The 44698-nt window shown below is 64.8% G+C and carries 38 protein-coding genes and 4 pseudogenes; 23 read left to right on the top strand and 19 right to left on the bottom strand.

What is annotated here, in order from left to right; genetic code table 11:
- Positions 1 to 146: 146 nt before the first annotated feature.
- Together MSIMFI_RS29355 and MSIMFI_RS20450 are read right to left on the bottom strand one after the other, a co-directional pair.
- Positions 147 to 656, bottom strand: a pseudogene (locus tag MSIMFI_RS29355) (PE family protein); the annotation flags it as partial.
- A 427-nt stretch (positions 657 to 1083) separates the two neighbouring features.
- Positions 1084 to 3447, bottom strand: a complete 2364-nt coding sequence (locus tag MSIMFI_RS20450) for a PPE family protein (protein ID WP_191498890.1) — start codon at positions 3445 to 3447, stop codon at positions 1084 to 1086.
- 377 nt (positions 3448 to 3824) lie between these two features.
- Between MSIMFI_RS20450 and MSIMFI_RS30070 the strand changes: the two are divergent.
- Positions 3825 to 3916: pseudogene (locus MSIMFI_RS30070) on the top strand (transposase); the annotation flags it as partial.
- Between the two features lie 135 nt (positions 3917 to 4051).
- Here the strand turns inward: MSIMFI_RS30070 and MSIMFI_RS20445 are convergent.
- Positions 4052 to 4969, bottom strand: coding sequence for a helix-turn-helix domain-containing protein (locus MSIMFI_RS20445; protein WP_191498889.1), 918 nt, complete (start codon positions 4967 to 4969; stop codon positions 4052 to 4054).
- Positions 4970 to 5201: 232 nt separating this feature from the next.
- The gene (locus MSIMFI_RS20440) at positions 5202 to 5903 is read right to left on the bottom strand and encodes an IclR family transcriptional regulator (RefSeq protein WP_191498888.1); all 702 of its coding nucleotides are present in this window, start codon (positions 5901 to 5903) and stop codon (positions 5202 to 5204) included.
- A gap of 56 nt (positions 5904 to 5959) precedes the next feature.
- Between MSIMFI_RS20440 and leuC the strand changes: the two genes are divergently transcribed.
- The 3 genes from leuC to MSIMFI_RS20425 all read left to right on the top strand — a co-directional run bounded on the left by leuC (position 5960) and on the right by MSIMFI_RS20425 (position 8884).
- The gene (gene leuC, locus MSIMFI_RS20435) at positions 5960 to 7387 is read left to right on the top strand and encodes a 3-isopropylmalate dehydratase large subunit (protein WP_191498887.1); all 1428 of its coding nucleotides are present in this window, start codon (positions 5960 to 5962) and stop codon (positions 7385 to 7387) included.
- A 30-nt stretch (positions 7388 to 7417) separates the two neighbouring features.
- Positions 7418 to 8014, top strand: a complete 597-nt coding sequence (gene leuD, locus MSIMFI_RS20430) for a 3-isopropylmalate dehydratase small subunit (RefSeq protein ID WP_191498886.1) — start codon at positions 7418 to 7420, stop codon at positions 8012 to 8014.
- A 222-nt stretch (positions 8015 to 8236) separates the two neighbouring features.
- On the top strand, positions 8237 to 8884 hold the full coding sequence (locus MSIMFI_RS20425; RefSeq protein ID WP_191498885.1) for an HU family DNA-binding protein: 648 nt from the start codon (positions 8237 to 8239) through the stop codon (positions 8882 to 8884).
- Between the two features lie 58 nt (positions 8885 to 8942).
- Here the strand turns inward: MSIMFI_RS20425 and MSIMFI_RS20420 are convergent, their stop codons facing one another.
- From MSIMFI_RS20420 to cofC, 3 genes are all read right to left on the bottom strand, one after another.
- Positions 8943 to 9878, bottom strand: coding sequence for an 8-oxo-(d)GTP phosphatase MutT1 (locus MSIMFI_RS20420; protein ID WP_191498884.1), 936 nt, complete (start codon positions 9876 to 9878; stop codon positions 8943 to 8945).
- Positions 9879 to 9958: 80 nt separating this feature from the next.
- Entirely contained in the window at positions 9959 to 12193 is a 2235-nt protein-coding gene (locus tag MSIMFI_RS20415; protein ID WP_191498883.1) for an RNA degradosome polyphosphate kinase, read from the bottom strand.
- Between the two features lie 61 nt (positions 12194 to 12254).
- Positions 12255 to 12893: a 2-phospho-L-lactate guanylyltransferase gene (cofC, locus tag MSIMFI_RS20410; RefSeq protein WP_191498882.1), complete on the bottom strand. Its 639-nt coding sequence runs from the start codon at positions 12891 to 12893 to the stop codon at positions 12255 to 12257.
- 134 nt (positions 12894 to 13027) lie between these two features.
- Between cofC and MSIMFI_RS20405 the strand changes: the two genes are divergently transcribed.
- A complete protein-coding gene (locus MSIMFI_RS20405; RefSeq protein WP_191498881.1) occupies positions 13028 to 14044 on the top strand; it encodes an NAD(P)H-dependent glycerol-3-phosphate dehydrogenase in 1017 nt (338 codons plus the stop codon).
- A gap of 40 nt (positions 14045 to 14084) precedes the next feature.
- Positions 14085 to 15230, top strand: a complete 1146-nt coding sequence (locus MSIMFI_RS20400; RefSeq protein ID WP_191498880.1) for a D-alanine--D-alanine ligase family protein — start codon at positions 14085 to 14087, stop codon at positions 15228 to 15230.
- Positions 15231 to 15342: 112 nt separating this feature from the next.
- Here the strand turns inward: MSIMFI_RS20400 and MSIMFI_RS20395 are convergent, their stop codons facing one another.
- Complete coding sequence (locus MSIMFI_RS20395) at positions 15343 to 15867, bottom strand: DUF3515 domain-containing protein (RefSeq protein WP_191499099.1); 525 nt, start codon at positions 15865 to 15867, stop codon at positions 15343 to 15345.
- A 109-nt stretch (positions 15868 to 15976) separates the two neighbouring features.
- On the opposite strand from MSIMFI_RS20395, the gene MSIMFI_RS20390 reads away from it, so the two are divergent.
- From MSIMFI_RS20390 to MSIMFI_RS20370, 5 genes are all read left to right on the top strand, one after another.
- On the top strand, positions 15977 to 16945 hold the full coding sequence (locus MSIMFI_RS20390; protein WP_191498879.1) for a thiamine-phosphate kinase: 969 nt from the start codon (positions 15977 to 15979) through the stop codon (positions 16943 to 16945).
- Between the two features lie 91 nt (positions 16946 to 17036).
- A complete protein-coding gene (locus tag MSIMFI_RS20385; RefSeq protein ID WP_191498878.1) occupies positions 17037 to 17327 on the top strand; it encodes a DUF1330 domain-containing protein in 291 nt (96 codons plus the stop codon).
- Positions 17324 to 18007, top strand: coding sequence for a uracil-DNA glycosylase (locus MSIMFI_RS20380; RefSeq protein WP_186242365.1), 684 nt, complete (start codon positions 17324 to 17326; stop codon positions 18005 to 18007). Before MSIMFI_RS20385 ends, MSIMFI_RS20380 begins: the two co-directional genes overlap by 4 nt.
- A 5-nt stretch (positions 18008 to 18012) precedes the next feature.
- Positions 18013 to 18945 carry an NADP-dependent oxidoreductase gene (locus MSIMFI_RS20375; protein ID WP_191499098.1) on the top strand — a complete coding sequence of 311 codons (933 nt, stop codon included), beginning with the start codon at positions 18013 to 18015 and terminating at the stop codon, positions 18943 to 18945.
- Between the two features lie 14 nt (positions 18946 to 18959).
- On the top strand, positions 18960 to 19619 hold the full coding sequence (locus MSIMFI_RS20370; RefSeq protein ID WP_191498877.1) for a nitroreductase: 660 nt from the start codon (positions 18960 to 18962) through the stop codon (positions 19617 to 19619).
- Between the two features lie 19 nt (positions 19620 to 19638).
- Here the strand turns inward: MSIMFI_RS20370 and MSIMFI_RS20365 are convergent, their stop codons facing one another.
- The gene (locus MSIMFI_RS20365; RefSeq protein ID WP_191498876.1) at positions 19639 to 20298 is read right to left on the bottom strand and encodes a TetR/AcrR family transcriptional regulator; all 660 of its coding nucleotides are present in this window, start codon (positions 20296 to 20298) and stop codon (positions 19639 to 19641) included.
- Positions 20299 to 20417: 119 nt separating this feature from the next.
- Here MSIMFI_RS20365 and MSIMFI_RS20360 point away from each other — a divergent pair, with 119 nt between their 5' ends.
- On the top strand, positions 20418 to 21740 hold the full coding sequence (locus MSIMFI_RS20360; RefSeq protein ID WP_191498875.1) for a cytochrome P450: 1323 nt from the start codon (positions 20418 to 20420) through the stop codon (positions 21738 to 21740).
- Between the two features lie 5 nt (positions 21741 to 21745).
- Here MSIMFI_RS20360 and MSIMFI_RS20355 read toward each other — a convergent pair whose 3' ends face one another.
- Together MSIMFI_RS20355 and MSIMFI_RS20350 are read right to left on the bottom strand one after the other, a co-directional pair.
- Positions 21746 to 22432, bottom strand: coding sequence for a response regulator transcription factor (locus MSIMFI_RS20355; protein ID WP_396820476.1), 687 nt, complete (start codon positions 22430 to 22432; stop codon positions 21746 to 21748).
- Entirely contained in the window at positions 22429 to 23646 is a 1218-nt protein-coding gene (locus MSIMFI_RS20350) for a sensor histidine kinase (RefSeq protein ID WP_186242369.1), read from the bottom strand. The genes MSIMFI_RS20355 and MSIMFI_RS20350 overlap by 4 nt, the downstream gene beginning before the upstream one ends.
- A 134-nt stretch (positions 23647 to 23780) precedes the next feature.
- Here MSIMFI_RS20350 and MSIMFI_RS20345 point away from each other — a divergent pair, with 134 nt between their 5' ends.
- The gene (locus tag MSIMFI_RS20345; protein ID WP_191498874.1) at positions 23781 to 24179 is read left to right on the top strand and encodes a hypothetical protein; all 399 of its coding nucleotides are present in this window, start codon (positions 23781 to 23783) and stop codon (positions 24177 to 24179) included.
- Entirely contained in the window at positions 24157 to 27018 is a 2862-nt protein-coding gene (locus MSIMFI_RS20340; RefSeq protein ID WP_318187414.1) for an MMPL/RND family transporter, read from the top strand. The genes MSIMFI_RS20345 and MSIMFI_RS20340 overlap by 23 nt, the downstream gene beginning before the upstream one ends.
- 62 nt (positions 27019 to 27080) lie before the next feature.
- On the opposite strand, the gene rpmB is transcribed toward MSIMFI_RS20340, so the two are convergent.
- On the bottom strand, positions 27081 to 27275 hold the full coding sequence (gene rpmB / locus MSIMFI_RS20335) for a 50S ribosomal protein L28 (RefSeq protein WP_085253589.1): 195 nt from the start codon (positions 27273 to 27275) through the stop codon (positions 27081 to 27083).
- 190 nt (positions 27276 to 27465) lie between these two features.
- On the opposite strand from rpmB, the gene MSIMFI_RS20330 reads away from it, so the two are divergent.
- The 3 genes from MSIMFI_RS20330 to MSIMFI_RS20320 are packed head-to-tail and all read left to right on the top strand — an operon-like array spanning position 27466 to position 32084.
- Positions 27466 to 29163 (top strand): DAK2 domain-containing protein, encoded by a 1698-nt coding sequence (locus MSIMFI_RS20330; RefSeq protein WP_191498872.1) that lies wholly within the window; start codon positions 27466 to 27468, stop codon positions 29161 to 29163.
- A gap of 3 nt (positions 29164 to 29166) precedes the next feature.
- Positions 29167 to 31374: an ATP-dependent DNA helicase RecG gene (recG, locus tag MSIMFI_RS20325; protein WP_191498871.1), complete on the top strand. Its 2208-nt coding sequence runs from the start codon at positions 29167 to 29169 to the stop codon at positions 31372 to 31374.
- Positions 31371 to 32084, top strand: a complete 714-nt coding sequence (locus MSIMFI_RS20320; RefSeq protein WP_191498870.1) for an HNH endonuclease family protein — start codon at positions 31371 to 31373, stop codon at positions 32082 to 32084. Before recG ends, MSIMFI_RS20320 begins: the two co-directional genes overlap by 4 nt.
- Here the strand turns inward: MSIMFI_RS20320 and MSIMFI_RS20315 are convergent.
- Positions 32081 to 32926, bottom strand: a complete 846-nt coding sequence (locus MSIMFI_RS20315) for an aldo/keto reductase (RefSeq protein WP_191498869.1) — start codon at positions 32924 to 32926, stop codon at positions 32081 to 32083. The genes MSIMFI_RS20320 and MSIMFI_RS20315 overlap by 4 nt on opposite strands.
- A 6-nt stretch (positions 32927 to 32932) precedes the next feature.
- Positions 32933 to 33109 (bottom strand): annotated as a pseudogene (locus MSIMFI_RS20310) (aldo/keto reductase); the annotation flags it as partial.
- Positions 33110 to 33314: 205 nt separating this feature from the next.
- Between MSIMFI_RS20310 and MSIMFI_RS20305 the strand changes: the two are divergent.
- The 6 genes from MSIMFI_RS20305 to coaD all read left to right on the top strand — a co-directional run bounded on the left by MSIMFI_RS20305 (position 33315) and on the right by coaD (position 40451).
- A complete protein-coding gene (locus tag MSIMFI_RS20305; protein ID WP_191498868.1) occupies positions 33315 to 34436 on the top strand; it encodes an alpha/beta hydrolase in 1122 nt (373 codons plus the stop codon).
- Between the two features lie 62 nt (positions 34437 to 34498).
- Entirely contained in the window at positions 34499 to 35263 is a 765-nt protein-coding gene (locus MSIMFI_RS20300; RefSeq protein WP_191498867.1) for a DsbA family protein, read from the top strand.
- Between the two features lie 5 nt (positions 35264 to 35268).
- Entirely contained in the window at positions 35269 to 35907 is a 639-nt protein-coding gene (locus MSIMFI_RS20295) for a vitamin K epoxide reductase family protein (protein WP_191498866.1), read from the top strand.
- A gap of 12 nt (positions 35908 to 35919) precedes the next feature.
- Positions 35920 to 39315 (top strand): pyruvate carboxylase, encoded by a 3396-nt coding sequence (locus MSIMFI_RS20290; RefSeq protein ID WP_191498865.1) that lies wholly within the window; start codon positions 35920 to 35922, stop codon positions 39313 to 39315.
- Between the two features lie 74 nt (positions 39316 to 39389).
- Positions 39390 to 39944 (top strand): 16S rRNA (guanine(966)-N(2))-methyltransferase RsmD, encoded by a 555-nt coding sequence (gene rsmD / locus MSIMFI_RS20285; protein WP_191498864.1) that lies wholly within the window; start codon positions 39390 to 39392, stop codon positions 39942 to 39944.
- A gap of 21 nt (positions 39945 to 39965) precedes the next feature.
- Positions 39966 to 40451: a pantetheine-phosphate adenylyltransferase gene (gene coaD, locus MSIMFI_RS20280; protein ID WP_186242380.1), complete on the top strand. Its 486-nt coding sequence runs from the start codon at positions 39966 to 39968 to the stop codon at positions 40449 to 40451.
- 33 nt (positions 40452 to 40484) lie between these two features.
- On the opposite strand, the gene MSIMFI_RS20275 is transcribed toward coaD, so the two are convergent.
- The 5 genes and pseudogenes from MSIMFI_RS20275 to MSIMFI_RS20255 all read right to left on the bottom strand — a co-directional run.
- Positions 40485 to 40670, bottom strand: a complete 186-nt coding sequence (locus MSIMFI_RS20275) for a hypothetical protein (protein WP_191498863.1) — start codon at positions 40668 to 40670, stop codon at positions 40485 to 40487.
- A 106-nt stretch (positions 40671 to 40776) separates the two neighbouring features.
- Positions 40777 to 41733 carry a formyltetrahydrofolate deformylase gene (gene purU / locus MSIMFI_RS20270; protein ID WP_191498862.1) on the bottom strand — a complete coding sequence of 319 codons (957 nt, stop codon included), beginning with the start codon at positions 41731 to 41733 and terminating at the stop codon, positions 40777 to 40779.
- A gap of 26 nt (positions 41734 to 41759) precedes the next feature.
- Positions 41760 to 43121, bottom strand: coding sequence for an HNH endonuclease signature motif containing protein (locus MSIMFI_RS20265; RefSeq protein WP_191498861.1), 1362 nt, complete (start codon positions 43119 to 43121; stop codon positions 41760 to 41762).
- A 90-nt stretch (positions 43122 to 43211) separates the two neighbouring features.
- Positions 43212 to 44450, bottom strand: a complete 1239-nt coding sequence (locus MSIMFI_RS20260; RefSeq protein ID WP_263597432.1) for a permease — start codon at positions 44448 to 44450, stop codon at positions 43212 to 43214.
- A gap of 9 nt (positions 44451 to 44459) precedes the next feature.
- Positions 44460 to 44698 (bottom strand): annotated as a pseudogene (locus tag MSIMFI_RS20255) (PE family protein); the annotation flags it as partial.

The raw sequence follows: 44698 nt of genomic DNA, 5'->3' as shown, positions 1-44698 counted from the left end.
TAGAGGTGTACGTAGTGTGTATGATTCCTCGCCGCACGCGGATCCGTTCGTGTGTTCTACCTTGTTTTTTTTTAGGCAAGGCACGATTTTCATCCTGCTTTGTCGTCTTTTGAGGTGGCCGGGGAGTTGTTTAAAAGAGCCGGGCCCCCGCCATTGCCGATCAACCCGGCGGCCCCGCCGTTGCCGCCGGCCTGGCCGGGCGCCCCTGCCGCGCCATTGCCACCGTTGCCGATCAACATCCCGCCCGCACCGCCATTGCCGCCCGGGGTGGTCGCGTTAGCCCCGTCGCCGATCAGCGGGCGCCCCAGCATCGCCTGGGCAGGTGCGTTGATCACGTCCAGCACGCTTTGCTCCACGGCTTGCAACGGCGATACGTTCGCCGCCTCCGCGGCCGCATATGCGCCGCCCGCCCGGGTCAAGTTCCGTACAAATTCGTCATGGATCAGCGCGGCCTGCGCGGCCGCCGCCTGGTAGGCCTGGGCATGCTGTCCGAACAGCGCCGCGATGGCCACCGACACCTCGTCCCGGGCCGCCGCCAGTATGCCGGTGGTCACCGATGCGGCCGCGGCGTTGCCTGTGCTCAGCGACGACGCGATGGAATTCAAGTTAGCGGCAGCCGATGTCAGCACCTCGGGTGTAGTGATCACGAATGACATTTGCGTTGCCCACTCTCCGGATATGACGGGTGCGAAGCATCCCGGGTTTCATGCACACCCATTACGTGTGACGACAAAACCCAATGCAGGGCAGCGAGACCACTTCCGCGCGATTGGCAACCCGGAGTCCTGCTCGACCGCTTCTCGCCGTGTGCGGCGCATCATCACTCGTAGCGATATGACAATTATTTGTCATCTTGATGACAAATAATAATTATACCTGAGGGCGGAAGGCGTGTACACGGATTCGGCAAATCATCGCGAAAAGTCTCCGCGAGACGCCCCTCGCCTCGGTGCATCACGCAAGTATTCCCGCGAAACGGGTGACCATCGTGAGGCATGGGGAGTGGGTTGTCGATGTCGCCTCGTGCCGAGATCACCGCGACGTTCCCTCGCCTCGCCGGCCCGGGTCAATACCAGGCAGCCGCTACAGCGGTATCGCTGGCAGCAGGGTGAAGCTCGGCAAGATGGTCTGAGTGAGGTGGATCGGCGGAATGACAATGGGGAAGGGGCTGGTGAAGGCCCCAACCTGAATGCCGCCGAGCTCGATCTGCGGCAAAGTGGTGCCGGTGAGTGGTCCGATTGCGATGGGCGGAACGGTGATTTGGGGGAGGTCGAAGGTATTGAACGCGATGTTGCCGATGGCGAGATTCGATAGATTCAGCTGCAGGCCGGTGGGCAACTCGAGATTGATCGGGTTAATCGTGAAGGTTGGCAGGGTCAACGTCCCGAGTGTTCCGTCGATCACCAAGCTATATGGGCTGCCGACGTCGGTAGCGTTTACTAATGTCAAGGACGGGATTTTAGTTGCGGGAACCCCGAAGTGCACCCGTGTATTGAATGGGTTGGGTTCGATATTAATATCGGCGCCTTGCATGCCGATGAATGCAAATGTGTCGAGGTCTAAGCCGAAAGTATTCACTGGATTGGCGGGGTTGTATAGCGATATTTCAGGCAGGGCTATTCGTGGGATTTTGATCGTCGGTAGGCTAAAGTTGCCGACGGTGACCGCAGGCACAGTGAATGTGTCTACACTAATACTAGGCAATTGCGGTCTTATGCCGATACTTGGTATGTTAATTCCGCCGATGTTGATTCCGTTTACTTGAATGTTCGGTACGTCAATTTGACCCAGGCTGAACGGCGCCAGATTAATCGGCGGAACACTTATGGCGTTCAGGTTGAACGGGGGGAACGAGATTTGGGGAATGGTTATTTGCGGCACGTCGATGGTGGCAGTGACGGCCGGCGTGGTGATGGGCCCTAGGGTGGGGCCATCGGGTCCGGGGTTAATGAGGCCGGAGAACGGGTTTGTCCACTCGATGCCGATCCTCGGGATCAGCTTGAAGAAGTCGAGGTCGAGCGAACCGCCGGTTAGGGCGAGGGGATCGGGAGTGTTGAATCCGGCGATGTCGATGGCGCCGACGGCGATGTTGGGTATCTGGAATTGTCCAATGTCGATGGGGGGAACGATCACTGGGCCAAAGGTGATATCCGACACGCCGATCGACCCGATGTCGATCGTCACGCCGGGGTTGGTGAGGGTGATTTCGGGTGTTTGCCAAGAGGGAATGGATATATCCGGGATGGTGAACCCGGTGATTTCGATGGGCGGGAGGACGAAGCCGGTGTTTCCGGTGAACTGTCCGGTGCCGAGGTTGAAGTCTCCGATATATATTCCTGGGGTGGCCGTCGGCCCCTGTATTTCGAGGGCGAAGTTAACGAAGATGGTGGATGGGATGTCCAAATTAATGAAGATACCTCCCGGACCATTAACTTCTATATTCGGGACACCATTCAGCACTACGCTGACATAATTCAAAGAAGGATTGGCGCTCGTTAGCGGGCCTATATTACCGGGGATGTTGGAGCCACCAAATGGGATCCAGAATCCGCTTGCCGGTATTTGCACTGAAGGTAGGACAAGCGGGGCCGTGGCGAGTTGCGGTGTGCTGAATCCGCCGAGAGTTATGCCCGGTATGGAAATGGCGGGGAAGGTAAACGACGGTATGGTCAGACTTTGTGCCGATATAGATATGGTTGTGGGCGGTAGGCTAAAACTGCCTATCGATATTTGGGGGATGTTGAGTTCGGGAATAGAGAAGCTCCCGATGCCTAAACCTAAAAGGTTTAACGTGGGTAGCTGAAGGTTAGGGATGCTCACGGGCGGAATGGTTATTGTGGGTATCCCGACGGCCGCGGCGGGCTGCTGGCCGCTCACCGTGGGGGCGGACACAGCCGCGGCGGCCTGAGCCGGCAGGTTTGCAAGGTTCGCCAGCGGTTGGACGATAGGCGCCAACGCCGCGGTGATCGCCGAAGCCTCGCCGTGGTAGCCCACCATCGCGGCTATGTCCTGGGCCCACATCAACTCGTAGTCGGCTTCGGCGGCAAAAATGGCTGGCGTGTTGAGCCCCAGCAGGTTCGAGTTCACCAGCGCGACCAGTTGGTTGCGGTTGGCCGCGATCGCCGCCGGATACACCGTCGCCGCCTGCGCCGCTTCAAACGCCGCCGCAGCCGCCCGAGCTAGGCTGGCTGCGGTCTCGGCGTGCGCGCTGGCCGCGCTGAGCCACCCTAGGTGCGGAGCGGCCGCGGCCGTCATCGCCGCCGAGGCCGCGCCCTGCCACGCGTGGCCCGCCAGCCCTGAGGTCAGCGATTCGAACGAAGCCGCCGCCGAGCCCAACTCTGCGGCCAGGCCATCCCAGCCGCCCGCTGCCGCCAACAGCGGTCCCGACCCCGCGCCAGTGAACATCCGCATCGACGTGACCTCGGGCGGGAGCACCTGGAAACTCATTTGGATCCACTCCTTGTGTTCATGCAGGCGGGATGGGATGAAGCCCCCCGGGGTTACATGCACACCTCGATGCGTGTGACCATAGACCTAATGCTCGGGCGGCGAGGCCATTCCCGCGCAGAAGGAAACCCGGAATCTTGCTCGACCGCTTCTCGCGTTGCGTCACCGCCATCAACTAACGATTATTCGTCATATTGATGACAGATAGTTAATCTACCCGATGGACGGAAACGCGCACAAGGGTTTCGGCGTGCCGGCACTTTGAGGCATCCCCGGTTTCATGCATACCTCGGTACGTGTGCGCCACGGCGATGCGGGCCAGCTTTCTCGTCACCGGCATAGCCAACGCCCGCACCTGGGCGACAACCGACTGCGCCGCCTTCCACAAGGGACTGTGGCGCCAGTCTGGTCGACTAATCCCAACGAACGCCTAAACCGCGAAATCCGCAGGTGCGCAGACGTTGTCGGCAACGCCGCACTGCCCCACCGGCCACCGACGGCTTGCAAGAACTGGCGCCCGCGACATGATCAACCCATCGTTTGTGATCAACCGTCTGGCCGGATCGAATGGCAGCCGCCCCAAAGTACCTCGAGGGGCGGATCGTCAACCGCTGCGGTACAAGGTCTTTGCACCGCAGCTGAGCGTGTCTGCCGTCGCGCGGATCTCAGCTATATAGCGTTCGCGCTCCGATTTGCTGACTTCCGCGCGCAACGGCCCGAGCTGTAGTTCGTAACTCGCCTTGCCGTCGGCGAACACCGGAGCCGCCAGATAGCCGATCGACAGCGGCTGCGCAGACGCGAGTTGCTCTTTCGTGTAGGGGATTGGAGCGAGCTCGGCAAACAGCTTGAACATTTGCCGTCGCAGCGAGCTACGCTGCGGGTTCTCCGCCAGCAGTTCGGCTACCTCGCCGAGCAAGTCGAGCACCTTTGGGTCCGACTCGCCCAACCCGTAAACCGCCACGCCGGTCGTATGTATTTGTGACAGCACATCCTTGAGGATGCGCCGATCAGCCGGGCTAGCCGTGGCCAGCCACTCGCGGCGCGCGGGCAGATCACGGTGCGCAATCACCGCCGCGCAGGCAGGCGCGCCAACCGGCAAGCGGAGGCCGGCACCGACCCCAGCCGGCATCTTGCCCCTGCCGGGGACGCTGACGAGGAAGGTCATGTCAGTGGAACCGACCCAGGCCAGCGTTGCCCCACAACCCGCGCGCTGCGCCAATTCCTCAAGCGCGTGGGTGATCTCGGCTGAAACCGGGAAGGCTCGGTGCACTGCGTCGGCCACGCCGATCAGCCCCGGACCCAAGGCGTATCTGCGATCCGATTGCCGAGTCACCCACCCGGCACGCTCAAGCGCTAGCAGGATCGATGTCGCGGTCGATCGGTTGAGCTCCAGCCGGGAGGCGATCGACGCGACCGAATTCGGCTCATGCTGGGTCGCCAGGAGTTCGATGACTGCGACTACCCGATCAGTCGGCGGCGATCCGGGCCGCTGACTTGCGTCGGCTGGGCGGGGCTCGGCCATCTCGCTCCTCTTCAGCTGTGCCGGAAGTCACCGATCATACGTCAAATACTTGTCAGCTCACCTCGACGCCGCCCCAATTAAATCTTAGGCAGGAAGAGGAACACGTTCGACGCTCACGGCACACTGAGTTGTCAACTGAGTAGGCCGCACGTCAAATCCGTTGCGCGTGTGTCGAATTGGCGGACGTTGCACGTCGATGACGCCGAAACCCTGGTAGCCGTCGCAGTGATCGCTAGAGGCGGCGAGCAAGCGTGTCGGCAGCGGCCACTAGGTCTGCTGCCCAACGCGCCCCAGGGCGTCGGCCCATCCGATCGACGGGACCGGACACCGATATCGCGGCCACTACAACACCGCGGCTATCGCGCACCGGGGCCGACACGCTTGCTACCCCGGCCTCGCGTTCGGCCACGCTCTGCGCCCAGCCGCGGCGGCGTACTTCGGCCAGCGCTCGGTCAGTGAACTTCGCATGAGGTAGCACGGCCTGCTGGGTGGCAATGTCGCTGTGAGCCAGCAGAACTTTGGCCCCGGAGCCCGCCGTCATCGGCAACCGGGCCCCGACCGGGACCGTATCGCGAAGGCCTGCAGTCGGTTCCAGCGCGGCCACACAGACGCGCGACGTACCTTCGCGGCGGTACAACTGAACGCTTTCGCCGGTGGTCTCACGCAGCTGGGGGAGCACCGCCGCGCTCGCGGCCAGCAGTGGATCGTTGACATGGGCCGCAAGTTCGGTGACCGCAGGGCCAAGTCGCCAACGCCCCTCTTCGTCACGGCCCAGCAGGCGATGAACCTCCAAAGCGGCCGCCAGCCGATACGCGGTGGCCCTGGGCAGACCGGTTCGGTCGCACAGTTCGGCCAGCCCGCAGGGGGATTCCGCGGCCGCGTGCAGCACGCCCACGGCTTTGTCGAGTACGCCAATACCGCTATGCTGTCTCATAACGAGATATTAGCGTCTCGCATCGTGAGACGACGCGGAATCGAGGCCACTTCGACATGGAAAACGCAATCGACAAACCGCGCACGCTGGCCGAGAAGGTTTGGGACGACCACGTCGTGGTACGCGGCCAAGACGGTGCGCCCGACTTGATTTACATCGACCTGCACTTGGTCCACGAGGTGACCAGTCCGCAGGCTTTCGACGGTTTGCGGCTGAACGGCCGGAAGGTGCGACGGCCCGATCTAACAATCGCCACCGAGGATCACAACGTGCCCACCGTTGACATCGACAAGCCGATCGCCGACTTGGTGTCGCGCACGCAGGTGGAGACGTTGCGTCGGAACTGCGCCGAATTCGGTGTCCGGCTGCATCCAATGGGCGATATCGAGCAGGGCATCGTGCATGTCGTCGGACCGCAATTGGGGCTCACCCAACCGGGAATGACGATCGTGTGCGGCGACAGCCACACCTCAACGCACGGCGCATTCGGCGCGCTGGCGATGGGCATTGGCACCTCCGAGGTCGAGCATGTGCTTGCCACGCAGACGCTGCCGCTACGGCCCTTCAAGACGATGGCGGTCAATGTAGACGGGCGATTGCCCGAAGGTGTATCGGCCAAGGACATCATTCTTGCGTTGATCGCCAAGATCGGTACCGGCGGTGGGCAGGGTCATGTCATCGAATATCGCGGCAGCGCCATCGAAACGCTGTCCATGGAAGGCCGAATGACGATCTGCAACATGAGCATCGAAGCCGGTGCCCGGGCCGGCATGGTGGCTCCCGACGAGACCACTTACGAATTCATAAGCGGCCGTCCGCATGCGCCGAAAGGTGCCCAATGGGACGCCGCGCTCGCGTATTGGCAACGACTGCGCACCGACGATGGAGCCGTATTCGACACCGAGGTATATCTCGATGCCACCTCGTTGAGCCCATTCGTCACCTGGGGTACCAACCCCGGTCAGGGCGTGCCATTGGCTGCCGCCGTGCCCGATCCCGAACTGATGACCGATGACGCCGAGCGACAGGCCGCGGAGAAAGCGTTGGCGTACATGGACCTTCGCCCCGGCACTCCGATGCGCGATATCGCGGTCGACGCCGTATTCGTGGGATCGTGCACGAACGGTCGCATCGAAGACTTGCGGGTGGTGGCCGACGTGTTACGTGGGCGCCAAGTGGCCCAGGGCGTGCGGATGTTGGTCGTTCCGGGATCGATGCGGGTGCGCGCGCAGGCCGAAGCCGAAGGTCTGGGAGAGATCTTCACCGCCGCGGGTGCCGAATGGCGGTTGGCCGGATGCTCTATGTGCTTGGGTATGAACCCCGATCAGCTCGCGCCCGGACAGCGGTGTGCGGCGACGTCCAACCGCAACTTTGAAGGGCGCCAGGGCAAGGGCGGCCGAACGCATTTGGTGTCACCGGCGGGCGCCGCAGCCACCGCGGTTCGCGGCACCCTTTCCGCTCCGGCCGATTTGAATTTGAACTGACCCACACGAACCCAGAAGAACGGGGACAGCATGGAAGCATTTCGTACCCACACCGGCATTGGTGTGCCGCTGCGGCGGTCGAACGTCGACACCGATCAGATCATTCCCGCCGTGTTTTTGAAGCGCGTCACCCGAACCGGTTTCGAGGACGGCTTGTTTGCGCGCTGGCGCACGGATCCGTCATTCGTGCTAAACCTCAGCCCCTTTGACCGGGGTTCAGTCTTGGTCGCCGGACCGGATTTCGGCACCGGATCTTCGCGGGAGCACGCGGTGTGGGCGCTCATGGACTACGGATTCCGGGTGGTTATCTCGTCTCGATTCGGCGACATTTTTCGCGGCAACGCGGGCAAGGCCGGGCTGCTGGCGGCCGAAGTCGACCAAGACGGTGTGGAACTTCTTTGGAAGCTCATCGAGCAGAGTCCAGGGTTGGAAATCACTGCCAATCTTCAAGATCGAAATATCATCGCGGGAACAGTGGTGCTGCCGTTCAAGATTGACGATCACACTGCGTGGCGACTGCTCGAAGGCCTTGACGATATAGCCCTTACGCTGCGGAAACTCGACGATATCGAGTCTTTTGAGGCGGCTTACCCGGGTTGGAAACCGCGCACTCTGCCCACCCCTTGAAGGGTCGAGCGAGCGGAATTTTCGTCGCTTGTAACCCCTCCGGCGCGGGCAAGCTGGACCCATTTTAGGCCGCGCCACCGGTCAAGGGCGGCAATCGGATTGCGAAAATTCCGATCGATGGGGCCTGAAATTGCGCGTGGCTCTTGGCAATTTGCCAGGTGAGGGTTTACCGTGTTCGCTAGTCGGTTCCAAAACGAGGACCACTAGCTTCGGAGGGATTGGATGAACAAAGCAGAGCTCATAGATGTGCTGACACAGAAATTGGGCTCGGACCGTCGGCAGGCCACCGCCGCTGTCGAGAATGTCGTCGACACGATTGTGCGTGCGGTACACAAGGGTGACAGCGTCACCATTACCGGGTTCGGCGTGTTCGAACAGCGCCGCCGTGCGGCTCGCGTGGCCCGCAATCCCCGTACCGGCGAAACGGTGAAGGTAAAGCCGACGTCAGTGCCGGCGTTCCGTCCGGGCGCCCAATTCAAAGCCGTTGTGTCTGGCGCACAGCGTCTCCCGGCGGAAGGGCCCGCCGTCAAGCGTGGTGTAGTGGCGAGTGCGGCCAAGAAGGCGGCAAAGAAGGCGCCGGCCAGGAAGGCCGCGAGCAAGGCGCCGGCCAAGAAGGCCGCCGCCAAGGCGCCAGTGCGCAAGGCGGCGACCAAGGCTCCGGCCAAGAAGGCCGTAACCAAGGCGCCGGCCAAGAAGGCCGCGACCAAGGCGCCGGCCAAGAAAGCCGCGACCAAAGCGGTGAAGAAGGCCGCCGCCAAGGCGCCAGTGCGCAAGGCGGCGACCAAGGCTCCGGCTAAGAAGGCGCCGGCCAAGAAGGCTGCGAGCAAGGCTCCTGCCAAGAAGGCTACGGCCAGGCGGGGTCGCAAGTAGGTCAGCAAGCGCAGATACCCTTCGGGCGGCAGCGATGTCCCCGAAGGGTATTTGTGTGTTAGGCCCGCACGTTGGCCGCCAACGCGCCACCGATGTGGTCGGCTGCTATCAGCCGGCCGCCCGACAGCGAGAGCACCCACGTACTGCCTTTGTGGTTGCGAGCTTTGTCGGGGCGCACACCGTCGCGCTCACACCACCATGCGATCAGGTCAGGAATCACCTTGCCCTGTGAGCAGATCACCGGTGTGCCTTCTTGCGAGGCGATCCGTAGAACTCGGTGGCGGCCGCGTTTGGGATTCTTGGCGTAGGACTCCTCGGTGAGGGTGGGCTCGTTGCGAATCGTCACATCCAGTTCTGCGGCTAGCGGTTCCACCGTCTGATGGCAGCGCACCCTGTCGGCCGCATAGACGTCGGTTGCGCCGAACGCCAGCAGCTGACCAACCAGTGCCTCCGCTTGCGCACGTCCCTTCTTGTCCAATGGTCGCTTGGTGTCGTCCCCGGAGAAGCGTGCCTTGCTACCCGCGGTGCCATGCCGGACCACCAGCACCGTGCGCGTGTCTGGCGGATGTTTGGCGAACCGGCGCAAGACCTTTCGATCTTGGGCATAGTCGAGTTTTTTCAACGCGTCGGCAACCGGCAACCAAATCAGGTCATCGACCTCGCTTCCCGGGACGAATGAGCCGCCGATGCTGCGCGCCGCCCAGTAGTGCACCTTCTTGACGCCTTGCTCGGTCGGGTAAGCCACCATGGTGAGTCGCCTGCCGAGGTGCGCGTGGTGACCGGTCTCCTCGAGGACCTCTCGCACCGCACCCACTGGCGCGGTCTCACCCGGGTCGACTTTGCCCTTGGGCAGCGACCAGTCGTCGTAACGTGGGCGGTGAATCACCGCAATCTCAACCGATTTGCCGTCGCCGGGGCGCCACAAAACCGCGCCGGCGGCATGCACGATCCGGCCACCCGGACGTCGGCGGGTCGCCGAGTTCTGGATCGACACCTCAACTCCTGCAGGTCAATTCGGCCAGGGCCGCTCGCGGTCTTGGATGTGGCCCGGAAAACCGGAATCACCACACAGTGTCAGGGGCTGGTGTGTCGCTCCATCAGCGATACCTGGTGGTCGCGCACACTGTGGCCTTCTTGAGGCGAAGCGGTCCACTGCCCGTCGGGGCCGAGCTCCCAACAGCGGGTGGACGGGTCCAGCGCGGATTCGAATAAGTCGTCGAGTTGTGCCGTCAGCCTGGGGTCCTTGACTTGAACCATCACCTCGACGCGGCGGTCGAGGTTGCGGTGCATCATGTCGGCGCTGCCGATCCAGAACTCGTCGATGGCGCGGAAGTGCAGGATCCGCGAATGTTCCAGGAATCGGCCGAGAATCGATCGCACGAATATGTTGTCGGAAAAGCCTTCCGCACCTGGGCGCAGTGAACAAATGCCACGCACCACCACTTCGACCCGCACTCCTTCCCGTGACGCGCGATACAGCGCATCGATGACTTGTTCATCGACAAGGGCATTCATCTTGAGTCGGATATGGCCGTTACCGCTTTCGCGGTGGGCGGCAACTTCCCGCTCAACACGTTCGATGATGCCGGTGCGAATTCCATGGGGCGCCACCAAAAGGTTGCGGTAGGACAGCTTGCGTGAGTAGCCGGTGAGCGAATTGAACAGGTCGGTCAGGTCGGCTCCGATATCGGGTGCTGCAGTCAACAGGCCGACATCCTCGTACAGCCGCGCGGTCTTGCTGTTGTAGTTACCGGTCCCGATGTGGCAGTACCGCCGGATCGCCGAACCCTCCCGGCGTACCACCAGTGACGTCTTGCAGTGCGTCTTGAGTCCGACGAGCCCGTAGGCCACATGCACACCCGCCTGCTCCAGTTGGCGCGCCCACTGGATGTTGGCCTGTTCGTCGAAGCGGGCCTTGATCTCAACCAGTGCTACGACTTGCTTTCCGGCCTCGGCGGCGTCGATCAATGCGCGGACGATCGGCGAATCGCCGGAGGTGCGGTACAACGTTTGCTTGATCGCCAGCACATTTGGGTCCGCGGCGGCCTGCTCGATGAATCGCTGCACGCTGGTGGAGAACGAGTCGTATGGATGGTGCACCAGAACATCGCCTTCGCGCAGTGTGGCGAAGATGCTCTTGGGTGTCTCTCGCTCGGCGAAGGCGGGATGGGTGGCCGGAACGAATGTCCGGTCCTTGAGCGCTGGCCGGTCGATGCCGTAGATCTGCCACAGCGACGAGAGGTCGAGCAGCCCCGGCACTTCGATGACGTCGCCGGGATGCACGTCGAGTTCGCGCAGCAGCAATTCCGACATGCTCTCGGTCATATCGTCGGCGACCTCGAGCCGTACCGGCGAACCGAACCTGCGGCGGGCCAGTTCCCGTTCGAGCGCCTGCAACAGGTCCTCGTCGCGATCCTCTTCAACCTCGAAGTCGGCGTTGCGAGTGATGCGGAACGCATGATGTTCGACGATTTCCATGCCCGGGAAAAGCACCGGCAGGAAGGCCGCGATGAGCTCCTCCATGGGCAGGAATCGGAGAACGGCCTGGCCGTCGGTCCCATCGGCCCCTTCGATATCGCTACGACTTTCCAGTTCGACGAAGCGATCGACGTTGTCGGGCACCTTGACCCGCGCGAAATGCTGTGCACCATCCTCGGGTTGGCGCACCGTGACCGCCAGGTTCAGACTCAACCCGCTGACAAATGGGAAGGGATGGGCGGGGTCGACGGCTAGCGGGGTCAGCACCGGGAAGACCTGCTCATTGAAATAGGTCGACAACAGCTCGCGCTCAGCCTCGTCCAGATCGGCCCACGTAACGATGTAGATGCCTTCCTCGCCGAGTGCAGGCAGCACCGAATCAAGGAACACCCGTGCATGGTGGATAGCGATCTGCTGGGTCTTCTCGCCAATGAGGCGCAGTTGCTCGCGCGGCGTCAGACCGTCGGAGGAGCGGACCGACAACCCCATCTCGTCGCGGCGCTTGAGCCCGGCGACCCGAACCATGTAGAACTCATCGAGGTTGGACGCGAAAATCGCAAGGAACTTGGCTCGCTCCAACAATGGCAGTGAGTTATCGGCGGCCAGCGCGAGCACCCGTGCATTGAAGTCCAGCCAGCTCAGTTCGCGGTTGAGGTAGCGATCGTCCGGCAGCAGGTCGCTGATCGTGTCGGCGGTCGCGGCGGGAGGTGCTGCCAGGGCGGAGTCTTCTGAAACCCAGGCGTTCTCGTCGGTACGCACCTCAGCTTCGATATCGGTCACTCTGCGATCATTGCCTATCGCCCGGCGGTGCTGCCAGCACTCGGCGGACATCCATTTGCTGTTGGTCTGACGTTCATCGTACGGACGCTCGGGCAGGCCCGCTAACGGTGCGCTAGCGGCGTCCGAAGGCGCGCGCGGTCGCCGGACCCACCCCGAGCCGACGGGCGGCAGTCAGGTCGGCGGGTGTGTCGACGTCGCATCGCAGGCCAGGCCATGCGCCGGTCAGCTCGATAGCGCCCGAACGGCGGTGCCGCGCGGAGGAATCCGGCCCGAACCGCGGGTCGAGCGTGGTTCCGAAGGCACACAGTACGGCCGTTCCGGTGCCCAGCCGGTCCGCGACGAAACTGCGTTGATGCTGGCGCGCGGCCGAGATCGCCTCGGCAAGCTCCTGCGTTTGCAGCGCAGGTAAATCGCCTTGCAGCACAACGATATTGGCGGACGAATCGGCGACCACGCGTTCGGCGGCGATGATGGCGTTGTTCAGCGGGTCGGGATCGCCTTCCGGCGTTGGGTCGGCGAGGACGTCGGCTCCGAGTTCTGCCGCTGCGGCCGCCGCGACTTCGTCGGGTGTAATGACGGTGATCGAGCGCAATGAACTCACTCGTGCCGCCGCGGTCAGGGTATCCACCAGCATGGCGAGCACCACATTCTCGCGGGTCTGTGCCGAGAACACTGGGGCCAGCCTGGTCTTGGCGGCGGCCAACCGCTTTACGGCGATGATTAAACCGACATCACCCCGGGTGCCGCTCATGCTCACGAGCGTCACACTAGCGCGATGGTGGCAACCGAGCGCCAAGCTGGCGTGACGATAGCCGGTTGCTGAACTAGGGTGTAGCGGCTGCAGATGCCGCAACAGACGACATGTGAGACGGATAGGAGCGGTGGATGGCCAGCACGGGAACCGTGGCGGTGATGGGGGCCGGTGCATGGGGTACTGCCCTGGCCAAGGTGCTCGCCGAGGCGGGCGGACCGGAATCAGAGGTCACGTTGTGGGCGCGGCGGCCGGACGTCGCCAACCAAATCAACACCACCCGATACAACCCCGACTATCTACCCGGTGCGTTGTTGCCACCCGGTATCCGTGCCACCGCGGATGCGGCTGAGGCGCTGCACGGCGCGTCGACGGTGTTGCTGGGAGTGCCGGCGCAGACGATGCGTAGCAATCTCGAGCGGTGGGCGCCACTGTTGCCTGAGGGTGCGACGTTGGTCAGCCTGGCCAAGGGCATCGAACTCGGGACGCTAATGCGGATGAGCCAGGTGATCATTGCGGTGACGGGATGCGACCCCGCACAGGTTGCGGTGATTTCGGGGCCCAACCTGGCCAGTGAGATCGCCGAGTGCCAGCCCGCAGCCACCGTCGTCGCGTGCAGCGACTCCGGTCGGGCCGTCTCCTTGCAGCGGGCCCTGAACAGCGGCTACTTCCGCCCCTACACCAACGCCGATGTCATCGGCACCGAAATCGGCGGGGCCTGCAAGAACGTCATCGCACTTGCCTGCGGGATGGCGGTCGGTGTGGGCCTCGGCGAAAACACCGCGGCGGCCATCATCACCCGCGGCCTCGCGGAGATCATGCGGCTGGGGCTCGCGCTCGGCGCCAAAGGTGCAACGCTGGCCGGCCTGGCAGGGGTGGGCGATCTGGTGGCCACCTGCACCTCACCGCATTCGCGTAACCGGTCGTTGGGTGAACGTCTGGGCCGGGGCGAGCCCATGGAATCGGCGATACATGGTCAGGACGGTCACGTCGTTGAGGGGGTGACGTCGTGCGAGCCCGTGCTTGCGTTGGCGTCCAGCTACGACGTCGAAATGCCACTCACCGACGCCGTACATCGGGTCTGCTACAAGGGACTGTCGGTGAACGAGGCGATAGCCCTGTTATTGGGGCGCAGCACCAAGCCCGAGTGATCCGAGGCGCGGGTGCCCCACCGGGTAGCCTCTTTTAACTGTGAATGCCAGCGACCGCCGTGGCGAGCGTATCCGAGTTGCCGTCGTGTTCGGCGGGCGCAGCAATGAGCACGCCATCTCGTGTGTGTCCGCGAGCAGCATTCTGCGCAATCTGGACTCGCAGCGGTTCGAGGTAATCGCCATCGGTATCACCCCGGAAGGTTCGTGGGTGCTCACCGACGGCGACCCCGATGCACTGGCGATCACCAACCGGCAACTGCCGGCCGTGAGTTCCGAATCGGGCACCGAGTTGGCCCTTCCTTTCTCCATGCCGGTCTCCATGCCGGCCGATCCGGCGCGGGGCGGTCAAGTGGTGCCGCTACCGCCCGGCGCCGGTGAGGTGCTGGGCTCGGTCGACGTGGTGTTCCCGGTGCTGCACGGTCCGTATGGCGAGGACGGAACGATCCAGGGACTGCTTGAACTTGCCGGCGTGCCCTACGTCGGCGCCGGCGTGCTGGCCAGTGCCACGGGGATGGATAAGGAATTCACCAAGAAGCTGTTGGTGGCCGACGGACTTCCGGTTGGCGCGTATGCGGTGTTGCGCCCGTCGCGGCCGACGCTGCACCGCGATGAATGCGAGCGCCTGGGTTTGCCGGTTTTCGTCAAACCCGCACGGGGTGGATCGTCGATCGGCGTCAGCCGGGTGACGAGCTGGGATCAGCTGCCGGCCGCGGTAGCGCTGGCCCGCCGACATGATCCGAAGGTGATCATCGAGGCGGCGATCAACGGTCGCGAGCTGGAATGCGGTGTGCTCGAAAAGCCTGACGGCACAGTGGAAGCCAGTACGTTGGGCGAGATCCGGGTGGCCGGCGTGCGCGGCCGCGAGGACGCCTTCTACGACTTTGCGACGAAATACCTCGACGATGCAGCCGAGTTGGACGTGCCGGCCAAGGTCGACGACGACGTCGCCGACGCGGTGCGGCACTTGGCCATCCGAGCGTTCGCGGCCATCGACTGCCAGGGCCTGGCTCGGGTGGACTTTTTCCTCACCGACGACGGCCCGGTGATCAACGAGATCAACACCATGCCGGGTTTCACGACCATCTCGATGTACCCGCGAATGTGGGCGGCCAGCGGCGTGGACTACCCCACCCTGCTGGCGACGATGGTGGACACGGCACTGGCCCGCGGCGTCGGCCTGCGCTAGCCCGATGGTGCCGACCCGCCGCGCCCGGCGCTAGCGCCGCGCTTGCGGTCGTCACACGCCTGATGGTGCCGACCCGCCGCGCCCGGCGCAAACGCCGCGCTTGCGGTCGTCACTAGGGGGCGGGCGCTGGATCGATCGGCACCGCAGCGATGGTGCGGTCGATCACCTCAGACAGCTGCTGAATCGGGGTGGGCCCCGAGCCAGCGGGCAAAGTTAGAGCCACATATACCGGGCGGTCAACGGTATACCAGGTGGACCGGGCTTCGCCGGCGGATTGCGCGGCCACCTCGAACCATTGCACTCGGTCAACGACCTGGATGGGGGAACCCACGACGAATTCGGCCGGGCGCTCGAGTCCGCAGCGCATGATCACCGGCTCGCTGTTGGGCGTGGCGCGCCAGGCCGACGCGCCTTGGGGTGCGGGCTGGGCGATAGGTGCGCGCCGATAGTCCCCGAGTTGCTGCGGCAACGCCGCCACCAGTGCCTGGCACGGGGGAGCGGTCGCCTGCGGGGCGGGTGCGGCGGGCAGGGCTATCGGTTGCTCTGGCGCGTGGCGGGTGGCCGCGAGGGCCAGGATTACCCCGATCGATGCCACGGCCAGCGCCACCGCGGCAATGATCAGGGCGCGTGGTGGCATGCCCAAATCGCGCTCTGCGTCGGGCACCGGGCTGGCAACCTCCAATCTCGTAAACTGACGCGGCGGGCAGGGACCCAACTTACCGCAGGTCGGGCGAGGTGTAGGTGGCGTGAGCGAAGACGGATCCGGGCAGTCTCCGACGCTCGAGCAGGTCGGCGAATTCGCCGTCATCGAGCGGTTGATACGGGGGCGACGGCAGCCCGCCGCGGTCGCGATTGGGCCCGGCGACGATGCGGCGGTGGTATCCGCCGGCGACGGTCGAACCGTGGTATCGACCGACATGTTGGTGCAGGATCGGCATTTTCGGCTGGACTGGTCGACACCTCACGACGTCGGCCGCAAGGCAATCGCCCAGAACGCGGCCGACATCGAGGCGATGGGCGCGCGGCCCATCGCGTTCGTGGTGGGTTTCGGCGGACCCGGCGATACACCGACGGTCCAGCTGGCGAGACTCGTCGACGGAATGTGGGACGAGGCAGAGCGAATCGGCGCCGGCATCGTCGGCGGCGATCTGGTCAGGTGTCCGCAGTGGGTGGTGTCGGTGACCGTGCTCGGTGACCTTGGCGGACGGGCGCCAGTGTTGCGTTCGTGCGCCAGAGCCGGCTCGGTGGTTGCCGTCGCCGGCGAACTGGGCCGTTCTGCAGCAGGATATACGCTGTGGCACAACGAGATTGAGGGATTCGACGAGTTGCGGCGGCGCCACGTGACGCCGGAGCCGCCCTATGGCCAGGGTGCGGCTGCCGCGGCCGCCGGGGCCCAGGCGATGATCGACGTCTCCGACGGCCTGATCGCCGACCTGGGGCATGTCGCCACGGCATCCGGGGTAGGTATCGATGTGTCCACCGAGTCCTTGGCCGCGGACCACGGCGCGCTCACCGCCGCCGCTGCCGCCGCCGGCGTCGATCCGTGGCCGTGGGTGCTGAGCGGGGGCGAAGACCACGCCCTGGTGGCCTGTTTCGCCGGACCGGCACCGACGGGATGGCGCGTGATCGGTCGGGTGCTCGACGGGCCGGCCCGGGTGCTGGTCGACGGCGAGGAGTGGGGCGGGTATGCGGGTTGGGAATCTTTCAGCCCGTGACTTATAGCCCGAGCGTGCGCAGAGTGCCAGTACGTGCGGCGTGTCGCTGCACAAACACGCACGTTCGCGGGCAAAAAAGTAGGGTGGCGCGGTGACCGTCTACGCGATCGCCCAGTTGAAATTCACCGACCGGGCTTCCTACGACCGCTATCAGGCCAAGTTTATGGAGGTCTTCCGTCGTCATCCGGGAACGCTGCTGGCGGCCGACGAGTCGCCGCAGGTGGTGGAAGGGGAGTGGGACCGCGAGAAGGTGGTGCTGATGTCCTTTCCCGACGAGGACGCATTCCACGGCTGGGCGCAATCACCTGAGTACCAGGATATTTCGAAGGACCGCCGCGCGGGAGCCGATACCGTGGTGCTGCTGGCGGAGGGGCTGCAGTGACCGCGCGCCCATTGCACGAACTAGTCGAGCGGGGGTGGGCGGCCGCGCTGGAGCCGGTGACCGACCAGGTGGCCCGGATGGGGCAGTTCCTGCGCTCGGAGATCGCGGCCGGCCGCAGGTACCTTCCCGCCGGGCCGAACGTGTTGCGCGCCTTCACTTTCCCGTTCGACGAGGTGCGCGTCCTGATCGTGGGACAAGACCCGTACCCAACACCCGGACATGCGGTGGGGCTGAGCTTCTCGGTGGCGCCTGATGTCCGTCCGCTACCACGCAGCCTGGCCAACATCTTCGACGAGTACACCGCCGACCTGGGCCATCCGTTACCCTCGTCCGGGGATCTGACGCCGTGGGCCCAGCGCGGAGTGCTCCTGCTGAACAGGGTGCTCACGGTGCGCCCCAGTAACCCGGCGTCGCATCGAGGCAAGGGCTGGGAAGCCGTCACCGAGTGCGCGATTCGTGCACTGGCCGCCCGCTCCAAGCCTTTGGTGGCGATCCTGTGGGGCCGTGACGCGTCGACGCTCAAGCCGATGTTGGCAGATGGCAATTGTGTCGCGATCGAGTCGCCGCACCCCTCGCCACTGTCGGCGTCTCGCGGGTTTTTCGGCTCTCGGCCGTTCAGCCGCGCCAATGAGCTCCTCGCCGGGTTGGGCACTGACCCGATCGATTGGAGGTTGCCATGACCGAGATGACGGCGTTACGTGCGCACCACCGGGGCGGCCCGGAGGTGCTCATCGTCGAACGCGCGCCTATGCCTGTGCCTGCCGCCGGCGACGTCTTGGTGGAGGTACATGCCGCAGCGATCACCTTCGACGAATTATCGTGGGAGGAAACCTGGACCCGCGACGGTGCCAGTCGGACTCCGACCATCGTGTCGCACGAAGTGTCCGGTGTCGTTGCCGATGTCGCCTCGGGTATAACGGATTTCCAGGTTGGCGACGAGGTCTACGGACTGATCGGATTTGAGCGCGACGGCGCGGCAGCCGATTTCGTCGCGGTGCCAGCAGCCGACCTTGCCGCCAAGCCGTCCACGGTTACGCACACGGTTGCCGCGGCGTTGCCCTTGGCCGGGCTGACGGCGTTGCAGGCCCTAGTGGATCACGCCGCCGTGCGGCCGGGGGAAGCGGTACTGGTGCACGGCGGCGCTGGTGGAGTCGGTGGACTGACGGTCCAACTGGCCGCCATCCGTGGTGCCGACGTCACCGCGACCGTGCGCAGCGATGCCGTCGATCTGGTCCGGGGCTTCGGCGCCCAACGCGTAATCGATGTACGCGCGGAAGCGTTTGAGGACGCCGGAGCCACCTTTGATGTTGTGGTCGACACCGTCGGCGGCGACACGCTCGACCGATCGTTTGCCGTGCTGCGCCCGGGCGGACGGCTAGTAACGCTGTCGGCGCCGCCGCCGGCTGGCAAGGCTGACGAATATGGCATCAGCGCAACGTTTTTCATCGTTACCCCCGATCGGGGCCAACTCACCGAACTCGCCTCGATGGTCGACAGTGGCCGGCTGCACGTGGAAATCGCGGCGACCTTTCCCCTTGACCGTGGCCGGGAGGCATTTGAAAGCGGCCGGCGCCCGGGACACCGCGCCGGTAAGACGGTCATCGTGGTTCGGGAGTAGTAGAGGCTGACACCATGCAACGTAGGTACGACCTGGACGAAACCATCCGGCAACGGCGCTCGACGCGCATGTTCCTACCCGACCCGGTGCCACGGCACCTGGTCGAGGAGTCACTCGAGCTGGCCAGGTGCGCACCGTCCAATTCCAACGTGCAGCCGTGGCATGTTGTCGTCACGTCGGGGCCGGCCCGGGATCGACTGGTTGCGGCCATGCTGGAGAAGGCCCGTTCGGAACCGCCGAACGTTCCGGAACTGCCGGCCGCGTTCGCTCACCTGCGACGGGAGTTGGGGGCGCAGGTATACGGCTCGATGGGCATCGCCCGCGATGACGCCCAGGCTCGGCGCATCGCGGTGCTACGCAACTGGGAATTCTTCCGGGCCCCGTTGGGGGCCGTCGTATCGATGCACCAGGACTTCGGTCTGGTCGACAGCATGGGTGTCGGCATGTTCTTACAGACGCTGTTGCTGGCTCTGACCGCGCGCGGGCTTGGCACCTGCGTTCAGGTTTCGATCGCCGGTTATCCAGACATTGTCCGCAAGCATCTAGGCATCGCGGCTGACATGACCATCCTGTGTGGCCTGGCGATCGGCTACCCGGATCCGGAGTTCCCTGCCAACTCGCTGCGTATCGGGCGCGACAGCATGGACAAGCATGTGGTGTTTCTGGACCAGTGAAGCCTCGATGAGTAGAACATCATTGGGTGATCATCGGCAGCAGGTAGGTGCGCACGTACGCGCGGGTGTCGTCAATGGTGGCGAGGTTGATGCTGGTGTGTGGGGTGACGATGAACGAAAGCGTGAGCCGAGCGTGCAGCTCCGCGACGGTGCGCAGGTGGCGCTCCTGCTCAGGTGTGGTGGGGTTCGCGCCGTAGAGATCCGTGCGCAATTGGGACGCTGACTGGTCGGTGGCGAAATCAAGGATGGCGCCGGCGTCGATGGTCAGGCTGGGCAGGATCGTCTCGGGTTCGGTGCGAAGTAGCTTTCGCAGCAGAGCGTGCTCCCGCAAGAAGGTCACGGTGAACACGGTGCCGTAGACCAGGCGGTCTTCCAGAGTGCTGCCCTGTGCACGGGCTTGCGCGCTGCCGTCGAGGTAGCGGCGTGCCTCCGCGAGAACGAGGGCGTCGATCAGAGCGGCCTTGGTAGGGAAACGGCGGTAGACCGTCGCGCGGCCCAGGCCGCTGCGGCGTGCGATGTCCTCCATGGTGGTGCGGCGGATTCCGACGAGTTCGGCCTGCTCAAGTGCGGCATCCAGGATCCGAGTGGTGACATCGTCGGGATTCTGCAGCTGAGCGAGGACAGCGGGATCCGGCGCGGTCAGGCGCCGTACAAACTCGGCCGTGCGGGTCGCGGTCACGTGGATGTTCCTTGCTTGCTTGCGTCGGTCACCGTATCGTGAAGCATACGAGACAATGATTGCATATCTGTCTCAGTTGTCTCGCAAATCCGGTCCTTTCTAGGGGGAGGGGAGCTGATATGGGCGTCGGACTGTGGGCTCGATGGCTGGCGATGCACGGCGCGCCGCGGGCGTTCATGCAGGTCCGAGCGCGACGGGGTGATCCGCTGGCCCGGCTGATCGTCGGTCAGGGGCGGGATGATTTCTGCCGGGATCCGTATCCACTTATGGAGGAAATCCGCGCGCGCGGATCATTGGTGCGCACACCGTTCACCTGGGTTAGTGTCGACCACGCCATTTGTCGAGAAGTATTGCGAGACAAACAGTTTGGTGTCACAGCTCCGGCGACGATGGACCTTCCGCGACCATTGCATGCGCTGATCAGCCGGACCGACCCCGGCGTGGCCAACCCGGTCGAACCGCCGGCCATGGTCATCGTCGACCCGCCGGATCACACCCGCTATCGGCAATTGGTGGCACAAAGCTTCACCCCACGCGCCATCGACCGACTCGACAGTCGGGTCACCGAAGTAACCCAGGACCTCATCGAAAAGCTGGCCCGCACACCACATCCCGATCTGATCGCTGATTTCGCCTCGCGATTGCCGGTCGCGATCATCGGCGAGATCCTCGACCTCCCCGCCGATACTCATCCGCGGATGCTGGAATGGGGGCACAGCGGCGCGCCGCTTTTGGACGTGGGGATTGGCTGGAAGACCTACCGCCGCGCGATCGACAGCCTGCGCGACGCCGATCACGATCTCCGGGAACGCTTCCATCAGCTGCGCGCCGGGACGGCTGGCGACACCCCGTTCAGCCGGCTGGCCGCCGACGGCACGTTGACCGACCGCGAGTTCACCGCCAACGCCGCGCTACTCGTCGGTGCCGGGTTCGAAACCACTGTCAACTTGATCGGCAATGGCATCGTTGTGCTCCTGCAACACCCTGAACAGCTGACCCAGCTACGCGAAGACCCGAATTTGTGGCCGACTGCCGTCGAGGAGATCTTGCGTTTCGACAGCCCAGTGCAGATGACCGCGCGAACCGCACAGTGCGATGTCGAGATCGCAGGACAGCGGGTCGGCGCCGGCGACATGCTTGTTCTGCTGCTCGGCGGCGCCAATCGCGACCCACACGTGTTCGCCGACCCCAGCCGCTTTGACATCACCCGCGCCAACGCGCGCGAGCATCTGGCCTTCGCGTCCGGCATCCATGCCTGCATCGGTGCCGCGCTGGCCCGCATCGAAGGAACCACCGCGCTGCGGGCCCTGTTCGAGTCCTTTCCCGATCTGCGGCTCACCGCGCCCCCACAGCGGCGGGGGTTGGCCAATCTACGCGGATTCACGCATATGCCAGCACAACTCGGCAGCAGACGGACCACGCCAGCCGGGCTGCCAGCTTGACCGGATCAACGCGGTGCGACGATGCCGTTGTCGTAGGCGTAGACGATCGCCGCGGCGCGGTCACGCAGGTCGAGCTTTCCGAAGATCCGGCCGATATGGCTCTTGACCGTGACGCCTGAGATACAGAGTTCGTCCGCGATCTCTTTGTTGGAAAGGCCTTTTCCGATAAGCGTGAGGACGTCGAGCTCTCGGGTGGTCAGCTCGGCGATGTCACCGCCCGGTTTTTCATCAGGAACTCGGCCTGCCTTGCGGTAGGTGCTGAGCACGCGTGAGGTGACCGCCGTGTCCAGATAGCTGTCTCCTCTCGCGACGGCCCGGACTGCGCGAATCAGCTCCTCGGCCGAAGAGTCCTTGAGCACGAAGCCGGCTGCGCCCGCCCGCAGAACCCCGGACAATAACTCGTCCTCGTTGAAGGTGGTCAGTGCGAGCACCGGCGGCGCTCCATCCTGCCCCCCAACCAATCTCCGCGTCGCCTCGATGCCGTCGACGCGTCGCATTCGCAGGTCCATCACGACGACGTCGGGTCGGTGCCGGGCCACGGCCGCTGGGACCTCGTCACCGTCGGCGCATTCGGCGACGATGTTGAAACCGTCCTTGCGGCGCAGGATTCGGCGCAGCCCGGAGCGCACCAGATCCTGGTCGTCCACGAGCAGCACGGCGATCTCGGGTGCGTTGTCGGTCACAGGGATCATGGCGTGCACCGCCATGGGCGCCAGCCGGTGTCGCTGTCATGCAGCGGTATTTCGGCGCACACCGACCACCCGTCGGGTGTCGGGCCGACATCGATGGCTCCGCCGAGGAGCTCGACCCGTTGGCGCATGCCGCGCAGACCGCGACCCTCCGGCGATTTGGCGGCGGCTACCGCGGCCGGTAATCGATTATTGACGGTAAGCCTTGCTAGGCGCGTTGAAATATCGAGCACCACAGTTGATTTGGAATCGGGAGCGTGTTTGGCGACGTTGGCCAGCGATTCCTGGGTGATGCGGTACAGCGCCAGGCCGACCGCTGCCGAGACGTGCTGGGTGCTTCCTTGGAGACGAAGTGCGACGGACAGGCCGGCCCGCTCGAAATCCTCGACGAGGACACTGATGTCGTCGATACCGGGTTCGGGCGCCCATTGCGCGGTCTTCGCTGGAGAACTGTCAAGGAGGCCCACGGTGCGACGGATGTCGGCCATCGCCTGCCGGCCGAGTTGCTCTGCCTGTTCGAGCGCCTCCACGGCGTCGTCGACGTCGCGATCCTGCTGCAGCACCCGCCGGGCTCCGGTCACATGCAGCAGCGTGACGGTAAGCGAGTGGGCGATGACGTCGTGCACTTCGCGCGCGATGCGCCGGCGCTCGTCGGCCGCCGCGTGCTCTGCCAGCGCCTCGTGGGCCAGGATTTGTTCGGCCAGCAGCCTGCGCTGGGTGTTCATGAGGTAGCCGATCAGCCAGCCGCCCGCGACGAAACCCAGGTACAGCGCCACCGGGTCGAGGCGGTCTAGCGCCGCCGCGGTGAGCAACAACGCGGTCGCCGACACGGCGGCCAGGAAGCCCCCGACGCCAGAGGTCAACGTCCCGACAACGCCGACCATCAGCACCAGCAATGCCGGGGCGAAATCGGCGTGAACGCGCGTTGACGTGGCGAACAGCATCACCGCGGTGGCCGCGGACCAGGTCGCCCACAGCAGCACGGGGCCGAACTTTATGTTGAAGAAATAAAACACCAGCGCCGGCGAGACGGTCATCGCGAACGCAACCAGGGTCACCGGAAGGTCGGCAGCGGGTCGCTGCAGTGTCGCGAGCAATCCGCCGAGTAGCAGCATGATGTCGGTGATGATCACAAACGACCACGTGATCCCGACGGGGATCAGTTCACCCCGTCGGCGTAGCTGTTCCCGCAGGTAGCACGCTGCGGCATCGAACATTTTTCAATCGTAGGACTGCACGGCGCCCGGTCACATCCTGCTGGGGTCGGCACCCGCCTCCGCCCGTGGTAGGAGACGAAGACCGAACCCTGGCACGACGCGCGGAAGTGGTGTGACTTCCTAACGTTCGACTCATGACATGGACACTTCTGCACGACCGCATGGCATTTATGGCCCAATTGATCCGAGCCGCCGAGACCGACCCAGAGGCAGCGCTGGCAGAGCTTTCCGAGCCTTCCGGGGCAGACAGAGCGTCCGAGGTGTCGCGGCTGTTCGGTGATGAGGAGGGATTATTGCTCTCGCTCCGGCAGCGCTGGCTGACGATGTTGGCCGCGAAGCTGGATCAGGCTGCCTACGAGGGCGTTACCGCCGAACAGGCCAGAGCCGACTTGGAGACCGCGCAGCCCGGCCTGCATGCGCTGCTGGAGATTGCGGCCCGACGATCGCTGCGAGTGCGGGCGCTGTCTCGCGGCGAGCGGCAGGCGATGGACCTGTTCGACGGATCGACGAGTGATCGCCAGACCGTTGCATGAAGGCCGATCCGCGATCCTGATCGTCGGCCTCTGGGTTGTAGCGGCAGCCGTGGGCAACTTGGTTGTGCCGCAACTGGAGCGGGTCGTCGACTCGCACTCCAGATCTTTCATGCCTCACGACGCGCCGAGCTTGATCGCCGCCACCCACGCCGCGCAATTGTTTGCTCAGACGCCGAGCAACAATTTCGTTTACCTTGTGCTGGAACGAAACACCCCGCTAACGGCGCGCGACCGCCAATTCTACGACGCGCTGACGGCCGCGCTGCATGCCGATCGGCGCCACGTGTACTCGCTAACGGACCTGTGGTCACAACCCGAGACCGCCGCAGGCGCGCAAAGTTCCGACGGGTGCGCCGTCACCATGATGGTCCGGCTCGCCGGAATGCTCGGCACGTCGCAGGCGCGCGATTCGGTAAACTCCTTGCGCGACACCGTCACCGGACTGTCACCCCCGGACGGCCTGGCGGTCCACGTCACGGGTCCGGGAGCCACGATCGTGGACGAATTCGCCGCGATCGATCGGCAGATGCTCGGGATCACTGCTGCCACAGTCGTTCTCATTTTGTTCTTGTTGCTCGTGGTGTACCGGTCACCAATCGCTGCGGCGATCCCGCTGGCATCGGTCGGTCTCGGCCTGGTCGTGGCTCGGTCCGTCGTTGCCGCGCTTGGACAGTTCGATGCTGTTGAGGTGTCGCTGTTCTCGGTGGCGCTCATGGCGGCCATGACGCTGGGCGCGGGCACCGACTATGGGATCTTTCTCATCGGCCGCTATCACGAAGGCCGGCGCCGGGGCGTGGCGCCGACCCGGGCGCTGAGCGAGGCTTACCGCGCCGTAGCGCCGGTTGTGGTCGGATCGGCATTGACGGTGTCGGTGGCGCTTGCATCCCTGGGCTTCGCCGAGGTGGGCATGTTCCGTAGTACCGGGATACCTTGCGCCATAGCGATTCTCGTGACAATGACGGCGGCGCTGACGCTGACGCCTGCACTGATGGGTCTTTCGGTGCGACGTGGATTTCTCGAACCGCGACCGTCGACGACGGCGCGATCCTGGCGTCGCGTCGGCGCCACGGTGGCACGCTGGCCTGGGCCGATTCTGGTGACCGCGGGCGCGACCACCCTAATTGCGGCGTTGCCACTGGCGGACATGCGGGTCGGCTGGAACGAACCCGCAGCCACGCCGTCGAACACCGACTCCAGCCGCGGCTACGTCGCCGCCGACAGGCACTTTGCGGCCAATAGGTTGCTACCCGATGTCGTAACAATCCAGGCCGACCACGACCTGCGCAATCCAGCGGGACTGATCGCCATCGAACGAATCACCAGCCAGGTCATGGCAATACCGGGTGTGCGGACGGTACAGTCCGCGAGTCGTCCCGACGGCCGGGTTCCCGATGAGGCGACGTTGAGCTATCAGGGCGGCGTGGTTGGCCGTCAATTGGGCGAAGCGATCGATTCGCTGACCCAGCGACTCGGCCGGATTGCGGAACTGGACGCCGCGTTGGCACAGACGCAATCGGCGGTGCACCGACTCGGCTCCGGATTACAAGGCGGCAGCGTGGGAATCGCCGAGATGTCCGCGGCCGCGACCGACATGCGATCCGGTCTGGATGGTGTACAACGCACTGTCACAACGGTTTCGAGCTACCTTGACCCATTACGGGACTTCGTTGCGCGAACCCCGGACTGTGCCGCGAATCCGCTCTGCTCACCGGTCGAGCGACTGCTGGAACCCGTTGACGGTCTGATGCGGACCACGACGCAACTCGGTGACGGCGCCGCGAAGCTCAGCGGCGGGTCGGCAACGGCCTCTCACGCGATGGCGGGGCTACCGCAGGCCGTGTCGTCGATGAATGACGCACTGGCGCAAGCACGTTCGGCCACCCACGAGTTGCAGGGGCTGGTCCAAACGATTGGGCCTGCGCTGCGTCAGCTGACCGATTATCTCGCCGAGATCGATGCGCAATTCCGAGGCAGCGCCGCGGCGGGTTTCTACATGCCGCAGCGAGCGTTGTCCGATCCGCGGTACCTTGCCGTTCTGCGCAACCTGGTTTCCGCGGACGGTCACGCAACCTATCTGCTGGTCTATGGCGACGATGAGGAGTGGGGGAGCGCCGGCGCCCAACGGGCCGAGCAGGTGCGCGTCGCGGTCAGGGAAGCAACGAAAGAGGGCGCCCTGATGCCAACGGGGGTCGATCTGGCCGGTGTCGGGCCCGCGACGGCCGACCTGCAACGGTCCGTCACCCGCGACACCGCATTGCTCGTGGCTGCCGGGCTGGTCCTGATCTTCCTGATTGTCGCGGCGATGTTGCGCAGCCCGATCGCTGGACTGGTGGTGGTTGGGACCGTCGTCGCGTCCTTCGCATCGGCGCTCGGCGTCAGTGTGCTGATCTGGCAGTACCTGCTTCATCAGGACCTGCACTGGGCCGTTGCACCGATCGCGTTCATGGCACTGATCGCCGTCGGCTCGGACTACAACCTACTGCTGGCGCTGCGGATCAAGCAGGAGGCTTTTTCGGGGGCGCGTACTGGTCTCAAAACGGGCATCATCCGGGCGTTTGGCGGCACCGGGGGCGTGGTGACGACGGCGGGCATCGTCTTCGGGCTCACCATGTTGGCGCTGCTGGGCAGCAGCGTGCTCAGCATCGCCCAGGTCGGCACCACCATCGCGGTCGGATTGCTGGTGGACACCCTCGTCGTGCGTGCCCTCGTCGTGCCGTCCATGGTTGCGCTGTTGGGCCGGTGGTTTTGGTGGCCAGCTGGCCTGCCCACGAGGCCAGTGGTGCGGGCGAAAGCGGAGCCGAGCGATTCGAGAGTGGCGCTCAGCGTTCGCCGAAACTGAAATTACGTACACCCAAAGCGGCGTGTCTTGTACGTAGCTGCAGTGTCGCGGTACAGCTAAAGCTAGCCGCGGGTGACCTTGCCGGCCTTGATGCAGGACGTGCAGACGTTGAGGCGCTTCTTGTTGCCGCCCGGACGTGCCGCGGCGTGCACGGTCTGGACGTTAGGGTCCCACCGGCGGCTGGTGCGGCGGTGGGAGTGCGACACCGACTTGCCGAAGCCGGGGCCCTTCCCGCAGATATCGCACACAGCGGCCATTGTTCAAGCTCCTCGAGTCTCTTGCCGGACGACAGCCCAGGATAGCTGCTGTCGTCGGTAAGCACCAAAACGATGCACCGGTGGCGCTGGCCAGCGCTGTCAGCGCGTCTGGCTAGGCTCTGGACTGACCAAGCGCCGGCTGGAGCCCGGCTAGAGCCAGGTCAGAGGAGCTAGAGGAGGTGGGGTCAGGTTGGGCACCTCGGATCGACTGCTGGACGCCTCGGCGCTGCGGGACTGGGCGCACGCAAGCGTCAGCGACCTGATTACCCACATCGACGAGATCAACCGCCTGAACGTGTTTCCCGTCGCCGATTCCGACACCGGCGCAAACATGCTGTTCACCATGCGTTCCGCGGTGGCCGAGGCCGATGCTGGCGGTTCGGGGACCGGCGGGGACGTCGCCCGGGTCGCGGCCGCGCTGTCCGCCGGCGCGTTGAATGGAGCACGCGGCAACTCCGGGGTGATCCTGTCCCAGATCCTGCGCGGCATCGCCGACGTGACCGCGAGTGCCGCCGCCGACTGCGGGGGGGTACTAACCGCGGTCGACGCTGACGTCCTCGGCGCCGCACTGTGGCGTGGCGTCGAGTTGGTCATCGCCTCGATGGGGGGCCAGGAGGTCCCCGGAACCATCGTCACCGTGCTGCGCGCCGCCGCCGGTGCCGTCGAACAGTGCGCCAACGGCGGCGAGGATTTGGCGCGGGCGGTCACCGCCGCCGGTGACGCGGCGGTCGTCGCGCTGGAGAAGACCCCCGAGCAGCTCGATGTGCTTGCCGAGGCGGGTGCGGTTGACGCCGGAGGGCGGGGCCTGCTGGTCATGCTGGACGCGTTGCGTGTCACGATCACCGGACACGTGCCCGCCCGGTCCGTGTACGAGCCGTCGCCGCGCCCGCAGCCGGACGACGCGACAACACACGTTCCGTTGCGAAGTCGCGTGCCGCACTTCGAGGTGATGTACCTGCTCGCCGGCTGCGATGCCGCGGCTGCGGACGCGCTGCGAAATCGGCTCGAGCAATTGGGCGAATCGGTGGCGATTGCGGCAGCTTTGTCCGATAGCTACTCGGTGCACGTCCACACCGACGACGCCGGTGCCGCCATCGAGGCAGGGCTGGTAGCGGGACGACTCAGCCGGATCGTGGTCTCGGGGCTGAGTTCGGGCGCCACCGGACTGCCGGCGGGCAGCTGGACGCGGGAACGCGCCGTGCTGGCCGTCGTCGATGGCGATGGTGCGGCCGACTTGTTCTCGGGGGAGGGCGCCAGCGTACTGCGACGAGGGCCGCAGGCCGCAGACACCGGCACAGCACCCGGCGCTGATATCAGCGCCCACCAGCTGGTGCGGGCCGTGGTAGACACCGGCGCCGCGCAAGTAATGGTGCTGCCCAACGGGTATGTGGCCGCCGAGGAGCTGGTCGCGGGTTGCACAGCGGCCATCGGCTGGGGTGTCGACGTGGTGCCCGTGCCGACCGCGTCGATGGTGCAGGGGTTGGCCGCGCTGGCGGTGCATGACCCGGGCCGCCAGGCCGTCGACGATGGCTACACCATGGCCCGCGCCGCCGGCGCCGCCCGGCACGGATCGGTACGCATCGCCACGCAAAGGGCGTTGACCTGGGCCGGCACCTGTGAGGCGGGCGATGGATTGGGCATCGCGGGCGACGAGGTGGTGATCGTCGCCGACGATGTCCCCGCGGCGGCAATCGGTCTGCTGGATCTGCTGTTGGCGTCGGGGGGCGACTTGGTGACGGTACTCGTCGGCGCCGGTCTGGAAGAAAATCCGGCCGACGACATAGCTGGCATCCTGGAAAGGCATGTGCACGACCATCATCCCGGCACCGAGCTGGTCACGTACCACACCGGACATCGGGGTGAAGCGTTGCTGATCGGAGTTGAGTAGCCCGTGCTGTCACTAGGCGATCGATTGGATTACACCGTCGGAGCCAAGGCCGCCAATCTCCTCGACGAGGAGTTCGGCATCCGGACGGTCGACGATCTGCTGCGGCACTATCCGCGCAGCTACACCGAAAGCGCGTCCCGCCTTGGCAGCGAGCGGCCGGAGCCGGGCGAGCACATCACTCTGATCGACACGATCACCTCAGCGGTGATGCAATCGGCGAAAAAGGACCCGTCGAAAAAGTTCCTGCGCGTCACCCTGGGCTCGCCACGTAACAAGGTGACCGCCACGTTCTTCAACCCGAGGTTCATCAGCAAGGGGCTGACCAAGGACACGAAAGTCATGTTGTCCGGGGAAGTCAGTTACTACAAGGGCGCGATGCAGCTCACGCACCCCGCGTTCCTCATCCTTGACTCGCCGGACGGCAAACACCACGGCACCAAGTCGATGAAAGCCATTGCCGACGTGTCCCAGGCGAACAGCAGCGAGGATTTGATATCGGCGTTCGAACGTCGCTTCTTCCCGATCTATCCGGCCAGCACGAAGATGCAGAGCTGGGACATCTTCAGGTGCGTGCGTCAGGTGCTCGATGTGCTTGACCCGGTGTCTGATCCGCTACCCGACGCGCTGCGCGCCGAGCACGGCCTGATCTCCGAGGACGAGGCGCTGCGTGCCATCCACCTGGCTGAGAGTGAATCCGAACGCGAGCGCGCCCGCGAACGACTGACGTTCGACGAGGCCGTGGGTCTGCAGTGGGCGTTGGTGGCGCGACGGCACGGTGAGCTGTCGGAATCGGGACCCCCCGCGCCGCGGCGGTCGGACGGTTTGGCCGCGGAACTGTTGGCGCGGTTGCCCTTTGAGCTGACCGCTGGTCAGCGCGAGGTGCTCGACGTGTTGTCCGACGGGCTCGCGGCGACCCGCCCGCTGAATCGCCTACTGCAAGGCGAAGTGGGCTCGGGCAAGACGATCGTTGCGGTGCTGGCGATGCTGCAGATGGTCGACGCGGGTTACCAGTGCGCGCTGCTGGCTCCGACGGAAGTCCTTGCCGCACAACATTTGCGATCGATCCGCGACGTCCTGGGGCCGTTGGCCATGGGCGGCCAGTTGGGCGGGGCCGAAAATGCCACCCGGGTGGCACTGCTCACCGGCTCGATGACTGCGGGGCAGAAAAAGCAAGTTCGCGCCGAGATCGCCGGCGGTCAGGTCGGCATCGTCATCGGCACGCACGCGCTGCTGCAGGAGGCCGTTGACTTTCACAACCTGGGCATGGTGGTGGTCGACGAGCAACACCGGTTTGGTGTCGAGCAGCGAGATCAATTGCGCGCCAAGGCCCCCGCCGGCATAACCCCGCACTTGCTGGTGATGACCGCGACGCCGATACCGCGCACCGTCGCGCTCACCGTCTACGGCGACCTGGAAACCTCGACGCTGCGCGAACTTCCACTCGGGCGCCAGCCGATCGCCACCAACGTCATCTTCGTCAAGGACAAGCCCGCCTGGCTTGACCGTGCCTGGCAGCGCATCATCGAAGAGGCCTCTGCCGGCCGTCAGGCCTATGTGGTGGCGCCTCGAATCGACGAGTCCGATGACGGGGACTCTCAAGAAGGCGGCCGCCCATCGGCGACGGCGGAAGGTCTGTTCGCCCGGTTGCGTTCCGCCGAACTCGCAGACTTGCGGCTCGCGCTCATGCACGGACGGCTGTCGGCCGACGACAAGGACACCGCCATGGCGGCCTTCCGGGCCGGTGAGGTCGACGTGCTGGTGTGTACCACGGTTATCGAGGTTGGCGTCGACGTCCCCAACGCCACGGTCATGCTGGTGATGGATGCCGACCGGTTCGGTATCAGTCAATTGCATCAGCTTCGTGGCCGCATCGGCCGCGGCGAGCATCCCAGCGTGTGTCTGCTGGCCAGTTGGGTGCCGCCGGATTCGCCGTCGGGTCAGCGACTGCGTGCCGTCGCCGGGACCATGGACGGGTTCGCCCTTGCCGACCTGGACCTCAAGGAGCGCAAGGAAGGAGATGTGCTGGGCCGCAACCAATCCGGCAAGGCGATCACGCTGCGGTTGCTGTCACTGGCCGAACACGAGGAGTACATCGTGGCCGCGCGGGACTTCTGCATCCAGGCCTACGAGAACCCCAACAATCCCGAATTAGCGCTGCTGGCAGCGCGATTCACCAACACCGACCGCATCGAGTACCTGGACAAATCATGACGCGCAGGACGCTGTTGTGGTTGGCGGCGGCCGCGGTGCTCGCGTTGGTGGTCGCCTATCAAACGCTGGGATCTTCGGCGACCCGGCACGCAGACGAGTTCGCCGCGCGCGCCGATGTCCCGACCGTGCAACCCGGTACCGATGTGCTCGCGGGCATTGCCGTGCTGCCCCAGCGGGCCCACCGCTACGACTACCGCAGGTCGGCTTTCGGTGACGCCTGGGACGACAACAACGACGCGCCGGGCGGGCATAACGGCTGCGACACCCGCGACGACATCCTCAACCGTGATCTCGTCGACAAGACTTATGTCTCGATCAAGCGCTGTCCGGCCGCGGTAGCCACCGGCACACTGCACGACCCCTACACCAACGCCGTCATCGCGTTCCAGCGAGGCGCCAAGATCGGCGAGTCGGTGCAGATCGACCACATCGTCCCACTGTCGTACGCATGGGACATGGGCGCCTATGGCTGGCCCGATCCCGAGCGGCTGCGGTTCGCCAACGATCCGGCCAACCTGCTGGCGGTGCAGGGACAGGCCAATCAGGACAAGGGCGATTCGCCGCCAGCTCAGTGGATGCCACCCAACAAGGCTTTCGCCTGTCAGTACGCGATGCAGTTCATCGCAGTGCTGCGCGGCTACGCACTGCCGGTGGATCAGCCGTCGTCCGACGTACTGCGTCAGGCCGCGGCCACCTGCCCGACGGGCTAGCCGGCGTAAGTCAGCGGATCCTCACGCACCCGGGTGCCGTCATTGAGTCGGTCGATTGCGTCCATGTGCTCGGCAGCCAATTCGAAATCGAACACGTCGAGGTTGCTGGCGATGCGTTCGGCTTTCGATGAGCGGAAGACGACCGCATTACCCAGTTGCAGGTTCCACCGAAGCAGGATCTGCGCGGGTGTTTTGCCGTATTCCGCGGCAGCCGATGCCACGGTTGGGTTGTTCATCAGCTTTCCGAGAACCAGCGGAGTGTAGGACTGCGTGACAACGTTGTGCTGGGCATTTGATTTGCGCATATCGGCCTGGTTGAGCAATGGGTGCAACTCGATCTGGTTGACCGTCGGCGTGACGAATGTGAGGTCGATGGTCGTCGAAATATGATCTTCGGTGAAGTTCGAGACGCCGATCGACCGGGCATGTCCGTTGCCGCGGGATTGGATCATGCCGCCCCACGCGTCCACATACTTGCCCACCGGCGGGGCGGGCCAGTGAATCAGGTAGAGGTCGACGTAGTCGAGGCCGAGTCGTTCCAAGCTGGCGGTGCACGCGTCCTGGGCACTGTTGAAACCGTGGTCGGCGGTGGCCAGCTTAGTGGTGACGAACAACTCCGCGCGAGGAATGCCGGAGGCCGCGATCGCGCGGCCTACGGCGGCTTCGTTGCCATAGACCGCAGCCGTGTCGATGAGCCGACAGCCGATTTCCAGCGCCGCCGAGACCGCACGTTCGGTCTCGTCATCCGACAATCCCGCGACGCCCATGCCAAGCACCGGCATCGTGTTCTCGTCATTGAGGGTTATCGAAGGTACGGCGGCGGCGCCCGACACGCCAGTCACGTCATCTCACCTGCCTGTGAAATTGAAGGTTCTCGGATTTGGACCAAGCCGTTTTCCGTCATCGCGCGAGGAGATCGACGCCATTTCGTTGGCACTGAGTTCGAAGTCGAACACGTCGAAGTTGCTCGCAATCCGTTCCGGGTTAGCCGACTTGGGGACCACGATATTACCGAGTTGGATATGTCACCTAATCAAACCCCTGGGCGGGTGTCCAGCCGCAACCGTCTGCGCCAACTTGGTCACCACGTACAGTTGGTCGCGGGGCACATCGGAATCGGCGACCGCTCGTCCGGTCTCCCGTTCGTTCGATCCGGAAGACACCGAGTCCAACAGCGGGGATCGCACCGCCGTCGCTCAGCGTCACAGAGGGTTTTCTAGGGAGCAGCCCATGACCAAGAGTCTGCCAGGCTCACCGGACCTCCACCTCGGGGCTGCGCACGCACCGATTCGGTGGACGAGCCGCATGCAGAACACCGTCACCAGCGTTGGCATCAAAGTCATCCCATGGATTCCAGCCCGGGCCAGGCGGGTGCTGACGGGCGGTCGTTCGGTGGTCATCGACGGCAACACTCTCGATCCAACGCTGCACTTGATGCTGTCGGGGCAGCGGACCTTCGGCATCGACGGCCTGGTCGTCGACGACGACGCAGCTGCGTCCCGGTCGTTGATGTTGCAGAGCATGCTGGACATGCCCGGTCCGCAGATTCACGTCGAGGTGAACGACATGGTGCTGCCCGGGCCGGACGGTGAGCTCCGGGCTCGGCACTACCGGCCGGTCGGCGATGTTGCCGCGCCGTTGCTGGTCTTCTACCACGGTGGCGGCTTTGCGCTCGGCGACCTGGACACCCATGACGCATTGTGCAGGCTGACCAGCCGCGACGCCGGGGTACACGTGCTATCGGTCGACTACCGCCTGGCTCCCGAACATCGCGCCCCAGCCGCCGTCGACGATGCTTACGCCGCCTTCCAGTGGGCGTACGAACATGCCGGTGAGCTCGGCGCGATCCCCGAACAGGTCGCCGTCGGCGGCGACAGTGCGGGCGGCAATCTGGCGGCCGTCGTGGCCCAATTGGCCCGCGATAGCGGCGGTCCCACCCCCGTGCTGCAGTGGTTGATCTACCCGCGGACCGACTTCACCGCACAAACCCGATCGCTGAGTCTGTTCGCCCGCGGCTTCTTGCTGACCAGACGAGACATTAATTGGTTCGAATCGCAATACCTGAGGGGTTCCGGCATCGCGCGGACCGATCCCCGGGTCTCCCCGGCGCTGACCGAGTCGTTGTCGGGGCTGGCTCCGGCACTGATCGCGGTCGCGGGGTTTGACCCGCTTCGCGACGAGGGCGCGGAGTACGCGATGGCGCTGCGAGCTGCGGGTACGGCGGTGGACCTGCGTCGTATGGGTTCGCTGACGCACGGCTTCGTCAATCTGTTTCAGCTCGGGGGCGGCTGCGCCACCGGAACCAGCGAGCTGATTTCGGCGCTGCGCGCGCACCTGAGCCGATGCAGCTAACGCCGCCGGTACGCTAGAGGCGCCGTCGCCCGACAAGCCGACACGTGAGGACTAGCGAACCTGTGGCCGATAAAAAGAAGCCCCCGCGGATCGACCTGAAATCGCCCGACGGCAAATTCGGCCGCCTGCTACAAATCGGCGGAACCGCGGTCATCGTGCTCTTTGCCGCCGCTCTGGTCTTCTACATCGTGACTTCGCACCACAAGAAGACGGACGGTGCCACCGGACCGGGCCATGCGGTACGGGTGACGTCGAGCAAGCTGGTCACCCAACCCGGTACCAGCAACCCCAAAGTGGTGATCGCGTTTTACGAGGATTTTCTGTGCCCAGCCTGCGGCAATTTCGAACGCGGCTTCGGGCCGACCGTGTCCAAGCTCATCGACATCGGCGCTATCGCCGCCGATTACACCATGGTCGCCATACTCAGCAGCCCACGGAACCAGGACTACTCGTCGCGGGCGGCGGCCGCGGCCTATTGCGTAGCCGATGAATCGCTCGAGGCGTTCCGCCGTTTCCACAGCGCGTTGTTCGACCCGAATATCCAACCCTCCGAAGTCGGCAAGACCTTTCCCGACAACGCGAAGCTGATCGAAATCGCCCGCGAATCCGGCGTCGTGGGCAAGGTGCCGGACTGCATCAATAGCGGGAAGTACATCGAGATGGTCGACGGGTTAGCGGCGGCTGCAAATGTGCGCGCGACCCCGACTATCAAGCTCAATGGCAACGACTACGAGTGGTCGACGCCGGAAGCGCTGGTTGCCAAGGTCAAAGAGATCGCCGGCAATGTGCCGGGCATTGACGCGATCACAGCGGGCGAGCCATCCTGACGATTGTGGTGTCAGCCGAACCTGCCGAGAGATCCGGCGACCTGAATCCGGCCGCGGCAGGTGACATCGAGGTACCGGCTCCCAGCGCATGGTGGGTGCTGATCGGGGGCGTGATCGGCTTGCTCGCCTCGATCGCGTTGACGGTGGAAAAGGTCAGGATTCTCCTCGATCCCCACTACGTGCCGACGTGCAACGTCAACCCGGTAGTGTCGTGCGGCTCGGTGATGATGACACCCCAGGCGTCGCTGCTGGGATTTCCCAATCCGCTGGTCGGCATCGCGGGTTTCACCGTGGTGGTGGTAACGGGTGTGTTGGCGGTGACGAAAGTTCCTCTGCCACAATGGTATTGGAGCGGGTTGACGTTCGGGATCCTGACCGGTGCGGTGTTCGTGCACTGGCTGATTTTCCAGAGCCTGTACCGCATCGGGGCCTTGTGTCCGTACTGCATGGTGGTCTGGGCGGTCACGATCACCCTGCTGGCCGTGGTGGCCTCCATCGCGTTTCGGCCGGTGCTCGAACGCCGGGAGAGCACCGTATTGCGGTTGACCTTCCAATGGCGATGGTCGATCGTCACGCTCTGGTTCACGGCGGTGCTCCTGATGATCATGGTCCGGTTCTGGAACTATTGGTCGACACTCGTCTGAGAGGGGCCAGTGGTGTTCTCCAAAGTCCTGGTGGCCAACCGCGGAGAGATCGCGATCCGGGCGTTCCGCGCCGCCTACGAACTTGGTGTGGGCACCGTAGCGGTGTATCCGTACGAGGACCGCAATTCGCTGCATCGAACCAAGGCCGACGAGTCTTACCAGATCGGTGAAATCGGGCATCCGGTGCGCGCATACTTGTCCATCGACGAGATCGTCGAGACGGCTCGCCGTGCCGGCGCTGACGCCATCTACCCCGGTTACGGCTTTTTGTCGGAGAACCCCGACCTGGCCGCGGCGTGTGCGGCCGCCGGCATCACGTTCGTCGGCCCCAGCGCCGAAGTGCTTGAGCTGACCGGGAATAAGGCCCGTGCGCTCGCCGCCGCACGGGAAGCTGGACTGCCCGTGCTGATGTCATCGGCACCATCTTCCTCGGTCGATGAGCTGCTGTCTTTCCTGGATCGGGAAGCAACCGCGATGCGGTTTCCGTTGTTCGTCAAGGCGGTTGCCGGCGGCGGCGGCCGCGGTATGCGCCGGGTCAACGACGTGGCCGTGCTGCCCGAAGCGATCGAAGCTGCTAGCCGGGAAGCCGAGTCGGCGTTCGGCGACCCGATGGTCTACCTCGAACAGGCGGTGCGCAACCCGCGCCATATCGAGGTGCAGATTCTCGCGGACACGAGCGGCAACGTCATACACCTCTACGAGCGCGACTGCAGCGTGCAGCGTCGCCATCAGAAGGTCATCGAACTTGCGCCGGCGCCGAACCTGTCAGTCGAGTTGCGAGACAAGATCTGTGCGGACGCGGTGGCGTTCGCCCGCCATATCGGATTTAGCTGCGCAGGCACCGTTGAGTTTTTGTTGGATGCCAGCGGCGACTACGTCTTCATTGAGATGAATCCGCGGATACAGGTGGAGCACACCGTGACCGAGGAGATCACCGACGTCGACCTGGTCTCCAGCCAGCTGCGGATCGCTGCCGGGGAGTCGCTCGACTACCTGGGGTTGGCGCAAGAAGCCGTCCGGCCACATGGTGCCGCGCTGCAGTGCAGGATCACCACTGAGGATCCGGCCAACGGTTTTCGGCCGGACACCGGCCGGATCAGTGCTTTGCGCACGCCAGGCGGGGCCGGCATCCGCTTGGACGGCAGCACCAACCTGGGCGCTGAGATTGGCGCGCACTTCGATTCCATGCTGGTCAAGCTGACCTGCCGGGGCCGTGACTTTGCGACCGCAGTGAGTCGCGCCCGCCGGGCGATGGCGGAGTTCCGCATTCGCGGGGTATCGACGAATATTCCCTTCCTGCAAGCGGTTCTGGATGACCCCGACTTCCAGGCCGGCCATATCAACACGTCGTTCATCGACGAGCGGCCGCAGCTGCTGACCTCGCGATCCTCTGCGGACCGCGGCACCAAGATCCTCAACTACCTGGCCGATGTCACCGTCAACAAGCCGCACGGCACCCGCCCGTCAAAGGTGTACCCGCACGACAAGTTGCCCGATATCGACCTGGAAGCGCCACCGCCCGCCGGATCAAAGCAACGGTTGGCCGAGCTGGGGCCGGAGGGTTTCGCGCGCTGGCTCAAGGAGTCGGCGGCAGTGCGTGTTACCGACACGACGTTTCGCGACGCGCACCAGTCGCTGCTCGCGACTCGGGTGCGCACCAGCGGATTGAGTTATGTGGCACCCTATCTCGCCCGGATGATGCCGCAGCTGCTATCCGTGGAGTGCTGGGGTGGTGCGACATACGATGTGGCGCTGCGTTTCCTCAAAGAGGATCCCTGGGAGCGCCTGGCGACACTGCGCGAAGCGATCCCCAATATCTGCCTGCAAATGCTGCTGCGGGGCCGTAACACGGTCGGGTACACGCCATACCCGGAGTTGGTTACGTCGGGATTCGTCGCGGAGGCAACGGCTACCGGCGTCGACATCTTCCGGATCTTCGACGCGCTCAACAACCTGGATTCGATGCGCCCGGCCATCGACGCGGTGCGCGAAACGGGTTCTGCGGTAGCCGAAGTCGCGATGTGCTACACCGGGGATCTGTGCGACCCGGGTGAGCGGTTGTACACGCTGGACTATTACCTGAAGTTGGCCGAGCAGATCGTCGCGGCCGGCGCACACGTGCTGGCGATCAAGGACATGGCGGGATTGTTGCGAGCGCCCGCGGCGCGGCGGTTGGGCACCGCGCCGCGCAGTCGCTTCGACCCGCCCCTGCACGTGCACACCCACGACACACCCGGCGGCCAGCTGGCCAGCTATATGGCCGCCTGGCACGCCGGAGCTGACGCCGTCGACGGTGCCGCCGCGCCGCTGGCGGGAACCACGAGCCAGCCCGCGCTGAGCTCGATCGTGGCCGCGGCCGCGAACACCGAGTACGATACCGGCCTGTCGCTCGCGGCGGTATGCGCGCTGGAGCCCTACTGGGAGGCGCTGCGAAAAGTGTACGCGCCCTTTGAATCCGGCCTTCCCGGGCCTACGGGTCGGGTCTATCGCCATGAGATTCCGGGTGGGCAATTGTCGAATCTGCGCCAGCAGGCGATTGCGCTGGGGCTGGGGGATCGCTTCGAAGACGTAGAGGAGGCGTATGCCGATGCCGACCGGGTACTGGGCCGGCTGATCAAGGTCACCCCGTCGTCGAAGGTGGTCGGCGATCTGGCCCTGGCGCTCGTCGGTGCCGGGATCAGCGCCGACGAATTCGCCTCCGAGCCAGCACGATTCGATATCCCCGAATCGGTGCTGGGGTTCCTGCGGGGCGAGCTGGGTGACCCGGCCGGCGGATGGCCCGAACCGCTGCGCACAGCGGCGCTGGCCGGTCGCGGGCCGGCGCGGTCCGTGCAGCAGCTGACCGCGGAGGACGAGGCCGCCCTAGCGCTGACCGGTCCCAAGCGGCAGGCCACCCTGAATCGTTTGCTATTCCCTGGTCCGACAACGGAATTCGAGGAGCATCGGGAAATCTACGGCGACACGTCGCAATTGTCGGCCAACCAGTTCTTCTTCGGGTTGAGGCAAGGCGAGGAGCACCGGGTGAAGCTGGAGCGCGGCGTGGAGCTGCTGATCGGGCTGGAGGCCATCTCCGAACCCGATGAACGCGGCATGCGAACCGTGATGTGCATCATCAATGGACAGTTGCGGCCGGTGCTGGTGCGCGATCGCAGCATTGCCAGTGCGGTTCCGACGGCCGAGAAAGCTGACCGAGGCGATTCCGGACACATCGCGGCACCGTTCGCCGGGGTCGTCACCGTGGCCGTATCCGTCGGCGACAAGGTAAGCGCCGGCCAGAGCATCGCCACCATCGAGGCAATGAAGATGGAAGCCCCGATCACCGCTCCCAACGACGGCACCGTGGAGCGGGTGGCGGTGTCGAGCACCGCCCAGGTGGAAGGCGGCGACCTGCTGGTGGTGGTGAGCTGACGCGCCGGCGACGATGCAGAGCGCAAAAGCGATGTGGGGGTACCTCCCGCTTGCGGGGGAGAGGAGTGGCGCACTTGACCCGTATCGTCGGCGGCGTCGCCGGGGGTCGTCGCATCGCCGTGCCGCCGCAAGGGACCAGGCCGACCACCGATCGGGTGCGCGAGGCACTATTCAACATCGTGACCGCGCGCCTGGATCTGACGGGCCTGGAGGTGCTGGACCTGTATGCGGGTTCGGGCGCACTCGGGCTGGAGGCGCTGTCGCGCGGAGCGGCGTCGGCACTGTTCGTGGAGTCCGACCGGCGCACCGCGGGCGTCATCGCGCGCAATATCGACACGCTGGGTCTGCCCGGTGCGACCGTTCGCCGCGGCGCGGTGGCAGCCGTGCTGGCGGCTGGAACGTCGTCGCCGGTGGATTTGGTGCTGGCCGACCCGCCCTATGACATCGGCGCCGACGAGATCGAGGCGGTTGTGGCGTCGCTGAGTGCTCACGGTTGGGTGCGGGAGGGAACCGTCGCCGTCCTGGAGCGTGCTGCCGCCCGCACCACGTTGAACTGGCCGCCCGGCTGGTCGGTGTGGCCCGAGCGTGTTTACGGCGACACCCGTCTAGAGCTGGCCGAACGGGGCTAGCACTTTGCTACCGTCTCGGTCATGAGCGGCGCCGTTTGTCCAGGCTCCTTCGACCCGGTGACGTTGGGCCACATCGACGTTTTCGAGCGTGCCGCGGCGCAGTTCGACGAGGTGGTGGTCGCCATCCTGGTCAACCCCGCCAAGAAGGGCATGTTCGACCTCGACGAGCGGATCGCGATGATCAACGAGTCGACGACACATCTGCCCAACCTGCGAGTGGAGGCTGGACAGGGTCTGGTGGTTGACTTCGTGCGGTCCCGCGGGATGAGCGCCATCGTGAAAGGACTGCGGACGGGCACCGACTTCGAGTACGAGCTGCAGATGGCGCAGATGAATAAACATGTCGCCGGTGTCGACACCTTTTTCGTCGCGACCGCGCCGCGGTATTCGTTCGTGTCGTCGTCGTTGGCCAAAGAGGTCGCGATGCTGGGCGGCGACGTGTCGGAGCTGCTGCCCGAACCGGTGAATCGGCGGTTGCGGGAGCGGATACACAACGAACGGACCTAGCCCCTGGGGCTAGGTCCGTTCGGTCCGCGACGACTAGCTGGGGTCAAAGCAGGTGTAGAACGTCTGCGTTGCGTAGTCGTAGCAGGTGTAGGTGCCGTACTCGGGTTGGTGGCTGGGGGCCGCGTTGGCGGTGCCGATGGAGGCTCCGAATGCCGCCAGGCCGATTGCGGAGGCCAGCAGTGACATTCCGGCGAGGGCACGGATACGGGTGCTGAACATGGGGACCTCTCTTTCGCGTCGTTGCGCTTGTGTGGGGCGGCGGTTGCCGTGACCAAAGATTGCGGGCGGACGCTTGGCGAAACCTTCTGAAATTCTTGGCTTCGGTTCAGAAGACGACCGTCTGCTTATCGTGCACAATGACGCGGTCCTCGCAGTGCCAGAGCACGGCACGGGACAACACCGCGCGTTCCACATCGGCGCCTATGCGCACCAGGTCATCAACCGTGTGAGTGTGGTTGACGCGCACGACATCTTGTTCGATGATCGGGCCCTCGTCCAGCATTTCGGTGACGTAGTGGGCGGTCGCACCGACCAGTTTGACGCCGCGTTCCCGTGCGCGCTTATACGGCGATGCGCCAATGAAGGCCGGTAGGAACGAATGGTGAATGTTGATCAGGGGGCACCCGATTGCATCGAGGAACTCCGGTGTGAGTATCTGCATGTAGCGGGCCAGTATCACCAAATCCACATTGCCGCTGAGCAATTGAAGCTGACGTTGTTCGGCTTCGGCGCGGGTGTCACGGGTGGCGGGGATGTGGATGAATGGCACACCGAAGGGACGCACCCGCTCGGCCAGGTCGGGGTGGTTGGCGATCACCATGACGATGGACATTTGGAGTTCGCCACGACGATTGCGCCACAGCAGATCCAGCAGACAGTGGTCCTCTTTGGATGCCATGATGGCGACCCGTTTGGGCTTGGCGGCCTCGGTAAACCGGTAGTCAATGTTGAATTTGTCGGCGACGGAGCTGGCGAACTCGCGTTCCAGCGGCTCGATGGCAGCTGTCAGTCCGGGCAGATGAAAAATCGCGCGCTGCAGGAATGTTCCATCCTCCGGCGCGGTGGAGTGTTGGTCCAAGGAAATGATGTTGGCGCCGGCTTGGGTCAGGAAGGTGCTCACCGCGGCGATGATTCCCGGGCGGTCGTGGCAGCGAAGCAGTAACCGGCCGATATCGGCCGGCGGCGGGGGACCGGCCGGCCGTTGTGGATATTTGTCAGGCTCGTTCGCCGATGGCACCCACGGCCCCCTTTGGCAGTCGGTCAAGTTTCCGCAGGCCACCATACCGCCGCCGGCGGCTGTGGCAGCGCCTATGGCTCGTCGTCGTCTTCTTCCACCAAGAGCTTCTCCGGGTGGTGGAAGGTATTCATTCGTGGTTGTCCGTGGTCGAGGTGGGGTGGCGGAATCCATTCGGTGTCGCCGTTGGCGTTTTTGCGGGTGGTCCAACCCGTTTCGGCCAGTGGGTGATGGCTGCCGCAGGCGAAGGTGAGGTCGTTGACATCGGTGGTACCGCACTGCGCGAAGGGGGTGCAATGATGCACCTGGCAGTAATAGCCCGACACATCGCAGCCCGGTGCCGTGCAGCCATGCTCCTTGGCGTACAAGACAATTCGCTGACCCGGAGAGGCCAGCCGCTTCGTGTGATACAACGCGACCGCTGTGCCGTGGTCGAAAATGGCCAAGTAGTGGTGGGCGTGGCGGGCCAGGCGGATCACCTCGGACATGGGCAAGATGGTGCCGCCACCGGTCAGGCCCCGGCCCGCGGCCTTTTCCAGCTCTTGCAGCGTGGTAGTCACAATGATCGACACCGGCAACCCGTTGTGCTGCCCCAGCTCCCCTGAGGCCAGCAACCCGCGCAGGCCGGCCAGCAGGCCGTCATGCTGACGTTGGGCCTGGCTGCGGGTATCGCGGCGCACCGCCTCCTCCGAGGCTTCCCCGTCAACCGTCGGAATCTCATCTGCCGGGTTACACATGCCCGGGGCGGCCAGCTTGGCCAACGCCGCTTCCAGAGTGGCTCTTAGCTCCGGGGTGAGCAGGCCGCTAATGCGTGACATGCCGTCGAATCCCTGGTTACCGATGCTGATCCCGCGCCGCCGTGCCCGGTCGTCGTCGGTGTAGTTGCCATCGGGGTTGAGGCAATCCATGAGCACCCGGGCGTATTTGGCCACCTGGTCGGGCCGATACTGGCTGGCCTTGTGTGCCAGGTCGGCTTCGGCCGCCTCGCGGGTGAACAGGTCCACCGCGTCGGGCAGCCGCTTAAAGAAGCTGCGGATCACCTTGACGTGCTCCCCGCCGAGCAGGCCGTCGCGTTGCGCGGCGGCGGTGGCGGACAGCCGCGCCGGCAACGGCTCACCCGTCAACGCCCGCCGCTGCCCCAGATCTTGGGCTTGGGCCACCCGCCGGCCGGCCTCGGCGCGGGTGATGCGCAGCCGCTCGGCCCGCACCGCGGGCCACCTTCCGCCCAGCTCTTCCTCGCTGGATTGTCCGGCGAGCTGGTTGATCAACGCGTGCCCGGGCACCGGCAGCCGCCGCGCGATCCGTTCTAGTCGTTCCAGAAACCCTAGTCGCTCCGGGGTGGTCAACACCTCAAACGTCAATCCGCACAACCGATCCAGCCCGGCATCGAGCGCGTCGAAGACCTCAACGATCTCCTCACGCGTACCCGAACCCATGCCTGCATACTATGAGCACCCACCGACAGAAATCCTCGCGCTGAAACCACTGAAACTAAAGTGGCCCAAGTGATTTGATGCCCGGCGCCGTTAGTGGCAGTGGTGGCTGTGACCGTGGTGATCATGCTGCTCATCGGGCGGCGAACCGCCCATCATGCGCAGCATCGGCATTCCCCCCGAGGTGACGAAGCGGACGACCAGCACCGCCGCAAGAGCAAGAAAAGCAATGTTGAGCCAGGTGGTGTAGTTCCAGGAAATGCCCGCCGTCATGACCATGGCGTTGCGCTGGCTCGGAATGAGATGCGCTGCGCCGAAAAGAAGTTCGATGAGGTAGCCGGCGGCGACCATCGCGGCGTAGAAAGTGCCGAGCAGCGTCAGCATCATCCTGGTGCCGTAGTACTTGCGGTAGATATTCAAGATCGGCAGGATCAACAGGTCGGCGAAGATGAACGCGATGACACCACCGAAGCTGATGCCGCCGTTCCACAGCACCGCGGCAAGCGGCACATTGCCGATCGAGCAGACGAACGAAACGATCGCCACAATCGGACCAACAATCGGCCCCCATAACGCCGACAGCGCCGGATGATTAGCCAAAAAGAAGTTCTGCCAAAACGTTTCGGGCACCCATGCCGCGATCGCACCGGCGATAAGCAGCCCAACCACGAAATCACGCAGGATCGCCAGCCACTCCATTACGAACACATGCGAGACCGAGGTCAATCCCTCGGCGGAAAAGAGCCGCCGCCAGAAGGAACCTTCCCCCTTAATCGACATGTCCATGGCGGCATGGCCTTCCATGGACCCGGCAATTCCCCGCTCCGCCTGTTCCCGAGCCGCGTCGATGAGCCGGGTGCGCACGAATAGCCGGAACAAGAGCGCCAACACAATGATCATCAGTGGGCCGCCGACAAACTCCGCGGCCGTGAACTGCCAGCCCATCAGCAGAGCCAGGATGATGCCCAACTCCACCACAAGGTTGGTGGAACCGATCTCGAACGCCATCGCGGCGGTGAAATTGGCGCCCTTGCGGAACAGTGATCGGGCCAAGGCCACCGCGGCATACGAGCACGACGACGATGCCGCTCCCAGTCCGGTCGCGACCACCAGGGTGCGCGGCCTGTCGTCACCCATCAGGCTCACGATCGTCGAACGGCGCACCACGGCCTGGACTACCGCCGACAGTGCGAAGCCCAGGATCAGCGCCCATAGGATTTCCCACGTCATCGACCCGGCCAACGCCAACGCGTGCCCGAGCGCTCCTAGCACTTTGTCTGTCACGCGGTCCTCCCTTCGGTCGACGCCACCATATACCCCATAGGGGTATATTCACAAGCCTCACGCCCCCGGGAGTCCGGGGTTGCCGGCTGCGCCTTTCTCGCCTGGGTTGCCGCCAGATCCTGGGAGCCCGTCGAGGCGGCCGGTACCACCAGCGCCGCCCTCGCCGGGCAATCCGCCGTCTCCGCCAGCGCCACCCACTCCACCGGCACCCCCGATCCCGGCGCTGCCGGTGCGGCCCAGCAACCCCCGGGCGCCGCCGGCGCCGCCGTTTCCGCCGTTACCTCCGTTGCCGCCCG

Origin of the sequence: Mycobacterium simulans (assembly GCF_900232995.1) — a bacterium.
In the GTDB taxonomy this organism is placed as follows: Bacteria; Actinomycetota; Actinomycetes; order Mycobacteriales; family Mycobacteriaceae; genus Mycobacterium; species Mycobacterium simulans.
Note: the sequence above shows the minus strand (reverse complement) of the source record. Positions and strands in the feature narration are given on the sequence as shown.

What these genes read in the sequence shown, in the direction of transcription:
- MSIMFI_RS20345 (WP_191498874.1), top strand. Translation starts at nt 23,781, where the DNA reads ATGACATGGACACTTCTGCACGACCGCATGGCATTTATGGCCCAATTG.
- rpmB (WP_085253589.1), bottom strand. Translation starts at nt 27,275, where the DNA reads ATGGCCGCTGTGTGCGATATCTGCGGGAAGGGCCCCGGCTTCGGCAAG.
- MSIMFI_RS20445 (WP_191498889.1), bottom strand. Translation starts at nt 4,969, where the DNA reads ATGGCCGAGCCCCGCCCAGCCGACGCAAGTCAGCGGCCCGGATCGCCG.
- MSIMFI_RS20355 (WP_396820476.1), bottom strand. Translation starts at nt 22,432, where the DNA reads ATGATCCCTGTGACCGACAACGCACCCGAGATCGCCGTGCTGCTCGTG.
- MSIMFI_RS20305 (WP_191498868.1), top strand. Translation starts at nt 33,315, where the DNA reads ATGACCAAGAGTCTGCCAGGCTCACCGGACCTCCACCTCGGGGCTGCG.
- leuC (WP_191498887.1), top strand. Translation starts at nt 5,960, where the DNA reads ATGGAAAACGCAATCGACAAACCGCGCACGCTGGCCGAGAAGGTTTGG.
- MSIMFI_RS20275 (WP_191498863.1), bottom strand. Translation starts at nt 40,670, where the DNA reads ATGTTCAGCACCCGTATCCGTGCCCTCGCCGGAATGTCACTGCTGGCC.
- coaD (WP_186242380.1), top strand. Translation starts at nt 39,966, where the DNA reads ATGAGCGGCGCCGTTTGTCCAGGCTCCTTCGACCCGGTGACGTTGGGC.
- MSIMFI_RS20320 (WP_191498870.1), top strand. Translation starts at nt 31,371, where the DNA reads ATGACGCGCAGGACGCTGTTGTGGTTGGCGGCGGCCGCGGTGCTCGCG.
- MSIMFI_RS20425 (WP_191498885.1), top strand. Translation starts at nt 8,237, where the DNA reads ATGAACAAAGCAGAGCTCATAGATGTGCTGACACAGAAATTGGGCTCG.
- purU (WP_191498862.1), bottom strand. Translation starts at nt 41,733, where the DNA reads ATGGTGGCCTGCGGAAACTTGACCGACTGCCAAAGGGGGCCGTGGGTG.
- MSIMFI_RS20350 (WP_186242369.1), bottom strand. Translation starts at nt 23,646, where the DNA reads ATGTTCGATGCCGCAGCGTGCTACCTGCGGGAACAGCTACGCCGACGG.
- MSIMFI_RS20265 (WP_191498861.1), bottom strand. Translation starts at nt 43,121, where the DNA reads ATGGGTTCGGGTACGCGTGAGGAGATCGTTGAGGTCTTCGACGCGCTC.
- cofC (WP_191498882.1), bottom strand. Translation starts at nt 12,893, where the DNA reads ATGAGCGGCACCCGGGGTGATGTCGGTTTAATCATCGCCGTAAAGCGG.
- MSIMFI_RS20360 (WP_191498875.1), top strand. Translation starts at nt 20,418, where the DNA reads ATGGGCGTCGGACTGTGGGCTCGATGGCTGGCGATGCACGGCGCGCCG.
- MSIMFI_RS20450 (WP_191498890.1), bottom strand. Translation starts at nt 3,447, where the DNA reads ATGAGTTTCCAGGTGCTCCCGCCCGAGGTCACGTCGATGCGGATGTTC.
- MSIMFI_RS20395 (WP_191499099.1), bottom strand. Translation starts at nt 15,867, where the DNA reads ATGCCACCACGCGCCCTGATCATTGCCGCGGTGGCGCTGGCCGTGGCA.
- MSIMFI_RS20415 (WP_191498883.1), bottom strand. Translation starts at nt 12,193, where the DNA reads ATGTCCGCCGAGTGCTGGCAGCACCGCCGGGCGATAGGCAATGATCGC.
- MSIMFI_RS20440 (WP_191498888.1), bottom strand. Translation starts at nt 5,903, where the DNA reads ATGAGACAGCATAGCGGTATTGGCGTACTCGACAAAGCCGTGGGCGTG.
- MSIMFI_RS20375 (WP_191499098.1), top strand. Translation starts at nt 18,013, where the DNA reads ATGACGGCGTTACGTGCGCACCACCGGGGCGGCCCGGAGGTGCTCATC.
- MSIMFI_RS20405 (WP_191498881.1), top strand. Translation starts at nt 13,028, where the DNA reads ATGGCCAGCACGGGAACCGTGGCGGTGATGGGGGCCGGTGCATGGGGT.
- MSIMFI_RS20370 (WP_191498877.1), top strand. Translation starts at nt 18,960, where the DNA reads ATGCAACGTAGGTACGACCTGGACGAAACCATCCGGCAACGGCGCTCG.
- leuD (WP_191498886.1), top strand. Translation starts at nt 7,418, where the DNA reads ATGGAAGCATTTCGTACCCACACCGGCATTGGTGTGCCGCTGCGGCGG.